General features: G+C 70.6%; 49 protein-coding genes and 1 pseudogene (1 of these 50 cut by a window edge). 15 read left to right on the plus strand and 35 right to left on the minus strand.

Annotated elements, in window-relative coordinates:
- From AB0B64_RS48525 to AB0B64_RS48535, 3 genes and pseudogenes are all read right to left on the minus strand, one after another.
- A partial coding sequence (locus AB0B64_RS48525; protein WP_358194078.1) for a selenium-binding protein SBP56-related protein occupies positions 1–254 on the minus strand: 254 nt, incomplete at its 3' end.
- A 72-nt stretch (positions 255–326) separates the two neighbouring features.
- Positions 327–1466 (minus strand): N(5)-(carboxyethyl)ornithine synthase, encoded by a 1140-nt coding sequence (locus AB0B64_RS48530; RefSeq protein WP_357952882.1) that lies wholly within the window; start codon positions 1464–1466, stop codon positions 327–329.
- Between the two features lie 63 nt (positions 1467–1529).
- Positions 1530–1988: pseudogene (locus AB0B64_RS48535) on the minus strand (respiratory nitrate reductase subunit gamma); the annotation flags it as partial.
- A gap of 541 nt (positions 1989–2529) precedes the next feature.
- Here AB0B64_RS48535 and AB0B64_RS48540 point away from each other — a divergent pair.
- Positions 2530–2922 carry a hypothetical protein gene (locus AB0B64_RS48540; protein ID WP_358194091.1) on the plus strand — a complete coding sequence of 131 codons (393 nt, stop codon included), beginning with the start codon at positions 2530–2532 and terminating at the stop codon, positions 2920–2922.
- Positions 2923–3140: 218 nt separating this feature from the next.
- Here AB0B64_RS48540 and AB0B64_RS48545 read toward each other — a convergent pair whose 3' ends face one another.
- From AB0B64_RS48545 to AB0B64_RS48555, 3 genes are all read right to left on the minus strand, one after another.
- The gene (locus tag AB0B64_RS48545; RefSeq protein ID WP_358194100.1) at positions 3141–3944 is read right to left on the minus strand and encodes a hypothetical protein; all 804 of its coding nucleotides are present in this window, start codon (positions 3942–3944) and stop codon (positions 3141–3143) included.
- An 840-nt stretch (positions 3945–4784) separates the two neighbouring features.
- Positions 4785–5321, minus strand: coding sequence for an RICIN domain-containing protein (locus AB0B64_RS48550; RefSeq protein ID WP_357952886.1), 537 nt, complete (start codon positions 5319–5321; stop codon positions 4785–4787).
- Between the two features lie 50 nt (positions 5322–5371).
- The gene (locus AB0B64_RS48555) at positions 5372–6478 is read right to left on the minus strand and encodes a hypothetical protein (protein WP_357952889.1); all 1107 of its coding nucleotides are present in this window, start codon (positions 6476–6478) and stop codon (positions 5372–5374) included.
- A gap of 65 nt (positions 6479–6543) precedes the next feature.
- Here AB0B64_RS48555 and AB0B64_RS48560 point away from each other — a divergent pair, with 65 nt between their 5' ends.
- Positions 6544–9078, plus strand: coding sequence for a LuxR C-terminal-related transcriptional regulator (locus AB0B64_RS48560; protein ID WP_358194125.1), 2535 nt, complete (start codon positions 6544–6546; stop codon positions 9076–9078).
- Positions 9079–9135: 57 nt separating this feature from the next.
- Here AB0B64_RS48560 and AB0B64_RS48565 read toward each other — a convergent pair whose 3' ends face one another.
- The gene (locus AB0B64_RS48565; protein ID WP_358194134.1) at positions 9136–10179 is read right to left on the minus strand and encodes a LysR substrate-binding domain-containing protein; all 1044 of its coding nucleotides are present in this window, start codon (positions 10177–10179) and stop codon (positions 9136–9138) included.
- Between AB0B64_RS48565 and AB0B64_RS48570 the strand changes: the two genes are divergently transcribed.
- The 3 genes from AB0B64_RS48570 to AB0B64_RS48580 all read left to right on the plus strand — a co-directional run bounded on the left by AB0B64_RS48570 (position 10172) and on the right by AB0B64_RS48580 (position 14540).
- Entirely contained in the window at positions 10172–11599 is a 1428-nt protein-coding gene (locus tag AB0B64_RS48570; protein WP_358194151.1) for a DUF1338 family protein, read from the plus strand. The genes AB0B64_RS48565 and AB0B64_RS48570 overlap by 8 nt on opposite strands.
- Before the next feature lie 40 nt (positions 11600–11639).
- Complete coding sequence (locus tag AB0B64_RS48575; RefSeq protein WP_358194163.1) at positions 11640–13205, plus strand: aldehyde dehydrogenase family protein; 1566 nt, start codon at positions 11640–11642, stop codon at positions 13203–13205.
- A gap of 273 nt (positions 13206–13478) precedes the next feature.
- Entirely contained in the window at positions 13479–14540 is a 1062-nt protein-coding gene (locus AB0B64_RS48580) for a GMC family oxidoreductase (RefSeq protein ID WP_357952898.1), read from the plus strand.
- 116 nt (positions 14541–14656) lie between these two features.
- Here the strand turns inward: AB0B64_RS48580 and AB0B64_RS48585 are convergent, their stop codons facing one another.
- From AB0B64_RS48585 to AB0B64_RS48595, 3 genes are all read right to left on the minus strand, one after another.
- Complete coding sequence (locus AB0B64_RS48585) at positions 14657–15079, minus strand: thioesterase family protein (RefSeq protein WP_358194184.1); 423 nt, start codon at positions 15077–15079, stop codon at positions 14657–14659.
- Positions 15072–15641 (minus strand): TetR/AcrR family transcriptional regulator, encoded by a 570-nt coding sequence (locus AB0B64_RS48590; protein ID WP_357952902.1) that lies wholly within the window; start codon positions 15639–15641, stop codon positions 15072–15074. The genes AB0B64_RS48585 and AB0B64_RS48590 overlap by 8 nt, the downstream gene beginning before the upstream one ends.
- 345 nt (positions 15642–15986) lie before the next feature.
- The gene (locus AB0B64_RS48595; protein WP_357952903.1) at positions 15987–16601 is read right to left on the minus strand and encodes a hypothetical protein; all 615 of its coding nucleotides are present in this window, start codon (positions 16599–16601) and stop codon (positions 15987–15989) included.
- Positions 16602–17047: 446 nt separating this feature from the next.
- Between AB0B64_RS48595 and AB0B64_RS48600 the strand changes: the two genes are divergently transcribed.
- The 3 genes from AB0B64_RS48600 (at position 17048) to AB0B64_RS48610 (ending at position 20812) form a co-directional block, all read left to right on the plus strand.
- The gene (locus tag AB0B64_RS48600) at positions 17048–18043 is read left to right on the plus strand and encodes an Lrp/AsnC family transcriptional regulator (RefSeq protein ID WP_358194204.1); all 996 of its coding nucleotides are present in this window, start codon (positions 17048–17050) and stop codon (positions 18041–18043) included.
- A gap of 292 nt (positions 18044–18335) precedes the next feature.
- Positions 18336–19667, plus strand: coding sequence for an NAD(P)/FAD-dependent oxidoreductase (locus AB0B64_RS48605; RefSeq protein ID WP_358194213.1), 1332 nt, complete (start codon positions 18336–18338; stop codon positions 19665–19667).
- Between the two features lie 434 nt (positions 19668–20101).
- Entirely contained in the window at positions 20102–20812 is a 711-nt protein-coding gene (locus tag AB0B64_RS48610; protein WP_358194224.1) for an SDR family oxidoreductase, read from the plus strand.
- Positions 20813–20839: 27 nt separating this feature from the next.
- Here AB0B64_RS48610 and AB0B64_RS48615 read toward each other — a convergent pair whose 3' ends face one another.
- The 4 genes from AB0B64_RS48615 to AB0B64_RS48630 all read right to left on the minus strand — a co-directional run bounded on the left by AB0B64_RS48615 (position 20840) and on the right by AB0B64_RS48630 (position 24235).
- On the minus strand, positions 20840–21310 hold the full coding sequence (locus AB0B64_RS48615) for a pyridoxamine 5'-phosphate oxidase family protein (RefSeq protein ID WP_358194238.1): 471 nt from the start codon (positions 21308–21310) through the stop codon (positions 20840–20842).
- Between the two features lie 146 nt (positions 21311–21456).
- On the minus strand, positions 21457–22224 hold the full coding sequence (locus tag AB0B64_RS48620) for an ATP-binding cassette domain-containing protein (RefSeq protein ID WP_358194254.1): 768 nt from the start codon (positions 22222–22224) through the stop codon (positions 21457–21459).
- Positions 22221–23255 carry an ABC transporter permease gene (locus AB0B64_RS48625; protein ID WP_357952915.1) on the minus strand — a complete coding sequence of 345 codons (1035 nt, stop codon included), beginning with the start codon at positions 23253–23255 and terminating at the stop codon, positions 22221–22223. Before AB0B64_RS48625 ends, AB0B64_RS48620 begins: the two co-directional genes overlap by 4 nt.
- Positions 23252–24235 (minus strand): sugar ABC transporter substrate-binding protein, encoded by a 984-nt coding sequence (locus AB0B64_RS48630; RefSeq protein ID WP_357952917.1) that lies wholly within the window; start codon positions 24233–24235, stop codon positions 23252–23254. Before AB0B64_RS48630 ends, AB0B64_RS48625 begins: the two co-directional genes overlap by 4 nt.
- A 229-nt stretch (positions 24236–24464) precedes the next feature.
- Here AB0B64_RS48630 and AB0B64_RS48635 point away from each other — a divergent pair, with 229 nt between their 5' ends.
- Positions 24465–25109, plus strand: a complete 645-nt coding sequence (locus tag AB0B64_RS48635; RefSeq protein ID WP_357952919.1) for a helix-turn-helix domain-containing protein — start codon at positions 24465–24467, stop codon at positions 25107–25109.
- A gap of 36 nt (positions 25110–25145) precedes the next feature.
- On the opposite strand, the gene AB0B64_RS48640 is transcribed toward AB0B64_RS48635, so the two are convergent.
- From AB0B64_RS48640 to AB0B64_RS48655, 4 genes are all read right to left on the minus strand, one after another.
- On the minus strand, positions 25146–25382 hold the full coding sequence (locus tag AB0B64_RS48640) for a hypothetical protein (RefSeq protein ID WP_357952920.1): 237 nt from the start codon (positions 25380–25382) through the stop codon (positions 25146–25148).
- A 26-nt stretch (positions 25383–25408) separates the two neighbouring features.
- Positions 25409–26746 carry a TRAP transporter large permease subunit gene (locus tag AB0B64_RS48645; protein ID WP_357952922.1) on the minus strand — a complete coding sequence of 446 codons (1338 nt, stop codon included), beginning with the start codon at positions 26744–26746 and terminating at the stop codon, positions 25409–25411.
- Positions 26747–26917: 171 nt separating this feature from the next.
- Complete coding sequence (locus tag AB0B64_RS48650; RefSeq protein WP_357952924.1) at positions 26918–27745, minus strand: CoA ester lyase; 828 nt, start codon at positions 27743–27745, stop codon at positions 26918–26920.
- A complete protein-coding gene (locus AB0B64_RS48655; protein WP_358194316.1) occupies positions 27742–28929 on the minus strand; it encodes a CoA transferase in 1188 nt (395 codons plus the stop codon). Before AB0B64_RS48655 ends, AB0B64_RS48650 begins: the two co-directional genes overlap by 4 nt.
- A 95-nt stretch (positions 28930–29024) precedes the next feature.
- Here AB0B64_RS48655 and AB0B64_RS48660 point away from each other — a divergent pair, with 95 nt between their 5' ends.
- The gene (locus AB0B64_RS48660; RefSeq protein WP_358194323.1) at positions 29025–29651 is read left to right on the plus strand and encodes a GntR family transcriptional regulator; all 627 of its coding nucleotides are present in this window, start codon (positions 29025–29027) and stop codon (positions 29649–29651) included.
- 51 nt (positions 29652–29702) lie between these two features.
- Here the strand turns inward: AB0B64_RS48660 and AB0B64_RS48665 are convergent, their stop codons facing one another.
- Positions 29703–30599: an NAD(P)H-binding protein gene (locus AB0B64_RS48665; RefSeq protein WP_358194333.1), complete on the minus strand. Its 897-nt coding sequence runs from the start codon at positions 30597–30599 to the stop codon at positions 29703–29705.
- Between the two features lie 62 nt (positions 30600–30661).
- On the opposite strand from AB0B64_RS48665, the gene AB0B64_RS48670 reads away from it, so the two are divergent.
- Positions 30662–31387 (plus strand): WYL domain-containing protein, encoded by a 726-nt coding sequence (locus AB0B64_RS48670; RefSeq protein WP_357952931.1) that lies wholly within the window; start codon positions 30662–30664, stop codon positions 31385–31387.
- A gap of 105 nt (positions 31388–31492) precedes the next feature.
- Here AB0B64_RS48670 and AB0B64_RS48675 read toward each other — a convergent pair whose 3' ends face one another.
- Entirely contained in the window at positions 31493–32263 is a 771-nt protein-coding gene (locus tag AB0B64_RS48675; RefSeq protein ID WP_357952933.1) for an inositol monophosphatase family protein, read from the minus strand.
- A gap of 158 nt (positions 32264–32421) precedes the next feature.
- Here AB0B64_RS48675 and AB0B64_RS48680 point away from each other — a divergent pair, with 158 nt between their 5' ends.
- Complete coding sequence (locus AB0B64_RS48680; protein ID WP_357952934.1) at positions 32422–33162, plus strand: GntR family transcriptional regulator; 741 nt, start codon at positions 32422–32424, stop codon at positions 33160–33162.
- Here the strand turns inward: AB0B64_RS48680 and AB0B64_RS48685 are convergent.
- The 14 genes from AB0B64_RS48685 to AB0B64_RS48750 form a co-directional block, all read right to left on the minus strand.
- Positions 33106–33753: a DedA family protein gene (locus AB0B64_RS48685; RefSeq protein ID WP_357952936.1), complete on the minus strand. Its 648-nt coding sequence runs from the start codon at positions 33751–33753 to the stop codon at positions 33106–33108. The genes AB0B64_RS48680 and AB0B64_RS48685 overlap by 57 nt on opposite strands.
- 45 nt (positions 33754–33798) lie before the next feature.
- On the minus strand, positions 33799–36648 hold the full coding sequence (locus AB0B64_RS48690) for an FAD-binding and (Fe-S)-binding domain-containing protein (protein WP_358194368.1): 2850 nt from the start codon (positions 36646–36648) through the stop codon (positions 33799–33801).
- A gap of 26 nt (positions 36649–36674) precedes the next feature.
- Positions 36675–37682 (minus strand): alcohol dehydrogenase catalytic domain-containing protein, encoded by a 1008-nt coding sequence (locus AB0B64_RS48695; protein ID WP_357952940.1) that lies wholly within the window; start codon positions 37680–37682, stop codon positions 36675–36677.
- Positions 37682–38542 (minus strand): fumarylacetoacetate hydrolase family protein, encoded by an 861-nt coding sequence (locus tag AB0B64_RS48700; protein WP_358194384.1) that lies wholly within the window; start codon positions 38540–38542, stop codon positions 37682–37684. The genes AB0B64_RS48695 and AB0B64_RS48700 overlap by 1 nt, the downstream gene beginning before the upstream one ends.
- Positions 38543–38582: 40 nt before the next feature.
- Entirely contained in the window at positions 38583–39353 is a 771-nt protein-coding gene (locus AB0B64_RS48705) for an IclR family transcriptional regulator (protein WP_358194402.1), read from the minus strand.
- A 56-nt stretch (positions 39354–39409) separates the two neighbouring features.
- Positions 39410–40528, minus strand: a complete 1119-nt coding sequence (locus tag AB0B64_RS48710) for a serine hydrolase domain-containing protein (protein ID WP_358194410.1) — start codon at positions 40526–40528, stop codon at positions 39410–39412.
- Between the two features lie 31 nt (positions 40529–40559).
- On the minus strand, positions 40560–42527 hold the full coding sequence (locus AB0B64_RS48715) for a PKD domain-containing protein (protein WP_358194418.1): 1968 nt from the start codon (positions 42525–42527) through the stop codon (positions 40560–40562).
- Positions 42528–42567: 40 nt separating this feature from the next.
- The gene (locus AB0B64_RS48720; RefSeq protein WP_357952949.1) at positions 42568–43845 is read right to left on the minus strand and encodes an extracellular solute-binding protein; all 1278 of its coding nucleotides are present in this window, start codon (positions 43843–43845) and stop codon (positions 42568–42570) included.
- Positions 43846–43877: 32 nt separating this feature from the next.
- On the minus strand, positions 43878–44702 hold the full coding sequence (locus AB0B64_RS48725; RefSeq protein WP_358194438.1) for a carbohydrate ABC transporter permease: 825 nt from the start codon (positions 44700–44702) through the stop codon (positions 43878–43880).
- Complete coding sequence (locus AB0B64_RS48730) at positions 44699–45640, minus strand: sugar ABC transporter permease (RefSeq protein ID WP_358194451.1); 942 nt, start codon at positions 45638–45640, stop codon at positions 44699–44701. Before AB0B64_RS48730 ends, AB0B64_RS48725 begins: the two co-directional genes overlap by 4 nt.
- A gap of 26 nt (positions 45641–45666) precedes the next feature.
- The gene (locus tag AB0B64_RS48735; RefSeq protein ID WP_357952954.1) at positions 45667–46341 is read right to left on the minus strand and encodes an SDR family NAD(P)-dependent oxidoreductase; all 675 of its coding nucleotides are present in this window, start codon (positions 46339–46341) and stop codon (positions 45667–45669) included.
- 9 nt (positions 46342–46350) lie between these two features.
- On the minus strand, positions 46351–48060 hold the full coding sequence (locus AB0B64_RS48740; RefSeq protein WP_357952955.1) for an IlvD/Edd family dehydratase: 1710 nt from the start codon (positions 48058–48060) through the stop codon (positions 46351–46353).
- Positions 48061–48314: 254 nt separating this feature from the next.
- The gene (locus tag AB0B64_RS48745) at positions 48315–48512 is read right to left on the minus strand and encodes a hypothetical protein (protein ID WP_358194470.1); all 198 of its coding nucleotides are present in this window, start codon (positions 48510–48512) and stop codon (positions 48315–48317) included.
- A gap of 193 nt (positions 48513–48705) precedes the next feature.
- Positions 48706–50454 (minus strand): DUF5605 domain-containing protein, encoded by a 1749-nt coding sequence (locus AB0B64_RS48750; protein ID WP_358194479.1) that lies wholly within the window; start codon positions 50452–50454, stop codon positions 48706–48708.
- A gap of 362 nt (positions 50455–50816) precedes the next feature.
- On the opposite strand from AB0B64_RS48750, the gene AB0B64_RS48755 reads away from it, so the two are divergent.
- Together AB0B64_RS48755 and AB0B64_RS48760 are read left to right on the plus strand one after the other, a co-directional pair.
- Entirely contained in the window at positions 50817–52616 is a 1800-nt protein-coding gene (locus AB0B64_RS48755; protein WP_358194492.1) for a substrate-binding domain-containing protein, read from the plus strand.
- A gap of 74 nt (positions 52617–52690) precedes the next feature.
- The gene (locus AB0B64_RS48760; protein WP_358194500.1) at positions 52691–54310 is read left to right on the plus strand and encodes a DUF4038 domain-containing protein; all 1620 of its coding nucleotides are present in this window, start codon (positions 52691–52693) and stop codon (positions 54308–54310) included.
- Between the two features lie 77 nt (positions 54311–54387).
- Here AB0B64_RS48760 and AB0B64_RS48765 read toward each other — a convergent pair whose 3' ends face one another.
- Complete coding sequence (locus tag AB0B64_RS48765) at positions 54388–55392, minus strand: LacI family DNA-binding transcriptional regulator (protein ID WP_358194516.1); 1005 nt, start codon at positions 55390–55392, stop codon at positions 54388–54390.
- A 357-nt stretch (positions 55393–55749) separates the two neighbouring features.
- Between AB0B64_RS48765 and AB0B64_RS48770 the strand changes: the two genes are divergently transcribed.
- Positions 55750–57310, plus strand: the 5' portion of a protein-coding gene (locus tag AB0B64_RS48770; protein ID WP_358194525.1) for a glycoside hydrolase family 78 protein. 1052 nt of this gene lie beyond the right edge of the window; 1561 of the gene's 2613 nt are visible here — the first part of the coding sequence; its start codon is at positions 55750–55752; its stop codon lies off the right edge, out of view.

Here is a 57310-nt window from a genome sequence, read left to right on the forward strand (position 1 = left end):
GCGCTGGGGCACAGGGCGGTGCTGCAGGCGTTCCAGCCGAAGTGGTGCAGCTCGTCGCCGGTGTTGGGCAGGTCGCTCCAGCCCACCACCTGGCCATAGTGCGGCGAGGCGGTATCGGTGTCGAGTACGGCCAGCGCGTCCGGCCTGGTCGCCGACCGGTCGAAGGCGACGACATAGGCCAGTTTCTCGGCGGGTGCGCCGGCCGCGTCCCTGGGCGAAGGATAGAACGTGGGGTCCGGGGTCCAGAGGCTCATCCCTTCACGTATCCACCAATTTCCTACGTCAACCGGGTATGGGCCACGTTTTGTGAATGATCACGCAGCGCTTCAGTTCGGATGCGGGTAGTCCGGTGAGCGATGCTGGAAGGACAGGATGGCGGGGTTCTGGATGACGCCGTCACGGATCTCGATGGCTCGCCGGATGGTGTCGCCCTCGTCCCAGGCCTTGGGGCCGGTGAGCACCGTCCGCAGATGCGGCAGCAGGGACTCGCTGATCTCCCAGGTGGCGGAGTCCCACAGGTAGGACGGGCTGTGGTCGACGGCGTAGTAATGGACCTTGTCCCCCACCTCGAACATCGGCTGGGTGAACGACGTGGGCCGCGCCCAGCTGAAGCCCATCCCCTCATCGCACGACACGTCCACGATGAGAGTGCCCGGCGCGAAGGCGGCCAGATCGTCCTCGTTGACGAACATCAGCGGATTGTCGGTGTTCTGGAGCACGCAGTTGACGACGATGTCATGGTCGGCGATGAACGAGGCGAGCGGTATCCGGCCGCTGTCGGTGAGCGCGTAACTGCGGTTGGGGTCGTCGGCCTCGTGCTCGAAACGCACGATGCGCGCCGAGTGGATGGGAGAGGCGACCGCGGTGACGTCGCGAAAGGTGAGCAGATCGATGTCGTTGACGCCGTGCGCGTTCAGTGCCGTCACCGCGCCCCGGCCGGTCGCGCCGAAGCTGATGACGACCGCCCGCAGCCGCCGCCCGTAGTCGCCGGTCTTCCCGGTGAGCGCCAGGGCGTGCAGAACCGAGCAGTAGCCGGCCATCTCATTGTTCTTGTGCAGGACGTGCAGGTTGAAGCTGCCGTCACTGTTCCAGTGGTTCATCGCCTCGAAGGCGATCAGAGTGAGTCGCCGGTCGATCGCGAGCTGTGTCACTTCCTCATCCTGTACGCAGTGCGGCCAGCCCCACAGGATCTGTCCGTCGCGCAACTCCTTGAGGTCCTGGGCCAGGGGCTTGGGGAGCAGAATGACATCGCAGCGCGCCACCAGCTCCTCCCGTGACAGCAACCCGGCCACGTGCGGCGCCAGTTGCTCATCAGAGATGCCGAAACGCTCGCCGTAGCCGCGTTCGAGGTAGATGAGGTGCTGAAGATCGGCTTCGATCCGCTCAAGGTGCAGCGGGTGGATGGCCAGCCGGTGCTCGTTCTCCTTGCGGGAGTGTGCCACGACGCCGAGACTGAGCTGATCCATACGGGCTCCCTTGGGTTGACCCTATGTCTAGCAGGTCCACATCGGTGTTACGCGCAGTGGCCATCAGCGTGAGGGTTCCCAGCCTCGCCGAGGCGCGCGGGCGCTGGTGGGCTGGTCGGCGCGGCTGCGGTAGACGATGTAGGGGCGGGTCAGGTAGCCGATGGGCGCGGTGAGCATGTGCACCAGCCGGGTGAACGGCCAGATGGCGAACAGCAGCAGCGCGCTGAGCGTGTGCACCTGGAACAGGATCGGCGCACCGGCCATCAGCGCGGGATCCGGGCTGAAGAAGAAGATCGACCGGAACCACGGCGAGATGGTGGCGCGATAGTCGTAGCCGCCCCCGATGACGTTGGCCGCCACCGTGGCGGCCAGACCGAGCACGATGGTGATGCCCAGCACGGCGTACATGAGCTTGTCGTTGCGGGTGGTGTCGGTGAAAACCGGTCCGACGGTGCGTCGCCGGTAGATGAGTACGGCCAGGCCGCCGAGGGTGGCGGCGCCCGCGATGGTGCCGAGCGCGACGGCCGGAGCGGCAGCAAGCCCTCTACGAGGCGGTCACGTCCGCCTGCCCAAAGGTTCGTACCACCAGCCCGTGGCCGGCAGTAGCAGGGCTCCCCCGCACCGCCGGCCAGTGCTATGGGCTGCGATCGTGTCAAGTGCGGCGTCGCTCCTGTCCTTGGTCGGCCGGGCGGTTTCGCCGCGGTAAGTTGGGCGCGGCGGCGGGCGTGCGGGCGGATCGAGGTCTTTTCCGGCAGAATCGGTGTGGTCCTGTCCGGCGGGAACACCGCCTGGACCACGTTGCGGTCGCTCCTCGGCCGCGCCGAGACTGCTGGGGGAGATGGTGGTGTGCCTGGCCTGCACGCCTGGAGCGGGCAGCAGCCAGTAGGCGCTGCATGACGGTGTCGCCCTGTTCACCCAGTACATGAGCCCCCAGCGGATCGGCGCCATCGCCTACGAGGGCGCCGATCCCGCTGATGACCCACGATGACACGCCTCGGGGGCACGCACCCGCGCCGAGTACGGCCGCTGGTGCCGGCACGCGTGCGGCATGGCCTGCCTGCAGATGGCCCTCGATCACCGCGACGGGCACGCCCAGCCGCTGCTGGAGCTCCTGTACGGCTGCCGCGCCTACGGCGGCTACGTCGAGCACGACGACGGCCGGATCAAGGGCCTGTACTACGCGCCGTTCGCCGACTACGTACGCGCCGCACATGGCCTGCACGCCGAGGTGCACCCGCACCTGGCCGTCGCGGACCTGCCCGGCCTGCTCGCCGACGGGCACCTGGTCATGGCCTCGGTCCACAAGGAGATTCGCCGCCCCGAGCTGCCGGCTCCCGGCCGGGGCGGGCACCTGGTCCTGCTTACCGGCCACGACCACGGCCTGATGAGGGCGTACCTGCGCGGCACCAGACGCTGCTCAACGGCGCGGCCCCAAAACGCCAGCGCCTCCACATAAGGGACGGCGTCGCGGTGGCCGAGGCCGCAAAAGCGTGGAGGGCGGTCGCCGGAATGCCTGATCTTCATGAAGGTATAGCCTCCTCGGACGGGTTTGAAAATCGATGCCGAGCAACGGTGTAGGCGATTCCGTGGTCCGTCAGAAAGGCGGCTCATCGGAGAAGTCAGCGGGTCAAGGGCAGGAGGCGGGGCGGTGCCCGGGCAGCGGTCGCCCGCCAGTCAGAAGAAGGAGCCCCGCACCGGAATCAGTCCACCGTAGGTGGCCCCTTCGGCACACGCCCGCAACATCAGCTCGGCGGGGTCCCTCTGATCATCGGTGAGCCAGCCCGGCGGCAAGACCAGCAGCACCGCTTGACGGCGGGCTTTGCCCGCCTTCTTCCACTCAACGTCGACGTTTCCGGTCGCGGCATCGGCCCGCCACCACGCTCCTGCACCGCGGCGGGTGATCTCGGCGACGCGGCCGCGCTCCATCCGCACCTGCCAGCCCGCGACCTCCTCGATCCGGTCGCGTGTCAGGTCGACCGGACGCAGGCCCATGGTCAGCATGTCGGCCACATGTCCGAGGGTGCCGTAAGGGTGAAGCTGGCCAGGCTGGATGATCAGCAGCGGATAGATCGTGCTGTGGTGGCGGACTCGGCTGGAGGTGAACCAGTCCGGCTCCCGCCCAGCGGCCAGGCCCTGCGGCGCCGGATCGTCCCCCCAGATGGGCAGCCCCGCCGCGCGGCGAACCGCGTTAAGCCGGCCCTGCGCCCAGACGCGCGCACCCCCGCACGACGGGTGCGTCCACGCCGGAACCAGCAGATCGGGGGTCTGCTGCCCGCCGCCCGTCATCGAGATCGCCAGCCCCAGGTTGACCTCGGCCGTGGCCGTGACGTCGATCGGCTTGCCGCACAGCACACACGCCAGCGGCTGCCCGCCGCCCGCGCTGCCTTCGGCCAGCGCGAGAAGTTCGTGGATCTCCTCCTGGTTCAGCAGCACGTCCATGCCCGCGGCCACGTGGTAGACCGCCAGAGCCATCGCCACGCTCGAAGTGGCTTCCTCCCCCAGTTCCCCGCCTGGGTTCATCGCCGGGTTCGGGTGCGGTGCCTGTACGCATCTCTCCCAGGACGTCAATGAGGACCGGCACGAAATCGAGCACGTCCTCCAGCACATCTGCCAGGACCGCACGATCCAGGCCTCCCACGTGAACCACCAGCGTGCGCACACCGTCATCACTGTGATCGGTGGCCAACTGGTAGACGGCCGCGGTCGCATCACCGGAGAACTGTCCGGGAGGTCCTGGCAGCAGCGACAGCACCAACCCAACCAGGCTCGTGGCGGCCACCCGGTCACCGTCCAGCACCCGGTCAGCCAGGGCCTCCTGACAAGCGCGGCACCCGTCCATCACCGCACCGATCAACTGCCCGACAGCGTCCATGCGCACCAACCCCGGCCGTCCGAACGCGCTGGCGTCGATCGGCGGCACAACGGGGCCGCGATGCTGGTGCAGCGTCCCGGCGGCGACGTGAGAGAGAACTCGGTCATATCGCCCAGCTGCGTCGCCACGGTCATCGCCGACTCGCCGTTCACGGCAACGGCGCTGGCGACAGTGTCGGCTGGTCGGAACCTGCGCGCACGCGCATCCCCCTCGCACGAAGGCACGCACGCCGCTCCCTCCCGACAGGCCGCCCGGCCCCGCACGTCCACCGCATGGCGTTGCAAGCGGACGGCCCCCGCGCCGACGCGATGCGGGGGCCGAAGGTCTCCAGGCAGTGCTGGTGGCGTGCCGGCCGTGGTTCTCGCCGCCCCAGCGGCGGTCCTGGATCACACTTGCGCCGTCGGCGTGGCCCACATCGGCTCCGTCCGGGCACAGACGCCTGACGCTCATGGGGTTCGGCGACGCCAGATCTGGTTGAGGCGATCCTTGCAGATCGCCTGCAGGACGTTGGCGCCATGCGCGCGGCTGGCGTCCTGAACATCCAGGCACAGGCCGCTGTGCCGGGCGATCAGCTCGAAGGCGCCGGTGCCGCGCCATTTCGCCCCGGGCGGCGTCCGCATCCTCCACTGCTGGTTGTAGCCCGGCTCCCAGCACCTCGCCTGAAGGACGTTGGCGCCGTGGAAGCGGCTGGCGTCCTGGACGTCCAGGCACTTGCCGCTGTGCCGGGCGACGAGCTTGAAGTAACCGCTGTCGGTCGGCACGAAAGACCACTGCTGGTTGTATCCGCTCACGCAGTACGCCTGCAGGACGTTGGCGCCATGCGCGCGGCTGGCGTCCTGGACGTCTAAACATCTGCCGCTGTGCTCGGCGACGATCTCGTAGTAGGTGGTTTCGGCGTGGGCGACCCCGGGTGCGGTGAGGGTGAGGCCGGCGGCCGCGGCCGAGGCCACGGCGAGAGCACGGCGGATTGCTGCGAAAGACATGATCATTTTTCCTCTCATGTGATCCAGAGTGGGGGTGCGAAGCCGATTCCTCATCCGTCGCACAGGCGCAACGACCGCCCCAGGTCGACGATGAAGCGAGCCAGTGCGGCCCGTGCGCGAAACAGGTCGTGCAGTTCGGGAGTGGGGTCATGGTCAAGGAGCTCCACGGGGATCGCGGTCCACGCACTGCGCAGCACGAGCGCGGCGGCGTAGCCGAAGGAGACCTCGCGGGGGTCGGCGATTGCGGCCGTCGCGGCGGCGTAGGCGGCCTCGATCACCTCATGGACGGCGGGCAGGTCCGCGGGATCGAGCTCACCGGTGTGGGCCCGGCCGACCAAGAGCTGGCCGAGGTCGAAGCCCACGGCCGCCGGGTGCGGCCAGCTCCAGTCGACGGCCACGAACTGCGCCGAGCCGTCGGCCGGGACCAGCAGGTTCATGGGGCCGGCGTCGCCGTGCACGAGGGTGTGCGGCAGGCGCTCCAGCGCCTCCAGCAGCGGGCCGATCCGGTCGGCCAGAGCCAGCAGGTCGGCCCGCAGCAGGGGATCGGCATGCCGGGCGACCAGAGGGTGGCGCCAGGTGGCCGGGTCCCGCAGGATCGGCAGGAACAGCCTGGCGACAGGACCCGCGCAGAACCAGCGCAGCCCAAGGTTGAGCGGCTCGCGCGGCGCCGACGAGCGGCCCGCCACGGGCCGTGCGGCGGCCAGGTCGCCGAGCAGGCGGGCGGCGGCGCGGTAGCGGTCCAGGCCCCACGCGGTGGGCTCGACCCGCACGTCCTCCAGCCACATGACCAGCCGGTCGTCCCCCAGGTCCTCCAGCCGGTACATCCGGGGCAGCCGCAACCCGTCGGGAAGCGGGGAGCGGGCCAGGTAGGCGTCCGCGTCGGCCCGCCAGGGGAACTGCGCCAGCGCCTCGGCCCTCAGCTCCTCCGGCATCCGCGCGAACCAGGCCGAGTGCTTGATCGCGTGGATCGACTTGACGAAGAACGACCAGCTCACGCCGCTGGTCGTCGTGCCGCGCACGCGGTGGAGCGAGGCCGTCGACAGCGACCCGGAACCGTGGTGGACGGGCTCGACGCGCTGCTCGGCGATCTCGGCCAGCGGATCGCCGAGGCTCGCGCGGACGAGGTCGGTCAGGCCGGTGGCCGGTGTGTTGGTCATGGCTCCAGCCTGCCGAGCGCGATACTGCCTCGCATGAGCACGGCCTACTCAAATAGGCTTTCGCCGTGGCAGCCTCCTGGCCGTTCGTCGGGCGTACGGCGCAACTCGCGGCCATCAGGTCCGCCGACCGGGGCGTGGTCGTCGCCGGACCACCGGGCACGGGCAAGAGCCGCCTGGTGGCGCAGGCCGTACACGATCTCGACGGGGTGGCCTGGGCGCGGGCCACGGCGGCCGCCGGAGAGCTGCCGCTGGGCGCCTTCGCGCCGCTGCTGCCCGCCACGCCGCCCACCGGCAACCCGCTGGGCTGGGCGGCCGCCGCGCTGCGCGCCCCGGTGCTCGTCGTGGACGACGCCCACCTGCTCGACCCGGCCTCGGCCGCGCTCGTCCACCACCTCGTGACGCGGGGCGGCACCCGGGTGATCGCCACGCTCCGCAGCCGCACAGCCGTGCCGGACGCGGTGCACGCCCTGTGGAAGGACGGCCTGGTGCCGCGGCTGGAGCTGGAGCCGTTCTCCCTGGAGGACACCGCGGCCGTCCTGGAGGCCGCCCTGGGCGGCCGGGTGGAGTCGGCGACCGTGGCCCGGCTGTGGCGCGTCAGCCAGGGCAACGCGCTCTACCTGCACGAGCTCGTCCTGTCCGGGATCCTCATCGAGGACGGGCAGGTGTGGCGCTGGCGCGGGCCGCTGACGATCACGCCCACGCTGCGCGAGACCGTCGCCGCACGCATCGGTGACCTGACCGTGCGCGAGCGTGAGGCGATGGAGCTCCTGGCCTACGGTGAGCCGCTCGGCGCCGACCTGCTGGCCGTCCTGGGGTCCCTCGACGCCGTCCAGCAGCTGGAGGACCGTCAGCTCGTCACCGTGCAGCGAGACGGCCTGCGGCTCCAGGTACGGCTCGCGCACCCCCTGTACGGCGAGGTCATCAGGGACGGCTGCGGCGTACTGCGCGCCCGCACGATGATGCGCCGGCTGGCCCGGGCGGTCACCGAGGCCGGGCTACGACGGCGCGAGGACGTGCTCAGAGTGGCGCTGTGGCGGCTGGACGGCGGCATGAGCGGCGATCCCGGGCTGCTGCTGGCCGGCTGCGAGCGCGCCAGGGTCATCCGCGACCTGGAGCTGGCCGTACGGCTCGGACGCGCGGCCGTGGCCGCGGGCGGCGCGACGCCCGCGCTGGCCGCGCTCGGCACCGTGCTGTTCTACACCGACCGGCACGCCGAGGCCGAGGAGATGTACGCCGGCGTCTGGGCGGCGGAGATGGGCGAGACGGCCCGGATCGACCTCGGCGTGCAGCGCGCGCTGAACCTGACCGTCGGGCTGGGGGACGTCGCACGGGCGCGGGCCGTCCTGGAAGAGACCACCCGGCTGGCCCGCGGTGTCGAAGGACGGCAGGGCACGCTCATCATGCGGGCCGTGCTGGCCGCCCTCACCGGCGACATCGCCGCCGCCGAGGACCTGCTGGCACGGACGCGGGACATGGGCCCGCTCAGCCCGCACGGCCTGCGCATGATCGGCGGGGCCGAGGCGGCCGTCCTGCTGGCGCGGGGCCAGGCTACGGAATGCCTGGCCCGCGTGCAGGAGGCCGGCGCCCGGCTGGCGCAGCAACCAGACGCCATGCGCAGCCTGTCGGCCGCTCTGACCGGGTACGCCGCGAACGCCGCCCTGCTGCTCGGCGATCTGGACACCGCCGAGCGACTGGCCGACGAGGGATACGACCTGGGAGGCCAGTGGGGCAGCTGGACGCGGGCGATCCTGGAGTTCGGCGCGGCCAAGGCCCGCGTGCTGCGGATGCGCGGCCGGCTCACCGACGCCCTCGCCTGGGCCCGCGACACCGTCGTGCGGCTGCCCGTCCCCAGCACGCTGGCCGGAGCCTGCCTGGGCGAACTCGCGCACGCCTACGCGCTCCTCGGCGACGTCGCCGCGGCCGAGCAGGCGCTGGCGCGAGCGGAGGGCGCGGGCACGCCGATCGGCCCGTACGGCGTCCTGCCCCTGCGATTCGCCCGCGCGTGGACCATGGCCGGGCGCGGCGACGCCGCCGGTGCCGTCGAGGTCTGTTTGGAGAGCGCCGAGAGCGCGCTGCCGTGCGACGTGCCGTTCGCGCTGCACGACGTCGTCCGGCTGGGCCGCCCCGACCTCGTGGCCGCCCGGCTCGCCGCGCTCGAGGTCGACAGCCCGCTGGTCGCCCTGTTCGCGCGGCATGCCGCCGCCCGCGACGGCGCGCAGCTCGACGTGGTCTCGGAGGGCTTCGAACGGCTCGGCCTGCTGCTGTACGCGGCCGAGGCGGCCGCGCAGGCGGCGGCCCGCTACCGCGAGTCCAGGCTGTGGCGCGGCATGCGGGCGGCGCAGACCCGGGCCTGGCGGCTCTCCCAGCGCTGCCAGGGTGCCCGTACGCTCGCGCTGATGGACCTCGACGTCCCGGGCCTGACGCCGAGGCAGCGCGAGATCGCCGTGCTGGCCGCCCAGGGGCTGACGAACCGCGAGATCGCCGAGCGGCTCGTCGTGTCCGTTCGCACGGTGGCCAACACGCTGTACGCCATCTACGAAAGGACAGGCGTCAACGATCGCACCGCCCTCGCCTCCCTCCTGAGCGGGCCGCAGGGATAGTGCTGCCGGGTTCGGACGGGAGCTGACCGCGCTCGTTCGCTGGTAGCCGCTCGTGCCTCAGCCTTGGTCGAAGTGCGGCCCGGCCGCCTGCCGCAGGGTCTCCAGGGCGTCGGCGAGCAGGGGGTTGCCGTTGGCCTGGCGGTGCAGGGCGACCACGGTGCGGTGGGCGGCGGGCAGGTCCAGGCGCGTCGCCACGACGCGATCATCGGGAACATGACCCAGAGCGGGCACCACCGCCACCCCCAGCCGGGCGGCCACCAGGTGGCGGACCACGTCATAGTTGTTGCTGCGGAAGGTGACCGCGGGCACGAACCCGGCCGCCGCGCACAGCCGGGCCAGCGACAGGGCGCCGCCGGTGCCTTCGCGGCTGGTGATCCAGCGCTCCCCGGCCAGCTCCGGCAGCTCGGCACCCGGGGCGTGGTCGCGGGGCCGTAGCAGCAGCAGGTCCTCGCGCAGCAGGTGGTGGGCGGCCAGGCCGTCGGGCCACTGCTGCGGGGTGAGGCCGTACTCGTAGACCAGCGCCAGGTCCAGGGCGCCGTCGATCACCCGCGGGATCAGCTCCTCGGGCTCGCCCTCTTCCAGGAGGATCTCCGCGCGGGGGTAGCGGCGGGTGAAGGCCGACAGGGTGGGCGGCACCAGCCGTACGCTGGCGGTGGGGAAGCTGCCCAGCCGCAGCCGGCCGGTGGTGCCGGCGGCCAGTTCGCGCACCTCGTAGCCGAAGTCCTCCAGCGTGGCCAGCACCCGCTGGCTCAGCTCGACCAGCCGGTGCGCCGCGGCGGTGGTGCGCACGCCGCGCGCCTCACGCTCGAACAGCTCCAGCCCGGTGTCCTTCTCCAGCGCCGCGATCTGCTGCGACACCGCCGAGGCCGTGTAGCCGAGCTCGCGCGCCGCCAGCGCGAACGATCCGGTCCGGCACACCTCTCGCAGGGTGAGCAGATGCAGGGGTTTGATCATGCCGACTCCGCGCCGCCAGTAGAGCACCCCAAGCAGTTCTTGGGCTTTGGCGGGAAATCTATCGGTCTGCTGGGGCTTGGATTCACCCGGGATCGCCTCCATCGTGGACAAAGCCATCCGTACCTGGAGGAGATAACGCATGGTCATGGTCTCTCAAGGGCGGCTGCGCGCGGCGTTCGCGCGGCGCCTGTCGGAGATGTACGGGCAGGAGGTGCCCGCCTACCGGACGCTGGTGGAGGTCTGCCGGAAAGTCAACGACGGCGTGCTGCGGCGGGCGGGAGCCGGCGCCGAGCGGCTGGGCTCCATCGAGCGCGTCACCGCCGAACGGCACGGCGCCATCCGCGTCGGCACCCCGGCCGAGCTGCGGCAGGTCGCGCGGATCTTCGGGGCGCTGGGGATGCGCCCGGTCGGCTTCTACGACCTGCGTGAGGCCGCCGCCAGCGCCGTGCCCGTCGTCTCGACCGCCTTTCGGCCCGTCGCGGCCGACGAGCTGGCCGGCGATCCCTTCCGGGTCTTCACCTCGATGCTCACCCCGGCCGATCCCCGCTTCTTCGACCCGGATCTGCGCGAGCGGCTGGACAGGTTCCTGGCCGCGCGGCGGCTGTTCCCGCCGGAGCTGCTGGAGCTGGCCGATCGGGCCGGACGCCAGCGCGAACTGCCGCGCGAGCAGGCCGAACGCTTCACGCACCTGGCCGTCCAGGCGTTCGCGCTGGGCCGGGAGCCGATCGACCAGGCCTGGTACGAGACCCTGGAACGGGTCTCGGCGGTCGCGGCCGACATCGGCGGCGTGACCAGCACCCACATCAACCACCTGACGCCGCGCGTACTCGACATCGACGAGCTGTACGCGCGGATGACCGAGCGCGGCATCACCATGATCGACCAGATCCAGGGGCCGCCGCGCTGGTCCGGTCCGGACGTACTGCTGCGCCAGACCTCCTTTCGCGCCCTGGCCGAGCCGCGCGCGCTGCGCCGGCCTGACGGCGGCCTCACCACGGGATCGCTGCGGGTGCGCTTCGGCGAGGTGGAGGCGCGCGGAATCGCGCTGACCCGGGCCGGCCGCGAACGCTACGACGACCTACAAGCCAGAGCCGACGCCAACCTTGCCGACCGCTCGGCCGACCGCTCGGCCGCCCGGCTCGCCGGCGGCGTCGACGGCCGTGCGCGGGCCGCCCGGGCGCTCTGGGAGCGGGAGTTTCCCGCGACGGAGCGGGATCTGGCGGTCGAGCGGCTGGCGTACTTCACCTATCGGCCGGTGCCGGATCGCCCGCGTGACGGGCGGCGGCCCGGCACCGGGCTCGCCGACCTGATCGATCACGGCTGGGTACGCGCCGAGCCCATCGTCTACGAGGACTTCCTGCCCCGCTCGGCGGCCGGGATCTTCCAGTCCAACCTCACCGGGCAGGGCGTCAGGGACGACAGCCGCGCCGCCGCCGACTACGACAGCGACTGGCTCGCCGGCGCCATCGGGGCCGAGGTGCTGGACCCGTTCACCCTGTACGAGAGCCAGCAGCGGCGCTCGCTGGAGGACGCCGCCCACGCGCTCGGCCTGCCCGAGATCAGCTGACCCCCCGAGCCCGACCTCGTACTGCTACGGAGAACCGTTCATGACCACGACCACCCTGCCCGCCACCGGCGTCCTGCGCCGACGCGCCCTCGACATCCTGGCCCGCCTGGACGTCACCCTGAAGGAGGGCGACGACCTGCACGCCCGTACGCCGATCACCGGCGAGACCCTGCTCGGCCTCACCGCCGCGACGCCCGCCGACGCCGACGAGGCGATCGGGGCCGCGCACGAGGCGTTCCTGGCATGGCGCACGGTGCCCGCCCCCCGTCGCGGCGAGGTGGTACGCAGGCTCGCCGAACTCCTGCGCCGGCACCGCGACGACCTGGCCGACCTCGTCACCATCGAAGCGGGCAAGATCCGCTCGGAGGCGCTCGGCGAGGTCCAGGAGATGATCGACATCTGCGAGTTCGCGGTCGGTTTGTCGCGCCAGCTGTACGGGCGCACCATCGCCTCCGAACGGCCCGGCCACCGGCTGTCGGAGACCTGGCACCCGCTGGGCGTCGTCGGCGTGATCTCCGCGTTCAACTTCCCGGCCGCCGTGTGGGCGTGGAACACCGCCATAGCGCTGGTCTGCGGCGACACCGTCGTCTGGAAGCCGTCGGAGCTGACGCCGCTCACCTCCCTGGCCTGCGACCGGCTGCTGGCCGTGGCGGCAGCCGGGAGCGGCGTGCCCCGTGACGTGCACCGGCTGCTGCTCGGCGAGCGCGCCATCGGGGAACGGCTGGCCGACGACCGGCGGGTGGCGCTGGTCAGCGCCACCGGCTCGGTCGGCATGGGGCGCCAGGTCGGGCCGCGGGTCGCCGCCCGCTTCGGGCGTTCGCTGCTGGAGCTGGGCGGCAACAACGCCGCTGTGGTCACCCCGTCGGCCGACCTTGACCTGGCCGCCTCCGCCATCGTGTTCGCCGCGGCCGGCACCGCCGGGCAGCGCTGCACCACCCTGCGCCGGCTCATCGCGCACACCGACATCGCCGGCGACCTGATCGACCGGCTCACCACCGCCTACGCGAAGCTGCCCATCGGCGACCCGTTCGACGACACCACCCTCGTCGGGCCGCTCATCTCCGCTCAGGCCCACGAGGCGATGCGGCGGGCGCTGAGCGCCGCACGGTCCGAGGGCGGCGAGATCCTGGCCGGTGGCGGGCGCCGGCTCGCCGACGCCGCCCCCGCCGCCTACTACGCCGAGCCCGCCATCGTCCGCATCGACGCACAGCCGGGCAGCGACGGGCAATCGGGCATCGGCGCACAGCCGGGCATCGTCCGGGAGGAGACCTTCGCGCCCATCCTGTACGTGCAGACCTACCGGACACTGAGCCAGGCCATCGCCCTGAACAACGACGTGCCCCAGGGGTTGTCCTCCAGCATCTTCACCCGGGACCTGCGGGAGGCCGAGCGGTTCCTGGCCGCCGACGGCTCCGACTGCGGCATCGTCAACGTCAACATCGGCACCTCAGGCGCGGAGATCGGCGGGGCCTTCGGCGGCGAGAAGGAGACCGGCGGCGGGCGCGAGTCCGGCTCGGACTCCTGGCGCGCCTACATGCGCCGCGCGACCGGCACCGTCAACTACTCCGACCAGCTGACCCTCGCCCAGAACGTGAGCTTCCTCTAACAACCGCACCACGACCCAGACCAGCGATCCGGCCCACACCACCGGACCTGACCATCGGCCCTGCGGCGACCTGCCGCTCGACCGAGCCCACGTCATCGGCGGCTGCTCCTCCCACAACGGCTGCTCCCAGACCGTCGGCCACGCCATCGACTACCGGACATGGGGACCGTCCTGGACCGACGCCTCGCTCACCGAGCTGATGCGGCACGCGGCTGCCAGACTGCGCGTCCGCCGGGACTCCGACGACGACCTCACCCGTTCCAGGCGGCGGCGATGGAGGCCATGATCCTTTGTGGCGTACCGCGCACGGATGACCTGGACGACCTCTTCGGCGGCGCCGGCTGCGGACCTTCACCGGTCAACAACCCTGACGGCGTCCGCTGGAACAGCGCCTTCGCCTACCTGGACCCCGTACGCGACCGCCCGGAGCCGGGGCGGAGCGATCGGCGGCTGCGCGTGGTGGACCACGCGCTGGTCGACCGCCTCGAACTCCACGGCTCGGTGGTCCACCGCGCACACGTACGCCACGGGCAGGAGCGGCTCACCATGGACCACCCCACCCTGGAGTTGCGGTTCGCCGCGAGCGAGGAACTGGTACGACGGCTCGCCGACTACAAGCGCGGGCGGCCGGTCCCGGACGAGCAGGTCATCGGAAAGGCCCTGTCGACCGGCGGCCGCGCACCCTACGACCTGCATCTCCTCCCGTGGACCGGCAAGGAGCCCGGAGGCTGGACCTGCGTACTGCCCGCCGCGTGTCTCACGCCGCGATCCCGGGGCACGCTGCGACTGACCTCACCCGACCCCGCGGCCAGACCCCTCATCGACCACGCGTACCTGACGGACCCCGGCGGGAGCGACCTTGAGGTGCTGCGGCACGGCATCGGCCTGTGCCGACGCATGGCCACCTCACCGGCGCTGGCCCCTCTCTTGGGACAGCCTCTCGACGAGTTCACCGCGGCCTGGCTGGAGGAGTTCGCCGAGGACCCGCGCGACGGACTCGCCAGTCATCGACGCGAGAGGCGCGCCATGGATCCGCGCGACGGGCTTGCCGCGGATCCCTCCCGCGACCAACCCGCAGGTCTGTCCGGCGGCAAGCTCACGGGCCCGCGCGAGGCCGCGATGCGCGCCGCCGCCGCTCACTACTGGCACCCAGTGGGCACCTGCGCGATCGGCACCGACCCGGCCGCGGGAGCCGTCGTCGACGCCACCGGGCGGCTGTACGGCAGCGACAACCTCTGGGTCATCGACGCCTCGATCATCCCGGTGATCCCCCGGGCCACGACCAACCTCCCGGTCGTCGCCCTCGCCGAACACCTTGTCCGCACCCTGCTCTGAGACTCCGCAACGGCGCTACCGGGCCGATCCAGGCGGGCGCATCAGCCGGCCGAGCCGGCCGATGGCGCGCCCCGGCTTGCCGACCCGCGAATCGGAGGGTTTCGGGTCGGCGGGGCTCAGGAGTGCTCGCCCTTGGCCAGGGCACGCGCCGTGAACCGCTCGGCGTCGATGATCACCCGCTCGTGCGTACCCTCCCCGATGACGTCCACCCCGTCACCGGCCGCCACCTCGAACCGCAGCCGCCGCCCCTCCACCGACACCAGCCGCACCCGGCAGGTCACCGTCATCCCCGCCGGCGTGGGCGCCTGGTGGGTGATGTCGACGCGTGTGCCGACCGTCTGCTCGCGCGGCCAGTCCAGGTACGGCAGGACGGCCCGCACACACGTCCACTCCAGCAGCCCCACCAGGAACCCGGTGGCGAACACCGGCGGCATCACCCCGAACTCCGCCGACTCCGGATACAGCCCCGCCACGATCTTGTTCTCCGGCACCAGGAACGCGAACTCGTGCTCCAGCCCCGCGACCAGCCCTTCAGCCATGTACACCACCGATCATCCGGGCGGCCGCGGCCTTGGCCCGCAGCATCGCCGACCGATCCCCATCCACCACGACCCGGGCATTGGCCCCGTCGATGAGCAGCAAAAACGCATAACCCAGCCCGTCAGGGTCGGCCAGCCCGGCCTGCTCGGCCAACTCGGTCAACCGCTGCCGCAACCACCCCTTGTACGCGGAGATCACCTTGCGCGCCGGATGGTCCGGATCGGGCAGTTCCACCGCGGCGTTGGTGAACGGGCACCCGCGAAACCCCTCGCTCCCATGCCCCCGCGCCAGCCAGTCGAACACCGCCAGCAGCCGCTCCTCGGCCGACCCGCCGCTGTCGAGAAGGAACGCGGTCAGCTCCGTCTGCCGTACGGCCCGCCGCCACTCCAGTACGGCGGCCACCAGGTTCTCCTTCGACCCGAACTGGGCGTACAGGGTCGGCTTGGACACCCCGGCCCGCTCCACCAGCGCGTCAACGCCGGTGGCCCGGATCCCCTCGGCGTAGAAGACCTCGGTCGCCACTTCCAGCAACCGCCGCCCGCCGGGACTGTACTTCTCCACCCCGCCATACTTACAGGTCTGTAAACCCGGCACAATCGTCCGCCTCTCGCCGACGCGACCAACTCGGGGAGGCTGTTTGCGGGCTCATCGCTCGGCGTGCGGCGCCCGGCAACGGTGAGACGAGCCAGCAAGGGCGGCTACGGCGAACACATGCCGACATCGGCCTGGCGGAAGGTTGCGCCACGCACCTCGCCGCTCTCGTCGAACCCCTAAGGGCCATCGCCGCCCGCCGAAATGCCGTGCGCGGTGCCATAGCTGGCAGGCCACGTTCAGCCATGCGGCGGTGCCGATTGGCGACCGGCCGCGGGTGGTACAAGCGCGCCCACGCCGACGTAGCCGAAGGCGCTAGCGCACCCAGCCGGTGTAGCGGCGACCGCCCTTCGGCTCCTCGCGCCATCCGGAACGGCGCCCTCCACCATCGGGTTCGAGTGCGGCCGAGACCGCCCGGACGAGCCAGGCGTTGACGGAGAGTCCTTCGCGACCGGCCGCCTCCTCGATGCGCGGCTTGAGGTGCTCGGGGACGCGCAGCGAGATCCGCGACGTGCCACCGTCCTCACCCTCCTGCGGCACCCCCACACCGGCCGGCGCCCCAGCCTCCGAAGCCCCCCGGCCTCCTGGAGCACCCGGGCCGCCCGAAGCCGTCCGCCGCCGACCACCCGCCACACCGGGCAACGCGTCAAAACCGCCCTCACCCCCGTCCTCGAAGGGGCGGTCCGTGGGCGGCGGCGTCACGACAAAGGAGGGGTCGCGCCCGCGCAACCGTACGTCGACCGAGCCCGGTGCGAGCTCCCGGGTGATCTCGTCGGCGGCGGCGGACAACGCCTCCAGCAGAACAAGCCGCGTCGCCGACTCCAACGGCAAGGTGAGGCGCTCGGCGAGGGCGCGCGCGTCATCGCCACCCGCCTCAGCGGCGACCGCGAGTTCGCGGCGCAGGTTGTCGACGTACGGCGCGAGATCCATGACATCACTATGACGCCATAAAGGCGCCATAGCAACTCTGCAGCTGGCGTGAAGCGCCGTTCACCTCTGACGTCATCGCCCGTGTACGGCTGCCGCCATCACTCCAGCCGGATCGTGTCAGTACGGGACACGACCTCGCAACCGGCCGCGAATATAGCAGGATGATCACCCGGGGGACGGCGGCGCGAGCTGCCGCCCCGGCAGCGACGGAGGCATGACCTACCCCGCAGGCAGCATGGCTTGCCGCCCGGCTAGCGCGACTCGCCCCTCAGACACCGCGGCTTGTCGCCCAGCCAGCGCGACTTGCCCCTCAGGCGCCGCGGCTTGTCGCCCGGCTAGCGCGGCTCGTCTCTCAGGCACCGCGGCTTGTCCCAAAGACTCCGGCCGTTCGAACTCACCCGCGGCGATCATCATGCCGTTAACCGGCGCCGGGATACCGTACCCAGATGGAAACCGTCACCCTGGACCGCCTGGACCGCTGCCTGGCACACGCGCTCCAGATCGACGGCCGAGCACCCTTCAGCAAGATCGGCGAAGTGCTCGGCGTCTCCGAGAACACCATCGCCCGCCGATACCGGCGACTGCGTTCGGCCGGGATACTCCGCGTCGTCGGCGTGGTCGACGGGCTCCGGCTCGATCACGTCTCCTGGGCGATCCGGCTGCGCTGCACACCAGACGCCGCGAGCGCCGTCGCCACCGCCCTGGCACGCCGCAGTGACACCGCCTGGGTGAGCCTGCTCTCCGGCGGTACCGAGATCGCCTGCGGCACACTGGCCCGCACGCCAGCCGAACGCGACGCCTTCCTGCTGGAGAAACTCCCCCGCAGCCGGCAAGTGGTGGGCGTCACCGCGCACCGCATGCTGCACAGGTTCGCGGGCGGCCCGGCAGGCTGGGCGGGCCTGCGGGCGCTGTCCGCCGAGCAAGCAGCCGCACTCCTCGTTGATCCCACCGTGCATGCGGAAACCGCCCCGCCCATCGACGAAACCGTCCAGCTCGACGAAGCGGACCACGCGCTCCTGGAGACCCTGTCGAAGGACGGGCGTACCACCCATACCGACCTGGCCGCGATCACCGGCTGGTCGGAGTCGACCGTACGACGGCGCATGGCACACCTGCGGCAGGCCGGAATCCTCTACTTCGACGTCGACATCCCACCCGAACCCCTCGGCTTCCACGCCGAAGCCTGGCTGTGGATGTCCGTGAAGCCCGCCAAACTCGCCGCCGTGGGCGAGGCCCTGGCCCAGCACCCGGAGGTCACGGTCGCCGCCGCCACCACAGGTCCGGCCAACCTCTTCGCCGGCGTCACCTGCCGCAACTCCCGCGACCTGTATCGGTACCTGACCGAGCGCATCGGATCCTTGAAGGCCGTACGGCATGTAGAGACGGCGCCCCTGATCCGGACCGTCAAGCGAGCAGGCGCCATCCTGCCCGGCTTCCACTAGGAGGGACACGGTCCAGGAGGGACCCGGTTCCCGCCGGGAGGAGTCCGCCTTCCCGCAGGGGGTCCGGCCGGCCTCCGCCGAGAGAGCCCCGGCCTCCGGCAGGAGAGGCCCCGCCTCCGGTAGGAGAGGTTCGGCTTCCGCTAGGAGAGGTTCGACCCGACCTGAGACCGCTCGCCGGATTCCGGCTGATTGCCTGCCCATCATGCCGGAAACCACCGCATCACAGCACCTGGATCGCCCTCGCCCGGGTCCGACGCCGACAGTTGCCGATGACCAGAAGGGAATCACCACCATGCATGTGATCGTCATCGGCGCCGGACTCGGCGGCCTGTGCTTGGCCCAACGACTGCGCCGTCTCGGCATCAGCGTTTCCGTACACGAGCGAGACACCACGCCGGTCTTCCGCCACCAGGGCTACCGCCTCCACATCAACGCCGACGGCCGGCGCGCCCTCGAACACGCCCTCCCGCCACAGCTATGGCGACTCTTCCTGGCCACGGCGGGGACGCCTGGCCCCCGCTCGGTGTTCCTCGACGAACAACTCCTTCCGCGATGGACGGCGGAGGCGGGCTCCGGGCCCGCGCCCCTGGCGGCCGACCGGCTGACCCTGCGTCAGATACTGCTGTCCGGACTGGAAGACGTTGTCACCTACGGCAAGACATGCACCGGCTTCGAAACCACCCCGACCACCGCCACCGCCACAAACCACACCGTCATCGCGCGCAGCCGCATCACAGCGAACGGCCGTGACACCGCCGCGAACGATCCGGTTGCCACCGCGAACAGCCGCACAACCGCCCACTTCGCCGACGGCAGCACCGTGACCGGCGACGTGCTGGTAGCCGCCGACGGCGTGAACTCCGTCATCCGCCGCCAGTTCCTCCCCCACGCCAGCGTCATCGACACCGGCCTGCGCCAGCTCTACGGCAAGATCCCCTTGACCGCCCAGACCAGAGCGCTGTTCAGCGACGACATGTTCAACGTCTTCACCGCGATCGTCGGCCCAGGCGGCGCCTTCGTCGGCGTGGCTCCAGTGGAGTTCCCGGAGCCGATGAACCAAGCCGTAGCCCGGCACGCCCCCGACGTCCAGCTCCACGACGTACGGGACTACATGACCGTCAGCTTCGGAACCCGCCGCGAGCACCTCCCCCGCACCGACGACGAACTCCATCGGATGACCGGCACCGAACTCCGCGCGATGGTGCTGGACCTGATCGACGGCTGGCATCCCCGCGTCCAGCGCATCGTGCGGGAGTGGGATCCGGCCAGCATCTTCCCCGCCATCCTGCGTACCAGCGTCCCCATCGAGCCATGGCCCACCAGTGCCGTCACCCTGCTCGGTGACGCCATCCACGCGATGAGCCCGGCCGGCGGGGTGGGCGCCAACACCGCGCTGCGCGACGCGGCCACGCTGGCGGACGCACTGAACGAGGCGGCACACGGACGCCCGCTGGCCGCGGCGCTGGGCGAATACGAAGCCGCGATGACCGGCTACGGGTTCGCCGCAGTACGCGCCTCCGCCGACAACGGCCACCGCTTCCTCGGCCAGAACCCACTCCCACCGCATGAACCCCCGGGCCACCGCCCCTACAGAGGCCCCTTTGGCGCTGACTCGGACACCTGAGAGCCAGCAACCCGCCGACCCTGGTAGCAGGGCAATCCGCCGGTAAGCGCCGAAAGGCCCGGTCCACCGCTTCCTGCCAGTGGGGCGGTGACCGGTTCGTCGCCCGATGTGGTGGCTGGGGAGCAGCAGGCTGAGTCGGTCTCCTTGGTCAGGGTGCCGGCGTCGCCCTTGCCCCTCGTGAACTGGTAGACGTTGGCCGACGTCCGCCACCATCGGCGAGCCTGCGGACGAGGTGGACGTTGGACGGACCCCGGCGTCGACCTGGCCGGCCCGCACCCCGACGATCTCCTGGAAGACTCCCGGTCGTACAACCAACAACCCCATGCCCCTCCGGCCCTGCCCCGTCGCGGACGGCCGTGCGCCGGATGCTAGCTTGACCCTTCGTGTCTGACTATCTTCGCGATCTCTTCTCCCTGGACGGCCGGCGAGCCCTGGTGACCGGCGGCAGTTCAGGGATCGGTTATGCCATGGCCGAGGCGATCGGCCGCGCCGGAGCCGAGGTGGTGATCGTGGCTCGCCGGGAGGCCGAGCTCGACAAGGCCGTGCACCAGCTGCGGCAGCACGGCGTGACGGCCTCCCGCATCAGCGCCGACCTCGGCGACCGCGCCGCCGTGGAGCGGGTCTGCGCCGGCGCCGGCCAGATCGACATCCTCGTCAACGATGCCGCCAACAACATCCGCAAGCCCATGGCCGAGCTCACCGACGACGACTATGAGCAGACCATCGCGGTCAACCTGACCGCCCCCTACCTGTTCGGCCAGCACTTCGGGCCGAGCATGGCCGAGCGGGGCTGGGGGCGGATCATCAATGTGGGCTCCCAGCAGACCGTCAGCGCCTTCGGCAACAGCGGTGTGTACGGTGCGGCCAAGGCAGGGATCGGCGGCCTCACGCGGTCGCAGGCCGAAGCCTGGTCAAGCCGGGGCGTATGCGCCAACACGATCATCCCCGGATTCGTGCTGACGCCGCTGACCGAGCCGGCTCAGGCCATCCCCGGCCGGGTCGAGGCGCTCGCCGCGCGCCACATGGTCGCCCGTAACGGCGTGCCAGACGATTTCGCCGGTGCCGCGGTGTTTCTGGCCGGTGACGCCTCCGCGTTTGTCACCGGCCAGATGCTGTTTGTCGATGGTGGCTTTTTCGTGCACTGATTCAGCCGAGCGCCTTTACTTTGTAGATTACTTGCGGCGGATGTGTCGTACCTCCGCGCCTTCGTGCCAGGTGTCGATGAGCAGTTCGTCGCCCTCGACCCGAGTCCACACCACCTCGGACAGGTCGATCCTGAACAGGTGCGAGTCGGTGCCGGGCAGGCCGGCCTCGGCCAGCACCTTCGGGTCGGTGATCTCCACCGCCCGGCCGGCCAGTTTCACGTCGCCGGCCCATGACGACGGATCCGCCTCATCAGGGTCGGGCGAGGTGACGTGGATGGCCATGCGCGGATCTCGCCGCAGGTCGAGCGCCTTGACCGCACCGGGCATGGACCCCATCCACAGCTCGCCGCCGTCAAGGCGCGACTCAGTGCCGCTCACTCTGGGAGAGCCGTCCTTACGGAGCGTGGCCAGCACCTTGTGCTTGTGACGCTCCATCACTCCCCGAGCGACCGCCGCCAGCTCGGGGGCCTGGATCTCGAACTCTTTCCACGACGTCATGTGAGCATCATGAACGAAGGCACCGACAAAAACCCGGCCGGGAGGTACGGGCCCGCAGTACGGACCCACCGCGTCCATGCCGACGGTCGGGGTCTAGACGGTCGAGGTCTAGACGGTGTTCTGACGGCTCGGCAGCGCGTCCCCTCTCAGTCCCGGTCCGGCTCCTGGGACAGCTCGTGCGACAACTGTTCCAGCTCCGCTCCCCCCGCCATCAGCCCCGTCAGCTCCTCCCGCGTGATGTCCCCCTTGCCGTACTCCCCCAGGCTCGTCCCCCGGTTGAGCAGCAGGAACCGATCCCCCACCGGATAGGCGTGGTGCGGGTTGTGCGTGATGAAGACCACGCCGAGACCCCGGTCGCGGGCCCTGGCGATGTAGCGCAGGACGACACCCGCCTGCTTGACGCCCAGCGCCGAGGTCGGCTCGTCGAGGATGAGCACCCGGGCGCCGAAGTGGACGGCCCTGGCGATCGCCACCGACTGCCGCTCGCCGCCGGACAGCGTGCCGACGGGCTGGTCGACGTCGCGGATGTCGATGCCCATGGCCCGCAGTTCCTCGCGGGCCACCCGCCGGGCCGTGGCGACGTCGAAGGCCAGGCCCTTGCGGGGTTCGGAGCCGAGGAAGAAGTTCCGCCAGACCGACATGAGGGGGATCATCGCCAGGTCCTGGTAGACGGTGGCGATACCGCGGTCCAGCGCCTCGCGCGGGCTGGCGAAGCGCACCTCGGCGCCGTCCACGAGGAAGGAGCCGGTGTCGTGCTGGTGCACCCCGGCGAGGATCTTGATGAGCGTCGACTTGCCGGCGCCGTTGTCACCCAGGACGCAGGTGACCTGACCCGCCTCGACGCTCATCGACACCTCCCGCAGCGCCAGGACCGAGCCGAAGGTCTTGCCGATGTCGCGCGTCTGGATGATCAATGCTTCACCTCCTCGGCGTACCGCCGGACCAGGCGATTGGCGAGCGTGGCCAGCAGGAGCATGGCGCCGAGGAAGAACTTGAACCAGTCGGCGTCCCAGCCCAGGAAGACGATGCCCTTGTCGGCCATGCCGAAGATGACCGCGCCGATGGCGGCGCCGATCGCCGAGCCGTACCCGCCCGTGAGCAGGCACCCGCCGATCACGGCGGCGATGATGTAGATGAACTCCTGCCCGATGCCGATGTTGGCCTGCACGGAGGTGTAGCGCAGGGCCAGGATGGAGCCGACGAGCCAGGCGGCGACCGCGGTGGTCATGAACAGCGCGATCTTGGTACGGGCGGCGGGCACGCCGACCGCGCGGGCGGCCTGCTCGTTGCCGCCGACCGCGAAGATCCAGTTGCCCACCCTGGAACGCATGAGCACCCAGGTCGCCGCGGCGGTGACCAGCACCCACCACAGGATCGCCACGCGGAAGGAGGTGCCGCCGATGTCGATGGTGCCCGCGAAGATCGTCCGGGCGGTCTCGTAGCCCGCCGCCCTGCGCAGTCCGCTGACCTGTACGGTGCCGGTCAGGGCCTTGGTGACGCCCAGGTTGATGCCCTGCAGCATGAGGAACGTGCCCAGCGTCACGATGAAGCTGGGCAGCCGCGTCCTGGTGACCACCAGCCCGTTGGCCAGTCCGATGAGCAGCGCGACGACCAGCCCGACGAGCATGGCCGTCCACACGTCGAAGCCGTAGCGGGTGGCGAGCGTGACCAGGATGAGCCCGGTCGTGCCGGTCAGCACGCCCGCCGACAGGTCGAACTCGCCGCCGATCATCAGCAGCGCGATCGCGACGGCCATGATGCCGAGCGTCGCGGCCGGGTCGAGCCAGTTCGCGATGCCCGCCGGCGAGCGGAACACCGGGGACTGGGCGGCGAAGAAGGCGAACACCGCGACCAGGCCGACGACCGCCCCCAGCTCCGGGCGGATCAGCAGCCGGCGGGCCAGGCCGACGCTGCCGATCCGTTCATCGGCGGGAACAGTGGTCACCTGGTGCCCGCTTCTGCCAGTTTGGCCACCTGCTCGGCGTTGTCCTTGGTCACGAAGCCGGGGCCGGTGTTGACGGGCAGGCCGCCACCGACGGTGTTGAGGTTGTTCTTGTACAGGTAGAGGAAGACGATCGGCAGGTAGCCCTGCAGGTACTGCTGCTGGTCGACGGCGAACAGGATCTCCCCGTCCTTGATCGCGGCCACCACGTCGCCCGACAGGTCGAACGTGCCCAGCTTGGTCTGCGTCCCGGCGTCCTTGATGGCGTCGCGGGCGGCGATGGCGACCGCCGGGTTGAGCGTGAGCACGCCGTTGAGCTGCTTGTCGGACTGCAGCTTGGCGGTGACCTTGGAGGTCACGTCCGCCAGGTTGCTCACGTCGACCTGCAGCCGCTCGACCGTGCCGCCCAGCGTCGCCTCGGCGCCCTTGCACCGCTGGTCGAGGCCGACGTTGCCGGCCTCGTGGATGACGCACAGCAGCTTGGTGACGCCGGCGGCCTTGAGCTGTTCGCCCGCGCCGCGCCCGGCCACCTCCTCGGACTGCCCGACGTGGGTGATGGCGCCGAACGCCTTGGAGGAGTCGGCGCCGGAGTTGATCGTCACGACGGGGATCTTGGCGGCGACGGCCTTGCCGATGGCCTCCTTGAGGGCGTCGGGGTTGGCCATGGACACCACCACGCCGTCGACCTTCTCCGAAACCGCCTGGTCGATGAGCTGCGACTGCTTGGCCGGGTCGCCGTCGCCCTGGTAGGTGACCTTCACGGCGTACTGCTTGCCGGCGGCCTCGGCGCCGTTCTTGACCACGTCCCAGAAGGAGTCTCCGGGTCCGGCGTGGGTGATGACGGCGAAGGTGCCGCCGCTCGCCGCGGCGGGCGCGGATCCTGCGGCCGGTGCGCTGCTCTGCGCGGCGGGTTGCGGCGCAGAGGAACAGCCGCTCAACGCCAGAGCGCCCAGCAACGCCACCACGATCGGGATTCGTCTCATCCGACACCTCCAAGACCAACGGGCTCGTCCCTGGTTCTACCCCAATGTCATCTGCTTGTATAGACATACGGACCAATGGTGACAATCATGGTTTCGTCCTGATGTCAGGACATGATGGTCGCCACGCATTCCAAGAAGAAGGAGCCGCGATCACCCTCGATTCTACGCCGCCTACCTGGCCGAACCCCTGACAGTAGAACGGAATCGTACGTTCCCATATGCTAGGGGGATGACGACCCCAGCACCGATGAGCGGCCGCAAGGCACAGGCCGCCCGCAACGACACGTTGATCCTCCAGGCGGCACGGGCGGTGTTCACCGCCGACCCGGGCGCTCCGATCGCCGCCGTCGCCGAGCGGGCGGGCGTCGGGATCAGCGCACTCTATCGCCGATACCCCAGCAAGGAAGCCCTGTTGCAGAAGCTCTGCTTCGACGGGCTGATGCTGTACATCGCCGCCGCGGAGAAGGCGCTGGCCGACCAGGGCGACCCCTGGGACGCCTTCGCCACGTTCATGCGGGAGATCGTCGAGGCCGACACCCACTCCCTGACGATCGCGCTGGCCGGGACGTTCCAGCCGACGGAGGAGCTGTACGAGGCCGCCGTACGGGCCAGTGACCTGGCGACCCAGGTGCACGGCAAGGCGTCCACCGCCGGTGTGCTGCGGCAGGACGTCACGGTGTCGGACGTGGCCATGCTGTTCGAGCAGCTGGCCTCGGTCAAGCTGGGCGAGCACGAGCGCACCGAGCAGCTGCGGCACCGCTACCTGGCGCTGTTGCTCGACTCGCTGCGGCGGCCGCCGGCCCACCGGCCGCTGCCCGGCCCGCCGCCGCAGGACGCCGAGCTGCGGGCCCGCTGGACGCCCGGCTCGCCCTGATCCCGCCTCCGCCCTTCCCGCCTTCCAGCGGAAGCCTCAGTCCTCCCCCGCCTTCCAGTGGAACAGGTACGACATCACGAAGCCGAACAGCCCGGTGGCCCCGGCCGCCACGGTCATCGCCAAGCCGAGGCTCGACACGGCGCCGGAGACCAGCCCCGGGGTGCCGGCGACCAGGCCGACGGCCTGGATCAGCACCACCACGACGCCGAGGACGAGGAACACGACGAGCCCGATCTTGAACAGCGCCATCGTCACGCGCTTGAGGGTGTCCACTGCGGATTCCTTTCGGGGAGATCAGATCAGATCGGCAGCACGCCGGTCGCCACCAGCACGCCGAGGGCCAGGATCGGGATAACGAACCAGATGATGAGCCGTCCGAAGGTCCTGGCCGGGTCCACCCCGGCGATGCCGCTGGCGATGTAGATGGGTGCCGCGCCGGGAGGAGAGGCACCCTCGGTGGAGGCGAAGATCATGATGGCGGTGGCCGCGGCCACGGGCGAGACCCCGGCCGCCGTCAGGGCGCTGAAGGCCACCCCGCCGACGGCGGCGATCGTCGCGCTCCCGGTCAGCGGCGCCGCGATGATCACGATCAGCAGCCCGACCAGCGTGGCGATGACGGCGACCGGCGCGTTCAGCCCCTTCATGATGGCGGTGAGCTGGTCGACCAGGCCGAGCTCGCCCAGGCTGGCCGCGGCCGCGAAGGCGAAGAACAGCGTCGCGCCGATCACGGCGTAGCGCGGGGCCATGTCGCCCAGCAGCTCGTTCCAGGCCCGCCCGGTGCGCGGCAGCCGCTTCCAGGCCACGGCCAGCGTGGCCAGGATGGTCAGCACGGGGATCCAGACGACGATGCTGATGTCGTCCGCGGCCTCGCCGACGCGCGACTCCATCCACTTGACGCCGAAGTCGAGGGTCATGACCACCGGTACGGCGATGCCCGCGTACACCAGCAGCGACGTCCACCCGGCGCGCAGGGCGGCCCGCAACGGAATCAGGTCGGCGGCGTCGGTGGCCTCGATCCGGTGGCGCCGTACCCAGACGAACACGACGATGAAGCGGTAGAGCACGGTCCACAGCCCGCCGACGAGCGCGGGCACGAACAGCTGGTCGGCCGTCAGCACGGGCGCCACGGCGGCCGAGCCGAGCAGCAGGAACATCGACGAGCTCGGCGGGATCGAGATGCCCAGCCCGGCGTTGCCCGCCACCAGCGCGGCGGCCAGGTCGGGCCGCCAGTTGGACCTGGTCATCCACGGGATCGTCACCGACCCCACCGAGGCGGCGATGCCGGACCCGGACCCGGCGGGCCCGCCGAGCAGCGCCGCGGCGGAGGTGGAGACGTACCCGGCGCCGCCGCGCAGCCGCCCGAAGATCGAGTTCAGTACGGTCACCTGCTCCTGGATCAGCCCCAGCTTGGTGAGCAGGTAGCCCATGAACACGAAGGCCAGGGCGGCGAAGACGACCTCCTCGGCCAGCGCGTCGGAGATGCCCGCCCAGGCCAGGCCGAGGAAGCCGGTACCGCCGAACAGGCACACCCCGAGGAAACCGATGAGCATGGCCTCACCGATGTTGCGTTTCAGCACGCCGTTCCAGACGACGATGATGGCGATATAGGCGACGAGCGCCCAGACGGCGATGCCCATGGCGAAATGGCCTCCGTTGGGGGTGGTGGCGAAAAGGGAGCTGCGGCTTATGGAGTCGGTGCTCGGGCGCGGCAAAGCCGGCCGCGGCGAAAGATCAGCCTTCGGGCGCGGGAAAACCAGCCGCCGCTAAAGGTCAGTCCTCGGGCGTGCGATGTCGGCCGCTGTGAAAGGTCAGCCCTCGGGCGCGAGCCGCTCGGCGAGATCTAACGTACGACGGGCCCTGGCGACGATCGGCGCGTCGACGAAGCGGCCGTCGGGCAGCGCGACGGCGCCCGCCCCGGCCCGCTCGGCCTGCTCGGCCGCCTGGACGATCTCGGCGGCCCGGTCCCTCTCCTCCCGTGTGGGAGCGAACGCCCGCCTGATCACCGGGATCTGGCGGGGATGGATCGCGGTCCTGCCGAACAGGCCCAGCGCGCGGCCCGCCCGGCAGGAGGCCGCCAGACCCGCCTCGTCCTTGACATCGGGGTAGACCGACATCGGCACGGGCGGCAGTCCGGCGGCCGCGGCGGCGATGACCGCCTGGAGCCGCAGGTGGTTCATGGCGCTCTCGTCGGTGATCGACAGCTCGGCGGCCAGGTCCTGCTCGCCGAGCGCGATGCCCGCCACGGCCGGGTGGGCGGCGATGGCCTGGGCGGCGACGATCCCGGCCGCAGACTCCAGCAGCGCGTACGCCCTGACGCCCAGCCCGTCCAGGACGCCGGCCGACTCGACCTTGGGCAGCCGGACCGCGTCGAGCCCCGGCAGGCCGGCCAGCGCGTCGAGGTCGTCGCGCCCGCGCCCGCCCGCCAGGTCGTTGATCCTGACGTGCACCTCGACGGATCCGCTGCGGCCTCGGCTCGCCAGGTAGGCGGCGGCGTTGGCCCTGGCCTCGTCCTTGCGGACGGGCGCGACCGCGTCCTCCAGGTCGATGATGACCACGTCCGCCCCGGAGGCGGCGGCCTTGTCGAACCGCTCGGGCCGGTCCCCGGGGACGTACAGCCAGGTGACGGGGGTGTTCACGCGATCACCCCGTCCTCGCGCAGCTGGGCTATCTCCTCGGGCCCGTAGGCGAGTTCGCCGAGCACCTGGTCGGTGTCATGGCCGAGGGGGCGCCCCGGCCAGGAGACCGCGCCGGGTGTGTCGGACAGGCGGAACAGCACGTTCTGCATGGTGACCGTGCCCAGTTCCTCGTCCGGCACCTCGATGAAGGTGTCGAGGGCGGCGTACTGCGGGTCCTTGGCGATGTCGGAGACGTCGTAGATGGGGGCGACCGCCGCCTGGGCCTCCTTGAAGCGGGCGATGACCTCGTCGGCGTCGCGTTCGGCGATCCAGGAGGCCACGGCCTCGTCGAGTTCGTCGACGTGCTGGACCCGGCCCTGGCCGCTGGCGAACCAGGGCTGCTCGACCAGGTCGGGCCGGCCGACCAGGGTGACCACGCGTTCGGCGATGGGCTGGGCGCTGGTGGAGATGGCCAGCCAGCGGCCGTCGCGAGTGCGGTAGGTGTTGCGCGGCGCGTTGCTGCTGGAGCGGTTGCCGGTGCGCTGGGGCACGACGCCGAGTGCCTTGTAGGCGCTCATCTGCGGGCCCAGGATGCCCAGGATCGGCTCGATGATGGCCATGTCGACGACCTGGCCGCGGCCGGTCTGCTCGCGGGCGCGCAGGGCGACCATGATCGCGTACGACATGGCCAGCCCGGCGATGCCGTCGGCCAGGGCCAGGGGCGGCAGGGTGGGCGGGCCGTCCGGCTGGCCGGTCATGGCCGCGAACCCGCTCATCGCCTCGGCCAGCGTGCCGAAACCGGGCTGACTGGACATCGGGCCGAACTGCCCGAAGCCGGTCATCCGCGCCACGATCAGGCGGGGGTTGATGTCCATGAGATCGCCGGGGGCCAGGCCCCAGCGTTCCAGGGTGCCGGGGCGGAAGTTCTCGACCAGCACATCGGAGCGTTCGACCAGGCGGCGAAGGATCTCCTGCCCCTCGGCGCGCGACAGGTCGACGGCGGCGGCGCGCTTGTTGCGCGACAGCGTCTTCCACCACAGGCCCACCCCGTCGACCGAGGCGCCGTGCCCGCGCGAGGGGTCGCCGCGGCGGGGATGCTCGATCTTGATCACGTCGGCGCCGAAGTCGCCGAGCATCATCGCGGTGGATGGCCCGGCGAACAACGTCGCGGCGTCGATGACCCGCAGGTCGGCGAGGCTCGTCATAACGATGTAACTTATAAGAAATATGTCATAGGTCAATACGCTTCTCAGATTGCGGGACACTGATGGTCATGCCGACCAGCGAGCCGCGTCCTCCCTTGAGCAAAGCCGAATATGTCTACAACGTGCTGCTCGAGGAGATCCGCACGGCCAGGATCCCCGGTGGCACCGCCCTGCGCGCCGGAGCGGTGGCCCGCAGGCTCGGCGTCTCGGTCACGCCGGTCCGCGAGGCGCTGCGCAGGCTGGAGAAGGACCGGCTGATCAGCTACGAGGCCCACCACGGCGCGACCGTGGTCGACCTGGGCGACGAGGCGGTGGAGGAGTACTACGGCCTGCGGGCGGTCGTCGAGGGCCTGGGCGCCCGGCTGGCCGCCACCCGGATCACCGCCGCCGACCTGGCCGCGCTGCGCGAGCTGCACGCCTCGATGATCCTTGATGCCGAAGAGGGCCGGCACGAGCGGCTGGGCGAGCAGAGCAGGCTCTTCCACCTGCGCATCGCCGACATCGGCGGTCCCGCCTTCCTCGGCCAGCACGCCAGGGCGGTCCGCGACAGTTTCCCCGTGCCCGCCGGGGCGTCGCTGTGGCTCGACGACGAGCAGGTCAAGCTGCAGCTCGACGCGCACGAGGGCATCCTGGCCGCCCTGGCCGCCGCCGACGGCGCCGCGGCCGAGCACATCATGATCGAGCACGTACGCCTGGCCGGCGACTACCGCAAGGGCCACTGACCGCCCTCAGCCGGACCTCCCCGGCGGTGGTCGTCACAGGTCGGGCACGCGTCACCCAGTCGCGTCGAGGGCGGGACGGAGTTCGGCCCAGGCCCATGCTCCGAGCGTCGTGTCGGTCGTGGTCACGGGGGTCCTCGGCTGCTCGGGGACGAATCCATCGCGCAGCCCGGTCGACATGCCCATGATGGCCTCGACCCACGCCGGGGACATGCCGGCACCGGCCAGCGTGGCGCGCATCTCGTCGTCGGCGACGCGGTGGGCGGTGACCGTGCGGCCCAGGACGTCGCCGACCACGGCCACGGCGTCGTCCCAGGACAGGTCCTGTGGTCCGTGCACGGCCTGCACCCGGCGTCCCGACCAGTCGGCGCGCAGCAGCAGGGACGCGGCCACCGCGGCGATGTCGGCCGGCGCGACCCAGGAGAACCGCTGGCCGGTGGGCAGGAGCACGGCCACGGTACCCGAGCGGATGCTGTCGAGCTCGAACAGCAGGTTACTGAAGAAGTAGCCGCACCGCAGGTGGGTGACGGCGAGATCGGCGTGCTTGGCGACGACCCGGTCCAGCGCCTCCTCGGCAAGGGCCAGCCCGTCGATCTCACCGGCGCCCTCGCGCAGCTCCGCTCCGACGCTGCTCTGCAGGACGGTGCGGGGGACGCGGTTCTCGGCGACCGCGGCGGCGACGACCTCGCCGACCTCGGCGTACGCCGCGACGGGGTCGGCGGCCTCGCCGGGCGGCACGATCAGGAACAGCGCGTCGACGCCGCGGGTCGCCTCGGTGACGGCCGCGGCGTCCCGCAGGTCGACCTCGCGGGCGTCGACGAGGTCGCCCCAGGTCGCGCGGGGCTGCTCGGGGTGGCGGCTCAGCAGCCGCGGACGGATACCGGCCCGGACCAGGTGACCGACCAGGAAGCGGCCGACGTTGCCGGACGGTGCTGTGATTGCGATCTCCATGACCTCCACCGTATGGGGAGATGTGGCCGGATCCTGTCCGCGATTGTGGCGACACTGGAGTCATGACCGATTTCGCCCCTGCCGATGGCGATCCCGCCGGACGGACCCTCCTGCTGCTGGAGTTGCTGGCCGCCCGGCCGAGCTGGTCGGCTTCCGATCTGGCCGGGCGGCTCGAGGTCAGCACCCGCACTTTGCGTCGCGACGTGGCCCGCCTGCAGAGGCTCGGCTACGCCGTCGAGGGCCGGCCTGGGCCGGGTGGCCACTACGCGCTGCGCCCGGGGCACCGGATGCCGCCGCTGGTCTTCCAGGACGACGAGGTCGTGGCTCTGGTGGCGGCCCTGCGCATGGCCGAGGGGATCCTCGCCGGGGACGCCGCGCACCGGGCGCTGGCCAAGCTGTCGCAGGTGCTCCCGCGGCGGCTGCGCACCGTCCTGGACACCGCCGCCGCGGGCAGCGAGAACGTCGACGGCGAGGGTGAGGGCGTGGAACCCTCGACCCTGGCGGCGCTGCTCCATGCGGCCGATCAGGACCTCGTGCTGCGGTTCGGCTACCGCGACCGGCATGGGACCGCCAGCCGGCGGCGGGTGGAGGCGGTGCGGTGCATCTACACCCGCGGACGCTGGTACGTTCTCGCCCACGACCTCGACGCCGGCGACTGGCGGGTGTTCCGCCTCGACCGCGTGCGGGAGCCGGAGGCGGGGGAACCGGGGTCCGGCGACCGCGGCCGGCCGGCCGACGACCTCGCGACCTGGCTCGCCACGGACTTCGGCCGCCGGCCCAAGGGCTGAGAGCTCAGGTGGTCGCGGCGGCAGCAGCGGTAATGAGCGCCGGGCCGCCGACGCGGACCGGCATCGCGACGCTCAGCAGACCGGCTGCCAACAGTACGGCCCCGCTCAGGGCGTCACCTCGGCGAGGGCGGAGCCGCGCAGGTCGAAGCCGCCCACATGCGCCAGATAGTCGCCTGCCTCCAGCGGGTCGCCGACGTAGACGCCGCCCGCCTGCCGGACCAGCAAAGCGCCCGCCGCCACGTCCCACGGGTGGGAGCGGGTGCCGTACGCGACGTCGGCCCACCCGGCGGCGACGTGCGCGAGCTTGAGCGCGGCGCTGCCCGGACGGCGTACGGCGGCGAAGGACTCCAGGAAGCGGCCGAATCGGCGCAGCGCCCGCTCCCCGTCGAGCTCCAGGTCCAGCGGCGTGGGGTAGCTGGACAGCAGCATCGCCTCCCTGTCACGGGTGGCCCCCTGGCTGCGGATCGGGGTGCCGTTGCACCAGGCGCCCAGCGTGGAGGCGGTGAACTCGTCCTCACGCACCGGGTCGTACACGACGCCCGCCACCAGCTCACCCGCCACCGCGGCGGCGATGGAGACACAGAAGAACGGCAGGCCGGCGGCGAAGTTGGCGGTGCCGTCGATCGGGTCGACGTACCAGCGCAGCTCGCCCGAGCCGGTGACGCCGCCCTCCTCCCCCACGATCGCGCTGCCGGGCCAGCGGGCGGTGATGACGGCGCGGATCGTCTCCTCCGCCGCCCGGTCATGCTCGGTGACCGGGTCGTGGAAGTCGCGCTTGGTGGCGACCGGCGGCCTCGACCTGAAGGCCTTGCGCAGCCTCGGCCCGACCGCCCTGGCCGCTTCCGAGGCGGTGTCGAGCAACTGTGTCGCGTCCATGTCTCCTCCAGGGGCACTTCACGCTCATCAGCACGGTCATGCCCAATTCCGGGCATTCGACGTACTTCTTCAATTATGTCAAGACAGCAGATTGTCATGACCTACTGCCTACGCGCGAGATTTGTCAGGACATTCTGACCTGGGTTAATCTGATCAGCATGACCGCGAACCTGGCGATCGACCTGGACCGCTCCAGCCCCGTGCCGCTCTACTTCCAGGTGGCCGAGCAGATCGCCGAGGCGATCCGGCGAGGCGACCTGGCGCCCGGCTCTCGGCTGGACAACGAGATCCTGCTCGCCGACAAGCTGGGCCTGTCCAGGCCCACGATCCGCCAGGCCATCCAATATCTGGTGGACAAGGGCCTGCTGGTCCGCAAGCGCGGCGTCGGCACCCAGGTGGTGCACGGGCAGGTCAAACGCTCGGTCGAGCTCACCAGCCTCTACGACGACCTGCGCCGCTCGGGCCAGGAACCGGCGACCCAGGTTCTCGCCCTGGAGCCGCGGCCGGTGAGCGAGGAGATCGCCGCCGTCCTGGGCGTCGAGCCCGGCGCCGACGTGCTCTACCTCGAACGGCTCCGCTTCGCCGCCGGCGAGCCGCTGGCCGTGCTGCACAACTGGCTGCCGCTGGGCCTGGCCCAGCTGACGGCGGCCGACCTGGAGGGCCGCGGCCTGTACGAGCTGCTGCGCGGCGCGGGTGTGCGGATGCGGGTGGCCAACCAGCGCATCGGCGCCCGCGCGGCGAACCAGGCCGAGGCCAAACTGCTGGACGAGCGGCGCGGCGCCCCGCTCCTGACCATGCTCCGCACCACCTACGACGACCAGGGCAGGGCCGTCGAGCACGGCTCACATGTCTACCGGGCCTCGCTCTACTCCCTTGAGGTCACCCTCATCGAGCGCTGAGGCCGCGCGCCGCTTGACGTACCAGGTGGTGGCGATGCCGCACAGCACCGCCGCCACGAGCCCCACCCATGAGAAGCCCTTCAGCCACTTCTCGGCGACCATGCCGAGATAGAAGATCACCGCGGTGGTGCCGCCCGCCCAGACGATCCCGCCGAGCACGTTGGCGATCAGGAATCGCCAGTACGGCATGCGCAACGCCCCCGCCAGCGGCCCGGCCAGGATGCGCAGCAGCGCGATGAAGCGCCCGACGAACACGGCCCACACCCCGAACCGGTCGAAGTAGTGCTCGGCCTTGCCGATGTGGTGGGGCCCGAAGTGCTTGGGGAAGCGCCGTCCGAGTCGCTCGAACAGTGGCTTGCCGCCCTTGCGGCCGATGGCGTAGCCGATGGAGTCGCCGACGATCGCCCCCGCGCTCGCGCAGATGCCCACCCACACGGGGCTGACGACGCCCTTGGCGGACAAGAGCGCGGCGCTGACCAGCACGATCTCGCCGGGCAGCGGGATGCCGAGGCTCTCGACCCCGATCACCAGGCCGACCAGGGCACACAGCCACGCGGGCGGGATGGCCTGCAGCAGTTCGTCGATGTGCACGCAGCAACCCTAGCCCGGCCGACCGCCATAGGCGGACGTTCGTCTTCAGGCGGTGGCCTGGTCGAGAAGTTCGAGCAGATGGTGGTACGGCCGGCCGGTGGCGCGGGTCAGGCCGAGCTCGCAGGTGCGGTTGACCGAGGCGTGCGCGGCGAAGTCGCCGGCTCGTACGGCGGCGGCTTCGGCGTGGGTGGCCGAGGCGGTGAGCTCCGGGTGGAGCAGGCCGCGGTCACCGGCGAAGGCACAGCACTGCCACCCGTCGGGGACGACCACCCGCTCGGCGACCGCTTCGGCGATCCGGGTGATGGCGGCGTCCAGGCCGAGGCGGGTGGAGGAGCAGGTGGGATGCAGGGCCAGGGACGGGCGGCGGCGGAGTACGGTCAGGCGGGGCAGGAGGTACTCGGCGGTGAAGGCGACCGCGTCGAGCACCCGCAGGTCCTGTCCCAGCAAGTCGGTCAGGCGGTGGAAGCCCTCGGTGCAGGAGGCGGCGTCGCTGACGACCGGGATCCGGCCCTGGCCGGAGGCTTTGAGCCCAGTGGCTTCGAGCCCAGTGGCTTCGAGCCCAGTGGCTTCGAGCCCAATGGCTTCGAGCAGGGTGTCGGCCACGCGGCGGGCCATGAGGTCATGGCCGTCGGTGTAGCCCTTGGACGACCAGGGAGTGCCGCAGCACAGGCCGCCGATCCCTTCCGGGACGTGCAGCCGCACGCCCGCGCGCGCGGCCAGGCGGGTGAACGCGTCCATTACGCCGGGGCCGCCGTCGGCGGGGGCGAACAAGGTGTTCAGGCAGGACGGGACATACACCGCGTCCGCGTTCTCCACCGGATCCGGCCGGCGGCGCTTCCCGCCCCGCGGCAGGTCGCGGGTCCACCCCGGAACGGCCTCGGAGCCGGTGACGGCGCGAGCGGCACGACTGGTCGCCTCCGGCAAAAGGCGCGGGACCGCCTTCGCCGTGTCCAACGCCAGGTCGAGCGCGCCGGTCACCCCGCTCCAGTGCTTGGCGGCGGCCTTCCAGCCCTTCTGGGCCAGGCGGCCGTGACGCTCGCCGCGCAGGCGCTTGGTCAGGTCGCCGGTGTTGATCAGGACCGGGCAGGCGGTGGCGCACATGCCGTCCACGGCGCAGGTGTCCACGGCGTCGTAGCCGTACTCCTCCTCCAGTCGCCGGGCGAGCTCGTGGTCGCCCGCGGCCTGGGCGGCGGCCAGCTCGCGGCGCAGCACGATGCGCTGGCGCGGAGTGGTCGTCAGGTCGCGGCTGGGGCAGACCGGCTCGCAGTAGCCGCACTCCACGCACCGGTCCACCTCGGGCTCGACGGTGACGACGGCCTTGAGGTCGCGCAGGTGCGCGTCGTCGCGGTCGGTCAGGACGACGCCGGGGTTGAGCGCGCCGGCCGGGTCGCACAGGCGCTTGACCTCGCGCATCACCTCATACAGCTCATCACCGTACTGGCGGCGCACGAACGGGGCCATGACCCGGCCGGTGCCGTGCTCGGCCTTGAGCGTGCCGCCCCGGGCCAGGACGGCCCGCACCATGTCCTCGGTGAAGTCGGCGTAGCGCTCCAGGTCGGTGTCGAAGCGCTCGTTGAGCATGAAGTGCAGGTTGCCGTCCTTGGCGTGGCCGAAGATGACGCTGCGCTCGTAGCGGTGCTCGGAGAACAGGGCGATCAGCTCGTCGCACAGGTCGGCCAGGGCGGGCACCGGAACGGCGACGTCCTCCAGCAGGGCGGTGGTGCCGCTGGGGCGGGCGCCGGCGACGGAGGCATACAAGCCTTTGCGGATATGCCACAACGCGGCCCGGCCGCCCGCCTGCCTGCTCAGCCGGGCCGGGGCCGACAGCGCCAGCCGCGGGAACAGCTCCTCGGCCGCCCGTTCTCGTTCGGCCAGGAGATCCGGGTCCGCTTCCTGCCATTCGATCAGCAGGGCGGCGTGCTCGGCGACGGCGAGCGTGCGCAACACCTCGTCGGCCTTGGGGTCGGTCTGGGCCACGCGCAGGGATTCGGCGTCCAGCAGTTCGACGGCGGCGGGCGTGACGGCGACCAGATCGGGCATCGCGGCCATGGCCTGGCGCAGGGTGGGGAAGACGAGCAGGCCGGTGGCGGCCAGCGGGTGGGCGGGGACCGTGCGCAGCACCGCCTCGGCGACGAAGCCCAGGGTGCCCTCGCTGCCGATGGCCAGGTGGGCCAGGATCTGCGCGGGCGATGAGTGGTCGAGGAAGCTGTTGAGGCCGTAGCCCATGGTGTTCTTCAGTGAGAACTGGGCGGTGACGCGGCGCACCGAGTCGGGGTTGCCGCGCACCCGGTCGCGCAGCCGTTCCAGGCCCTCGGCCAGCGCGGGCTCCAGGGCGCGCAGCCGCTCGTCGGCGTCGGGGGCGCCGGTGTCGATGACGGTGCCGCTGGGCAGTACCAGCGTCATCGACTCCAGGGTCTGGTAGGTGTTGGCGTGCGTGCCGCAGGTCATGCCGCTGGAGTTGTTGGCCACGACGCCGCCGATCGTGCACGCCGACTCACTCGCCGGGTCCGGGCCGAGCTTGCGGCCGTACGGCGCGAGGCGGGCGTTGACCTGCCGCAGCACCGCGCCCGGCTGCACCCGCACCCGCGCCCCGCCGTCCAGCACCTCGATGCCGCGGAAATGCCGCCGGGTGTCCACCAGGAGGTGCTCACTGACCCCTTGCCCGCTCAGGCTGGTGCCGCCGGAACGGAAGGTGAGCGGCAGGCCCGTACGCAGCAGCGCCGCCACCTGCTCCGCGCTCTCGGGCACCAGCACCGCCTGCGGCGTGAGCAGGTAGTGCGAGGCGTCGTGCGCCATGCCGAGCCGGTCACTGGCCCTGGTGCGGGCGATCCCGGGGACGGCTGCCTCCACCGCCGACAGTACGGCGGCATCGGGGACGGGCATCGTGCTGCTCACGCGTGCTTCTCTCACAGTCGCGGATCTCACAGTCGCGGATCTATGTGGATCTTCGGGCCGGGGCCGGCGTCGTCAGGCCGGTGCCCGGCCAGGACCTCGGCCGTCGCGGCCAGGCCGACCGTCGCGGCCACCAGCGGGCGGGGGGCCGGCGAACCGTCGGCGTAGGCGGCGATGGCGCCCGCCAGCCCGGCCGAGCCGCCGAGGATGCCGACCGCGGTGACGTCCCGCAGCAGCAGGTCGCGGGTGTCGAGGGTACTCGGTGTCCCGGCCAGGCCGATGTAGACGACGCGTCGCGCGGGCTCGACGAGGTCGAGCGCCAGGGCGGGCAGCTGCGGGGCGTTGGAGGCGTCGACCACGGCATGCCACGGCAGCTCCGGCAGCGTCTGCCGGGTCCAGACGCCGGTGAGTCCGAGGGCCCGCGCGACATCCGGGGTGTGCAGCCCCATCAGGTGCACCTCTACGCCTTCCGCGCGGGCGAACAAGGCCACGAGCAGGCCGATCGCGCCCGTGCCGAGGACCAGCAGCCGCTCCCCCGGCCGCAGCCCGGCGGCGCGGAAGGCCCTGAGCGCGTTGGCGCCCGGCTCGACCAGTGCGCCGAGCGTGGCGTCCATCATGTCGGGCAGCGCGTGCAGGGCCGTGGCCGGCACGGCGAGCTGCTCGGCCAGGGCTCCGGGACGGCCGCGGCTGATGCCGATCTCCACCATGTCGGCGCAGACGTGGTGGTTGCCGGCCTGGCAGCGGTCGCAGTGGCCGCAGCCGAGCATGGTGTCGCCGGTGACCCGGCGGCCCAGCCAGCCGCCGTCCACGCCCTCGCCGACCGCGCTGACCACCCCGGTCCACTCGTGACCGGGGCGCAGCGGGTACCAGGACCGGCCGGTACGCAGGTAGCTCATCTCGCCGGTGAACAGCTCCACGTCCGTGCCGCACACGCCGACCCGCTCGACGTCGACGACCACCTCGCCGGGGACGGCGAGCGGCGGCTCCACCTCCCGCACCTCGGCCTTGCCCGGGCCGGTCAGGACGAGGGCACGCACTAGCGGGGCCCTACGACCTGCTGGCGCTGGCTGCCGAGCCCGTCGATGCCGAGCTCCATCACGTCGCCGGGCTGGAGCCAGATCTGGGGGTGGTGACCCATGCCGACGCCGGGCGGGGTGCCGGTGTTGATCAGGTCGCCGGGCTCCAGCACCATGAACTGGCTCAGGTGGTGCACGATGACGTACGGATCGAAGATCATCGTCTTGGTGGTGCCCGTCTGGCGGCGCACGCCGTTGACGTCCAGCCGCATGCCGAGGTCGGTGACGTCGGCGATCTCGTCGGGGGTGACCAGCCAGGGGCCGGCCGGGTTGAACGTCTCGGCGGACTTGCCCTTGCTCCACTGCCCGCCGCGCTCCATCTGGAAGGCGCGCTCACTGACGTCGTTGACCACGCAGTAGCCGGCGATGACGTCGCGGGCCTGCTCGACCGAGTCCAGGTAGGAGGTGCGGCGGCCGATGACGATGCCCAGCTCCACCTCCCAGTCGGTCTTCGTCGAGCCGCGCGGGATCCGCACCTCGTCGTACGGGCCGACCAGCGTGTTGGGCGACTTGGTGAACAGGATCGGCTCATCCGGGACGGCCTGGCCGGTCTCGGCGGCGTGGTCGCTGTAGTTGAGGCCGATGCACAGGATCTGGTGCGGCCGGGCGATCGGCGCCCCGACCCGCTCGCCGGCGAACTCCGCCACCTGACCGGCCGCGATACGTTCGGCGACCGGCCCGGCCAGCAGAGCCGTGCCGCCGGCGCCGAAGAAGCGCTCGTCGAAGTCGGGCGTCAGATCAGAGACGTCCACGTAGTGGGTGTCGTCCACGCGGACGACGGGCTTTTCGGCGCCGGGGGCGCCGATGCGCATGAGGTACAAGATCAGTCTCCGTGAATCTGCGGTAGGGCGGTGGCGGGCCTCACGAGAGGTCCTTGCCGGACACGATGGCGCGGATGGCGGGCAGGTCGGCGACGAGCTTGTCCAGCGGCGTGCGGTAGGCCAGGCCGCTGACGCTGATCGCGCCGCTGGGCACGGCGGGTGAGTTCAGGTACGCCGGAACCGCCAGGCAGTTGACGCCCGGCTCGTTCTCCTGGTCGTCGACGGCGTAGCCCTGCTCACGGACGCGTACCAGCTCGGCGTGCAGTTCCTCGGCCGTGCCGGCCGAGCGCGCGGTCGGCCGCTCCAGCGTCCGGCCGCCCACCCACGCGCGCACCGCGTCCTCGTCCGGCAGGGAGTGAGCGAGCAGCATCTTGCCGACACCGGTGCAGTGGGCCGGGTTGCGGCCGCCGACGACCGAGGTCAGCCGCACCGCACCGGCGGCCGGGTCCAGCTTGGAGCGGTAGACGACCGAGGTGCCGTCCAGCACCGCGTAGTGCACCGTCTCGCCGTACCGCTCGCACAGCGCCTTGAGGATCGGGGTGACCCGGACGTGGTCGGGCCGGGCCTCGTGGTGGGCGAAGGCCATCCGCAGGAACTCATCCCCCAGCACGTACTGGCCGTGGCCGTTCTGGGCGGCGAACCCGGCGCGGCGCAGCGCGGCCAGGGCGCGATGCGCGGTCGGCTTAGGGCTGGCCACCGCGCGGGCCATCTCCTCCAGGCCGATCCCGTCGGGGTGGCGGGCCAGCTCGGCCAGCACCGCCAGCACCCGGTCGGACCCGACGAGCTTGGGTTCCTCCATAGGCTCGGACATGATTCCGAATGTTAGACCATCATTCCAAAAGCACGAAGTTCTCCTCTCAACCGGCTTCAGCCGAGTGCTTGGGCGAGGGCCGCCACGACGGACTTGCCGCGGTCCCCATCGCCCATGCGGTTCGTCAGATAGGCGAACCCCATCCGTGCCTCAGGATCGGCGAACGCCACCTGTCCGCCCGCCCCGTCATGCCCGAAGGACGCCGGTGAGAGGTAGCGCTGCCAGTCCGAGGGCACCATGACCCCGGCGCCCCAGGACTGATAGGGCGGCTCCACGAAGAAGTACGGGGCTCCCTCGCTGCGCACCTCGCAAAGCGCGTGCACGGAGTCGTCGTTGATCAGGCGCACGCCGTTCGTCGGCGTAACGGTCGCCGACCACATCCGGGCCAGTCCGCTCGCCGTCGCCGTGCCGGTCACGCCGGCCAGGCCGGCACGGCGGAAGCGCGGTTCGGTGAGGTGGTCGATCGTGAGACCACAACCCAGGTTTATCGCGCGTTCCAGCCAGAAGATCGCCTCGGGGTCGCCCGTCGGCGTTGCCTCCTCCAGCGCGTCCGTGACGACACGGGCCACGCGTGGCTCCTCCGAGTCCGGAAGCCCGATCCAGACGTCGGCTTTCAGCGGGCGAGCGACGTGCTCCTCGAAGCAGCGCCCGATCACCTGGCCGGTGCCGAGCGTGACGAGCTTGGCGGTGATCGCCCCGTGCGTGACCGCGTGGTACTGGTGATGCTCGCCGGGCGCCCACAGCGGCTCCTGGGCGGCGAGGGCGTCCGCCGTCAGCAGGTTGTCCAGCACCTCCTCGAAGGTGAGGTCGCGGCGCGGAGCCGACAGACCGGCCCGGTGCGCCAGAGCGTCGCCGATGGTCACCCCGTCCTTTCCGTGTACGCCGAATTCGGGCCAGAGCTCGACGAGCGGGGTGTCCAGCGCGGGCAGCGCACCGCGTTCCATGAGCATCGCCACCAGGACCGACGCCATACCCTTCGTGCATGAGTACGTCAGCACGAGGGTGTCGGACGTGAACGCGCGCCCCGTGCGCTCATCCGCGACACCGGCCTGCAGGTCGACGACCGGCGTCCCGTCGATCCACACCGACAGCGCGGCGCCGGCGCGCTCGTCGCCGGCGACGGTGCGCAAGAAGGCGTCCGCCACCTTGTCGAAACCGGTCTCTACCAAGGTCATCAGGGTGTTTCCTCTCCGTTCGTGGAGCCGGTCAACGGACGACGACCCGCATGCGGCCCAGGTTCTGGATCTTCGTGAAGGGTGTGTTCGCGTCACCGTCGCGCTGGGCGATGGCGCGCAACGCCGGGAAGTAGGTCCCGGGCTTGGTGTAGGTGAACGTCATGCGCACCTCCGCGGAACCGCGGGGAGGGCCGAAGGGTCGCGCGCTGAACGTTCCGTCGCCCTTGAAGTCCCACTCGGTTGACACGATCGCGCCTGTTCCCGCAGGTGTCTGGATCTCGGCCGTGAAGGAGACCGGCTTGCCCGCGGGAACCTTGATGGTGGTACGACCTCGCGCGGTCAGGTCGATGACGGGCTGCACGCCTCGGCGTGCCGCGGCCCTCGCCGGCACGGCGACCTGGCTGTCGGTCACGTTGTACCGAGTGGACTTCGCAGGTGTCACCCCGCGCTCGGCCCACGCGCTCACATCCCGCAGCGCCTGCTGCAGGATGCCCGTGCCGTCGATCAGGTAAGGGGTGTGGGGACCGATGTGGTCGGCGTTGTCGGTGAACCAGACACGGAAGTTGTCCTCCGATCCCACCTGCTCGCGGTACCAGTCGGCGTCCCAGGGGAAGGCATCGACGTCCAGCAGGTTGGCGACCATGATGACTTTTCCGGTGAACGTGCCGGTGTGCGTGCCGCCGCCGCTGACGCCGAGGGACACGCCCGGGCCCACCTCGACCGCGCGCTGCGGGTAGAGCGGCCGCCCGTTCGCGTCACGGAACTGGTCCCAGGCGTAGAAGCCGGGCCGGGTGGGGACCTGGTGGCGGTGGTAGGAGGTGAGCGCGAGCGACCAGCGGTTGTCGACGCGCAGTTTGACGCCCGCCGCGAGCGCCTTCAGCACCTCGGGCGCGTTGCCGCTGCCGAGCGTGAACACCTTGCCGTTCAGCGAACCCGTGAGGGCGCCGATCTTTGTCGTGCCGTCGGCGGCGTAGACCGTGAAGTCCAGGAAGGTCCTGCTCGCCGGCGGAGCGCTGTCCAGGGTCAGGCTCGTGGGATCGACGTGCGTGATGGTGGCCAGGTGGTCGACCTTCGCGGCGCGGAACAGCTCGCCGAGCGGCGACTGCTCGGTACCCAGGTAGCCGGGCTTGCTCCAGAAGTCGTCGGCGTAGGTGGGATCTGCGGCGCGAATCGTGCCCGCGTAGCCGAGCAGACCCTGGGGGTCGGTCAAGCCGAGCAGGTAGGTATGATCCTCCCAGCCCCGCAGCGGCACACCCATCCTGGTCACCTCACGCAGCACCGCGCGCTCCACCGAGCTGAGACCGGCGTAGGGGTCGCCCGAGCCCCCCGGGCTCACCGCGTCCGCGATCTGCTGCGCCTTGTCCTGCAGGACGACCCGGGCGAAGGCGCGGACGAAGAAGTTGTTCGGGATCGAGGTCGGCACCCCGGGGATGAACGGCACCGCGCCGTCCCACACGCCCGTCGTGTTCTCCATGGCACCGATGGTCTGGTACGAGCCGCCGCTGCCGCCCCAGATGTAGCCGTAGATCCTTCTCTGCTCGTCGTAGTAGTTCGCGGCGACTGTCCTGGCGAACTTGGCCGCCGCGGCATCGGCCCGGTAGCCGATGGTTCCCTTGATCTGAACGGTGTAGGCGCCGCTGTCCGCACCGAAGCGGATGTTGTCGTCCGTGGCGTTCTCGTCCTGGAGGGGGTAGACGTACTGGAAGAAGCGGCCCTTCCACTGGCTCTTGGGTGGGAGGTAGACGGTGAACTTGACGGTGGTGCCCTCGAAGTGGCCCGAGACCTTGTGATGCGGCACGGGGCCGGCCGGATCCGTCTCACTGTCGATGACGGGTCGGTCGAACTGCGGGTCGACGCAGCCGGCGGTGACCCACACGGGCCCGCCGGGCGTGCGGGCCGCGCACTCGGCGGCCTGGGCCGCCCTCGCGCTCTGCGCCGGTAGTAGACCGAGCAGGACTCCGACGGTGACCGCGCTGGTAAGTGGCAGCGTTCTTTTCATTGGATGCTCCGTGAGGTGTGTACGCGCGAGGTCGGGATGACTAGCCTTCGAACGCTTCCTGCATCTTCTGGAGCACCTCGTCGATGGTGTCCTTGCCGAGCAAGATCGCCTGCACGCCCTGCTGGGCCACGTCGTTGACCTTGGGGTTGGGCCAGTCAGCGATCTTGGCGGACTTCCCCGCGGCGATGGCCTCGTTCAGGGCCGCCAGGTTGGCGGGCGGCTTGAAGCCGGGGACGGGGATCAGCGGCACGCTCGCGTAGCCCTTGGCGTACACGCTGATGTTCTCCGGCTCGGCCAGCATGTTGAGGAACGCCTTGGCCGCGGCCGGGTTCTTGGCCTGGGCGTTGGCCGAAACCGTGAAACCGGGCAGAGCCGGGAAGTAGGTGCCGGCGGGATCGTCGGTGGCCGGCATGGGCAGGATCGTGAGCTCGCTCTTCGGCGCCGCCTTCTCGATGGGCGCGATCGCGGCGCCCACGTCGACGATCCCGAGGGCCTTGCCGGCGGCCACCTCATCGCTACCCTGGGTCCGGGTCCGGCCCATCACGCCTTCGCCGAAGCAGCCGGCGTCGTTCATCTGCTTGTACTTGTCGAGGACCTGCCGCCACGGCGAGGCCGGCACCGTGGTCTTCTTCTCCTTGAGCTGGGTGGAGAAGTCCGGGGTAGGTCCGTACACCAGGTCCGCGGACAGGGCGAGGAACATCATCTGGGGGCCCGCGCTGTCATTGAGCCCCTGCGCGTAGGCGTAGAGGCCGTGGTCCTTGGCGCTCTTGCACAGGCCGAGCACCTCACTCCAGGTCTTGGGGGGCTTCAGCCCCAGTTCCTTGAGCTTGGTCATGTTGTAGATGGCGCCCAGCCCCTGGAGCGTTCCCGGGTACGCGTACGTCTTGCCGTTGAACGCCATGTCGCTCTGCCACAGCCGCGGGATGCCGGACACCCACGGCGAGTCCGACAGGTCGAGGAGCTTGCCCTGCGCCGCGAGGGTGTGAACGTTCATGACACCGCCGGATCCCGGCAGCGTGACGAAGATGTCGGCGGCGGTGCCGGCCTGCAACTGCGTTCCGATGAGGTTGCCGACATCCCCGCTGACGTAGTTCACGTCGACCTTGGTGCCGGGGTATTTCTGTTCGAACGCCTTGACGACCGGCTCGAGGGCGGGCTGGAACATCTTGACGTAGAGGATGGTGAGCGTGCCGCTGATGGCTCCCGACGCGGTGGAGGTGGGGGCCGGGCCGCCGCTGTCGGCGGGCGCGGTCGAGCAGGCGGCCAGCGAGAGCCCGGCGAGCAGGGCGCAGCCCATCGCCTTGGTGGAAATCTGCATTGACTTTCTCCAGGGGGGTTGGAGCCGAAGGGTCAGCCCTTCAGCCCTCCGGCGAATCCGTGGATCACGTAGCGCTGGAAGACGAGATAAAGGAGCAGGATCGGGGCCATCGAGATGAGGAGGCCGGAGAAGACCAGCGGCCATTCGACGGTGTACTGGCCGACGAACTGGAAGATGACCACCGGGGTCGTCTCCTGGTGGCTGCCGGCCAGGTAGAGCAGCGGCGTGAAGAAGTCGTTCCAGATGCCCACGGCGTTGAGGATGACCACGGTGCCGAGGACGGGCCGCAGGAGCGGCACGACGACGTGGATGAAGGCACGCACGTCGCCACAGCCGTCGATGCGCGCGGCGTGCTCGTACTCCATGGGCACGCTGGTTCTGAGGAACGTGGTCACCAGGAAGATCGCGAACGGCATCTGCAGGCCCGCGTAGTAGATGATCAGCGACCATACCGACCCGAGCAGCCCCAGGTCCCGCATCGTCAGGTAGAGCGGCAGCAACGCCACCTGGAAGGGCAGCAGCAAGCCGACGAGGAACAGGTAGAAGGTGGCGTTGGACAGCTTGGCCGTCGATCTGGCCAGGGGGTAGGCCGCCATCGTGGCGAGCACGACGATGGCCAGGCAGGAGATCGTCGTCAGGACAGTGCTGTTGACCATGGCCGGGCCGATGTTCGACTCCGTGAGTGCTCGGGTCAGATTGTCCGTCGTGGGCCGGGTGGTCGGCAGGAACGCGGGCGACAGGTCGTCGACGGGTCGAATGGCGAGGTTGATCAAGATGTAGAGGGGGACGACGAAGAGCAGGGCACTGCCGTACGCGAAGACATGGTTGAGCGCGCCGCCCAGCCGCTTGGCCTTCATGAGTTGCCCTTCTGCCGGCGCAGGACCGTGAACTGGATCAGGGACAGGACGGCGACGGCGACGGCCATCGCGACAGCGAGCGCCGCGGACGCGGCGTAGTCACCCACGATGTTGAACTGCTTGAAGATCAACGTGGAGATCGTCTCCGTCTGCCCGGCCGGGCCACCCTGCGTCGTCGCGTAGATCTGGTCGAAGATCTTCAGGCCACCGATGAGGCCGAGCATCAGGTTGATCGTGATGGCCGGGGCCAGCATCGGCCGGACCACGTACCAGAACCTCCGCACCGCGCCGGCGCCGTCGATCGACGCCGCCTCGACGATCTCGGCCGGCACGCCCTGGAGGCCGGCCAGGTAGATGACCATCGACATGCCGACGAACTGCCAGCAGACGACGACGATCACCGCCGTGAGCGCGGTGCCCGGCCGGCCGAGCCAGTCCTCCTGGAGGCTCCCCAGCCCGACCGCTTGGAGGATGTCGTTGACGGCTCCGATGCCCGGCGGAGCGAACAGGTACTTGAACAGGTAGCCGCAGACCAGCGGCGAGACGATGACGGGTGCGAAGATGACGGTCCGCAGCACGTTCCGTCCGAACACCCGCGCGTTCAGGACCAGCGCCAAGACCATGCCCAGCACGTTCTGGATGATCGTCGTCGCCACGGCGATGACCAGCGTGCGCACCAGAATGTCGGACGAGGTGGCGTCGTTGAAGATTGTCTTGTAGTTGCGCAGCCCCACGAAGTCGCGGGACGGCGAATACACGCTCCAGTTGGTGAACGACATGTAGACGCCCTGTGCGGTGGGGATCACCACCACGTAGAGGTAGAGCACGAGGCCCGGTATGACGAACCACCACAGGTTCCGGCCGATGGTGCGGCGCCGGCCAGGTGGACGGGCTCGGGGCGCGCGGCGCCGCACCTCGTGGCTGAGGACTGTCGCCATCGTTTCCTCCAGAAGGGAAAGGTCGGTCAGTAGGTGGCGCGGCCGCCACTGATGTCGTAGACGGCTCCGGTGGAGAAGCTGACCTTGTCGGAGGTCAGCCAGGCGATGAGCTCGGCGACCTCTTCGGGGCGGCCGATCCGGCGCATGGGGATGAGGCTGGTGATGTGCGCCAGCGCCTCGGGGCCGGTGTCGGCGTTCATCGGGGTCTCGATGACGGCCGGGGCGATGACGTTGGTGAGCACGCCGCTGGTGGCGAGTTCCTTGCCGAGCGATTTGGTGAGCGCGATGACGGCGGCCTTGGTGGCGGAGTAGGGCGCCATGTTGGGGTTGCCGTCCTTGCCGGCCATGCTGGCGATGTTCACGATGCGGCCCCAGCCGCGCTCACGCATGCCGGGCACGAAGGTCCGGCAGGTGTGGAAGGTGCCGTGCACGTTGACCTCGAAGGTGCTTCGCCAGCCGTCGAGAGGGATCTCCCACAGCGGTGCGGTGGGTCCGACGACTCCGGCCGAGTTGACGAGGATGTCGATCGGGCCCACTTTTTCGGCGACGGCCTGCACGGCATCGGCGTGGGCAACGTTGCACACTATGTCGGCGTCGTCGGCGATGTCGAGGGTGATGACCTTGACGCCTTCGGCCGCCAGACGGGCGGCGGCGGCCTTGCCCAGGCCGCCGGCGCCGCCGGTGATGAGCGCGGTGCGCATGCTGTCCTTTCAGTGAGATTCACGCGGCACGTGATCGCCGCTGGAGCCGACGAGGAAGTCCAGGTCGGCACCGGTATTGGCCTGCTGGACCGTTTCGAGGTAAAGGCGCTGCCAGCCGCGGGACGGTCGGGCGAAGGCGTTCACGGCGGCTGGAGCGGGTTCGCGCGCGGCCAGTTTCTCGTCGGGGATGTCGATGTCGAGCCGCCGCCCCGGGACGTCGAGGATGATCATGTCGCCGGTGCGGACCTTGGCCAGGGGGCCGCCGGCGGCGGCCTCCGGAGCGACGTGCAGCACGACGGTGCCGTACGCGGTGCCGCTCATCCGGCCGTCGCAGATGCGGACCATGTCACGGACGCCCTGGGCGAGCAGCTTGGGAGGCAGGGGGAGGTTGGCGACCTCGGGCATGCCGGGGTAGCCCTTGGGGCCGCAGCCGCGCAGGATCAGCACCGAATCCGGGGTGACGTCCAGGTCGGGGTCGTCGAGGCGGGCGTACAGGTCCTCGACGGAGTCGAAGACCAGGGCGGCCCCGCGGTGCTTGAGCAGGTGGGAGGAGGCGGCGGCCGGTTTGATGACGGCGCCGTCAGGGGCGAGGTTGCCGTACAGCACGGCGATGCCGGCGTCCTGCAGCACGGGCTGGTCGCGGGTACGGATGACGTCGCCGTCGTGGATGGTGACCTCGTCGAGGTGATCGACGAGGGGGCGGCCGGTGACCGTGATCGCCTCGGGGTCGAGCAGGTCGCGGACCTGGTTCAGCACCGCGTGCAGGCCGCCGGCGCGGTACAGGTCGTCCATGAGGTGCCGGCCCGCTGGCTGCAGGTCGACCAGCAGCGGTACGCCGGAGCCGGTGCGATCGAAGTCATCGAGCGTCAGCTCGACGCCGAGTCGGCCGGCGATGGCCAGCAGGTGCACCACGGCGTTGGTGGAGCCGCCGATCGCGGCCAGAGCGACGATGGCGTTGGAGAACGATGCACGCGTGAGCACGGCGCTGGGACGGCGTCCGGCGGCGACCATCTCCACGACGAGGCCGCCGCTCTCGTGGGCGCCCGCCAGCAGACGGCTGTCCGGGGCGGGGGTGCCGGCCAGGCCGGGCAGGGTCATGCCGAGCGCCTCGGCCAGCAGGCTCATGGTGGAAGCGGTGCCCATCGTGTTGCAGTGGCCCTTGCTGCGGATCATGGACGACTCCGAGCGGAGAAACTCGGCCTCGCTCAGCCTGCCGCCGCGCACCTCCTCGCTCAGCCTCCACACGTCAGTGCCGCAGCCGAGCGGCCGGCCACGGAAGTGACCGGTGAGCATCGGGCCGCCGGGGACTACGACCGCGGGCAGGTCCACCGAGGCGGCGGCCATGAGCAGGGCGGGGATGGTCTTGTCGCAGCCACCGAGCAGCACCACACCGTCGATCGGGTTGGCCCGCAGCATCTCCTCCGTCGCCATCGCCGCCATGTTGCGCCACAACATGGCGGTCGGCCGTACTTGCGTCTCGCCGAGCGAGACCACCGGAAGATTCAGCGGGACACCGCCCGCTTCCCAGACGCCCCTTTTGACATGCTCGGCGACCTCATCCAGATGCATGTTGCAGGGGACGAGATCGGAGGCGGTGTTGGCGATCGCGATCTGCGGCCGGCCGTCGAAGGCGCGAGACGGCAGCCCTCGCCGCATCCATGCCCGGTGAATGTAGGCGTTGCGGTCGGTGCCGGCGTACCACCGAGAACTGCGGCACATGGGCTATCACATCCAGAAATTCCATTTATTGGAACTTAAATCGATTTTGTGGAACGTGCGGCGAGACTAGCTCAGACTTCACCGCCCAGGGAAGAGGCAGTTGAGGAAAAGTTTCGATTTCTGGAACGTGGGTCTAACGTTCGGAAACCCGGGTTTCGCCGCCCAGAACGGCCACAGCCGCTACGTGCGGGGGGCGAGATCCGCGGATGGCCTTCGCCACCGCGAGGCGTGGCCCGGACACGCCGCACGGCACCTCATGAATGGCCTTCCCCCTGGTAGCGGAAGTGCGCGAAGCGGACGACGCCTTCCTCGGCGAACATGCCGGCGACTCGGCCCGTGAACGGTGCCGCCGTCTCGGCTGCCCAGAAGCGGCCGTCGAGCTCGGCCAGGCGCGTCTCGGCGCCTGCTTCGTCGGCGACGATCAGCCGGATGCGTCGCCCGCTCCCGTCCATGGCGGGCCGGGCGGTGGATGGTCCGTTTCGATGCGCGGCAGGACCTCATCCCCTGCCATCCGGACTGTCCATGACCGGCCGAGCGTCGGCTGGCACGCCCGCGCCGTGACCTGCGTCCCGGCTCCCGCCGACGACGCAGCTGGGATCGGGATTGAATGCGGGAATCAACGGGTTGGGAAGCCGGCTCATCGAGTCAGTCCTCGATCGCCCGCAGGCGGATCGCGTGGAAGGGGCGGCCGGGCAGCGGCAGCGCGAATTCTCCTTCGTAACTGCCGGGTAGTTCGGTGATGGTCATGTTCCAGGTGTCGAGGATGTCGGCCCGGTAGCGGGGCCCCGGGCGCAGTGAGAAGGTCCGCCGGCGGGGCTGCATGTGGCCGAGGTAGGCGAGGTAATAGCGGCCTTCGACACCACCGACCGGGACGTCGAAGTCGGCCGGCAATGGATCGATGCCGGCGACGTCGGCCGGCAACTCGTCGAGGACGGCCCGCAGGAACCGGATGCGGGGCGTGCTCTCACCCTTGAGAGCCCCGCCCTTGGCCCACCACAGAACGTCGTCGTCGGCCAGGAAGCACTCGCCGTGCGTGACGTAGCCGCCGCGTACCACGCCTTCCCAGCAACGGCGCACCATCTCCTGCGGCATGAGGTTGCCCCAGCCCCATTCGATGTCGCCCTCATAGCCGCACTCGTCGACCACCACGGGCTTGCGCCAGCGGGTGCGCCATTCGGCGGTGTCGTCCGGCGCCCGTTGAATGCTGGCGTGGGTGACCCAGGACGCGTCGTTGTCCCAGAGCTCTACCCAGTTGTGCACGCTGAGCAGATGGCCGTGCGGATCGTGCTCGCCGATCACGGCGGCGAAGCGGTGCCAGTCGGTGACGTCTTTGGCCCACATGAGGTCGTACTCGTTGGCCAGCGACCACCACACGTTCGGATAGGCCGCCAGGCGGGACACCACATAGCGCAGATAGCGGTCGTCGGCCGCGGCGCCCATGTCGGAGAACCCCCAGCGGTCGTAGGGGTGGAAGAGGATGAGGTCTGCCTGGATGCCGAGCGCGCCGAGCTGCGCGATGCGCCGCTCGAGATGGCGGAAGTAGCCGGGATTGGGACGCTGGAAGTCCCAGCCGTCATCGAGCGAGCCCTCGAAGGGGTAGCGCGGCGGCTCATTGGTGCTGTGGACGAACGACTTGGGGAAGACGCACATGCGGATCTTGTTGAACGGGCTGCTCCTGAGGGTCTGGAGGGTCTGTTCCTCCAGTTCGTCGCCCTGATGGGTCCAGGCGTAGGCGGTGGTGCCCACGGGGAGGTAGCGGGTGCCGTCGGCGTGGCGGAAGTGGTGGGTCCGGTGCGCGTGGACCGGACCGTGATCGCCGCTGTCAGCCGGCCCGCAGCGGAACTCCCCCGCGATCGCGTCCAGGGAACGGGCGTTGCTGAACGTCTGGAACGTCCAGTCGCCTTCCTCGTCGGGCAGGAACCGGATGCGGTAGACCCCGTCGCCGTCGTAGAAACCATGTGCCGCGAGGCTGCGCTCGCCGAGGCGGAATTCGGCCCACAGGGTGACCTCGGTGAACGGGTTGCCGTGTGCCGGACCGTGCAGTTCCAGCTCGAACGTCCGCCATTGGGTGGCGCCCTCCTGCCGCAGAAGCCGGGCGCTGCCGATGGGCACATCCGCGGACTCGTAATCCAAGGATGGAACGGCCGGCGCCTCGGCAGGGGGCGGCGGCTGGTGAGCCGTTTCCGCGACCGTGGCCAGTTCGGCGTAGAAGGCCTCCTTGGCCGCGGGATTGGTCCGTATCCCTGCCACGATGCCGGTGACCTGCTCCAGCGTGCCGTGCATGCACTGCACGCTCATGTCGCGCTGGAGGCCGGGCAGGTGTTTGCGGACCACGTCCGCGGCCCGCTCGTCGCGGAGCACGTCGCCGAGGATGGATGAAGGACCGTAGGGCATTACCAACTCCTGTGAACAATGGCGTGTGGGCGGGCACGCTCTGTGGTCAGCGGGCCCGCGCGACATCGATGGGACGCGTCGAAGTGAGCGGTGACCCCAGCTGATCGCCTCGATGCAGCGAAGATGACGCTCAAGCGGACGTCGCGCTGCCTGCCGGGAGGTCCGCCGTTCAGCGTGTGCATCGATCGACACCGAGGCTAGGAACCTCGTTGAAACGAGTCAAGGGACCCCTGCGGACCAGTGGTCACAATTCAGCAACGCGCGGAGTTAGCAGCAGGTTTCGCCGCACCGTCCACCCACATAATGGGGAGGGCGACTCGTACCCGACCGGCGATTTGCCTTCCAGGTGGAAAGTTAGAGCCATGACCGAGAGCATGCCCACGATGAGCACCCGCGCCTCGGCGACGCGAGCCGTCATCCTCCGCGCGGCCTTCGACAGCTTCGCCGAACGCGGTTTCGCCGCCTCCTCCCTCCGGGAGATCGCCCAGCGGGCCGGGATCACCCACACCGGCTTGCGCCACTACTTCAAGGGCAAGGACGAGTTGCTGCGTGCCCTCATCGAGCGGCAGGACACTGAGACAGAGCGACGAGGGTCGCCCGAACCCGATGACCGGACGAGTGGCCCCGACGCGCTCGTCGCGCTCCTGCACAGGGCAGCCGACGAGTGGCGGCGTTCGCCCGAGTTCGCGCTACTCCGTACCGAATCAGCAGTGGCCGCTTCTCGGCCCGACCACCCTTCACACGACTACTTCAGCAACCGCTACCGGCGTGTCCGCGAGCGCCTGCGCAACGACTTCCTGGAGTGCGCGGAGGTGGGGACCCTCAGAGAGGGGGTCGATCCGGAACGGGCGGCGGCCCTCTGGCTCGCGGTGCAGGACGGGCTGATGGTCCAATGGCTTCTGGACCCGGAGTTCGACATCAAGGGTCCGATCGAAGAGTTCGTCCGCGCGCTCTTCGCCGAGCCCGCTGCCACGCAGGCCCAGGATGGGCCGGCGTATTCGAGCAGGCAGGACCCGGTACACGACCGCAGCAGCGTCTCGCCGCACGACGTGGCGAGCGCCGGCGGCGGTGAGTCCGCGGAGACCTCACGTAGCCAACGTCCCGAGTCGTGGGGACGCGGGCCCACCGACGACCAGGCCGTGCGCCGCGCGACGATTCAGGACGTCGCCCGCAAGGCGGGCGTGTCCCCCTCCGCGGTGAGCAAGGTGCTCCGCGACGCCTACGGCGTGAGCCCGCAGATGCGCGCCCGTGTGAGTTCCGCCATCGAAGAGCTCGGCTATCGGCCGAACGCCGGAGCGCGTGGCATGCGCGGCAGGTCGTACACCGTCGGTGTCACGCTGACGGCGATCTCCTCGCCCTTCCAGCCCGAACTCGTCGAGGGGTTGACGGGCAAGTTTGGGACGACCCCCTTTCAGCCGATCATCGTCAACGCCGGCAGCGACCCCGGATTGCAGCGGCGAAGCATCGAGGCGCTGCTGGACCGCCAGGTCGATGGACTCGTCCTCATCTCACCGTTCATGGACCCCGAGTGGCTCGAGGACCTCGGAAAGAGGGTGCCGACGGTGGTCGTCGCCCGGCACGGCGGTTCGACGAGCTACGACACGGTCGTCGACGACGAGGACGAAGGCACCCGGCTCATGGTCGAGCACCTCGTCGACCTCGGACACGAACGGATCGTGCACATCGGCCAGTCCTCATGGGGCCTGGAGCGACCGTTCGTGGTGTCCAACACGCTGCGCTCCGACGGGTACACGCAAGCGATGCGGCGGCTTGACCTGGAGCCCGACGTCATCGTCACCTCCCACACCGAGCAGGGCGGCTACGAAGCGGCGGTCGAGGCGCTCGCTCGTCCCACTCCCCCCACCGCGATCTTCGCAGGTGCCGACATCGCCGCTCTCGGCGTCCTGCGGGCCGCGGAGGAGCGGGGGCTCCGTGTGCCGGAGGTCCTCACGGTCGTCGGGTACGACAACATCTACATGTCCACGATCGGGCGAATCTCCCTCACGACGATCGACCAGTCCGCGCAGACCACTGGCGCGGACAGCGCGCGGCTCCTCCTCGAACGGCTCGCCGGCCGAGTCGAGCCGGTGCACCACGTGATCAGCCCGCGGCTCGTCGTACGCGGCACGAGCGCCCCGCCGCCAGAGCGGGACCGCACCTGACGGCACCGCGGGAACGCCGACCGGCGCGACCAGGCCCAGCTCTGCTCTGACCGCTCAATCACTGAGGAGCCCACATGCCGACAGCCACCCCCTGGTGGACGAACGAGCTCGCCTTCGAGGCGGCCCGCGAGCACGTCAACCCCTATCGCGACCTCGACGTACAGGTGGTCTTCACCGGGCCGGGCGACGTCCAGGTGCGGCGGCCCGCCTTCTGGGACGGTGGACGGACCTGGCGGGTACGCTTCGCCCCGACGGCCCCGGGCCGCTGGAGCTACCGCACGACGTGCGGCGACACCTCGGACCACGGGCTGCACCACAGAACGGGGGAGCTGGAATGCCGGCTCGAGGAGACAGACCGGCCGATCTACCGCCACGGCTTCCTGCGCAGGGGACCGGACGGACGGTTCCTCGCACACGCTGACGGCACGCCCTTCTTCTGGCTCGGAGACACTCACTGGCAGCTGATGTGCGAGCGGTGGGACGAGGCCAACAAGCCTGGTTGGAGCTCGCAGTTCCGGGACACGGTCGACCTGCGGGTGAGGCAGGGTTTCACGGTTTATCAGACGAACCTGATGGTGACCGACAAAGCAGACTCAGACTGGGCAGGCACGGCGTCGTATTGGCTGGAGGGCCGGGAGTTCGAGGACATCGACGTCGACTACTTCAAGACGGCTGTGGACCTGCGGCTCGCCTACATCGCCGAGCGAGGACTCGTCAACGCCCTCGGGCTCGGGTGGTACTCCGTCATCGACCGTCACCTCGAAGGAGTCCAGCGGTTCGCCCGCTACGTGGTGGCGCGTTACGGCTCCTACCCCGTGGTGTGGACGCTCGGAGGCGAGGTCGCCGGCTACGAGCCCGAGCTGCGTCAAGACCGGATCGACGCGTGGCGGGAGGTGGCTCTGACGATCCGCGCGGCCGACGGCTACCGTCACCCGATCACCGCCCACGCCACGGCGGAGCGGCCGATCGTCCCCTACTACCAGGACGAGGACTGGCTCGACCTGACGCTCAACCAGCACGCGCACGGGGACTTCGACCTGTCCACGGACCACTACCGCGCCCACCTGGCCACGCATCCCGGCCGGCCCCTGGTGGAGGGCGAGAGCCTGTACGAAGGACTGCTCACGGTCGAGCGCGCCGGGCGGCGCCCCGTCACGGAGACCATGGTCCGCCAGATCGCCTACCGGGCCATGCAGTCGGGATGCTGCGGTTACACCTATGGCGCGCAGGGCTGCTGGAACGCGGCCTGGGAGCCGGGTGAGCGGGCGAGCATGTGGGGCGACATGCCTTGGCGTGAGGGAGTCGATCTCCCGGGCGCCGAGCAGCTCGGCCACCTCCGCCGCTTCTATGAGGAGGTCGGCTGGTCACGCCTGCGTCCGGACCCTTGCTGCTTCCGTGCGACGTACATCCATAACAACCACATGTACGCACCCTCTGTGTCCGCCGACGAGGACATGACCACCGTTGTGGCCCACTTCGGGGAGACCTACCGCATGGAAGGCCGCGCCGATTTTGTTGGTCTGCGGGCGGTGCCGTACAGGTTGGACTGGTTCGACCCACGCGAGGGGCACTGGCGCGTCGAAGAGGAACGGGCAGAGCCCGTAGGCGGGACGCTGGCCGTCCCGGCGAAGCCGGACGGCCGGGACTGGCTCCTCGTCGCTCGCTCCGAAGACGATCGGTCCTCACAGGAATGAGCGTACAACGTTGCACGCCAGGCGGTGACCATGAGGCAGCGGGGCAGGAAGCAGCTTCAGACGTCTCGGCCCGGCCGTTACGACCGGGGCGGCGGCGCGCTCGTGTGGCGGGCCATCAGGCGCGGCGCCACGACGTAGTTGACCGGTTGCGTGCGGCCGTCGAGTCGTTCCAGAAGAAGCCTCGCACTGCTCGCGCCGGTGAGGTTGCCCGACTGATCGATGGTGGTGAGAGAGATCCGGCCGATCGTCGTGACGTAGATGTTGTCGTAGCCCGTCACCGTGAGGTCCTCCGGCACTCGGACACCGCGCTCTTCCGCCGCGCGTAGCACGCCGAGCGCGGCGATGTCCGCGCCGGCGAAGATGGCGGTCGGCGGAGTGGGGCCGGCGAGCGCTTCGGCGGCTGCCCGATAGCCGCCCTCTTCCGAGTATGTGCTCTCGATGACGTACGGTTCGAGCCCGTGCCGGCGCATGGCCTTGACGTAGCCCTGGCAGCGCGCCGTGTGGGAAAGGATGAAGGGTTCCGGCAGGTCCTGCGACGGCGCGCTGATGTGCGCGATGCTCCGGTGACCGAGAGCCACGAGGTGATCGACCATGAGACGCGCGCCCGCATGGTCGTCGTCCACAACCGTGTCGTAGACGGAGGTGTGGCCGTGGCGCGCGATCACCACGGTGGGCAGTCTCGACGCGAGCTGCTCCAGCCACGCCTGACTCGTCCACGGCTGGATCAGGATGAGCCCGTCGACCTGCCGATCGACGAGAGCCTCGATGCTGCGCTGATGGCGCTCGGGCGTGGTGCCGCCGGCGATGAGGATCTCCTGGAACGGGCTGGTCTCCAGCTCGCCGGTGATCCCTTGGACGATCTCCGGCTGGAACGGAGAGGTGAGCTCGGTGAGCATGACCCCGATCGTGTACGAGCGCCCCCGCATGCCCCGCGCGCCCGCGTGAGGTCGGTACCCCAACTTCTCGATCGCCGCGGTGACCTTCTCCCGCATCTCGGGGCTGACGCCGTAGGCGTCGCGCACCACCTTCGAGACGGCCGACATCGAGACGTCCGCCTCACGCGCGACGTCATGAATCGTCACGCGATGCGGGTCGGAGGACGGCGGCGCGGAACCACCTCGTGCCCGGCGCCGCGCCGTCTGTCCGGCACCTGAACCAGGGCCCGGATCGGCCTTGTCGTTCCCCTGAGCAGTGTCGGCCGCGCCGTTGTCCACACGGGCAAGAGTATCGGATCTGTGTAGACCGTTGCCTAAACGACCCAGAAGGTCCTTGACGGGGCTTAAATCGCCTCTATACGCTGCCGTGTCGAACGTTGCACATGATCCGGATTCCCCTTCCGAGCGCCACGGCGTCGCGCCCATCCGCCCCGGCACCTTCCGGTGAACCCTGAAGGCGCGCGTACCGCGACATGATCCTCACTCATCGCACCAGGAAGTGACATGAGGCCCCCTGCGACAACCCTGCGTGTCGAGCACCTCGACGAGACGCTCGGCATCCGCGTCACCCAACCCCGGCTGTCATGGCGGCCGCCCGCGGGCGCCGCCGAACAGAGCGCCTATCGGATCCGGACGAGCAACGGCTGGGACAGCGGCCGGATCTCCTCTGCCCAAAGCGTCCTGGTGCCCTACGCCGGACCGCCGTTGCGCTCGGCCGAACAGGTGGAATGGCAGGTCAAGGTATGGACCGACACCGGCGAGAGTGAGTGGTCGGCGCCGGCCGCCTTTGAGATGGGGCTGCTCGCCGCCGCCGACTGGCAGGCCGAATGGATCACCCCCGGTGAGAGCCCGGGCGGCCCGCCCGGCGAGCGGCCCGCGACCTTGCTGCGGTGGGAGTTCGAGGTGGCCGCACCCATCGTCTCGGCCCGCTTGTACGGCACGGCGCACGGCATCTACGAGGGCTTTCTCAACGGCGAACGGATCGGGGACGCCGAACTCGCGCCGGGTTTCACCCAGTACCGCACCCGGCTGCAGGTGCAGACCTACGACATCACGGCCGCTGTCCAGCCGGGCCGCAACGCGCTCGGCGTCATCCTGGCCGATGGCTGGTACCGCGGCCTCATCGGCTACTTCCGCGTGGCCGATCAATGGGGTGAGCGGCCGGCCCTGCTGACGCAGCTGCACCTGACCCATACCGACGGCACGGTGACGGTGCTCGGCACCGGGCCGGGGTGGCGCGGCGCGCAAGGCCACGTGGTGGCCGCCGACCTGATCGCCGGGGAGCGGTGGGATCTGCGCCGTCTGCCGCGCGGCTGGTCACGGGCGGGATTCGACGACTCGGCATGGCTACCGGTCACGACCGTCCCGCGCGGCCTCGATGAGCTGGTCGGCTCCCCCGCGCCGCCCGTGCGGCGGGTGCAGGAGCTGACGCCGGTGTCGGTACGGCGGCTGGATGAGCACCGGCAGATCGTCGACCTGGGACAGAACATCAACGGCTGGGTCCGGCTGGCCGAGCTCGGCCCGATGGGGACGACGATCCGCTTGGTCCACGGCGAGTCACTCGACGCCTCGGGCGACGTGACGACCGACCACCTGCGCCCGTGGGTGCCCGGCGTCGCGGAGCCGTTGCCGGCCGGGCAGATCGACGAGGTGATCTCGGCCGGTGTCCCCGGTGACGTCTTCGAGCCACGCCGCACGACCCACGGATTCCAGTACGTCCGGATCGAAGGCCACCCTGAGGACCTGACGCCGCATGATGTCACCGGCGTCGTGGTGCACACCGATCTGCGGCGCACGGGCTGGTTCTCCTGCAGCGACGAACGGATCAACCGGCTGCACGAGGCGGTGGTGTGGAGCCTGCGCGGCAACGCGTGCGACATCCCGACCGACTGCCCGCAGCGCGAGCGCGCCGGCTGGACCGGGGACTGGCAGCTGTTCGTGCCCACTGCGGCGTTCCTGTTCGACGTGGCCGGATTCTCCACCAAATGGCTGCGCGACCTGGCCGCCGACCAGTGGCCCGACGGGACCGTCACCAACATCGTTCCCTGCTCTCCGCATGACGCGC

It is taken from the genome of Nonomuraea sp. NPDC049129 (assembly GCF_040648495.1).
GTDB lineage: Bacteria > Actinomycetota > Actinomycetes > Streptosporangiales > Streptosporangiaceae > Nonomuraea.

What these genes read in the sequence shown, in the direction of transcription:
- AB0B64_RS48530 (WP_357952882.1), bottom strand. Translation starts at nt 1,466, where the DNA reads ATGGATCAGCTCAGTCTCGGCGTCGTGGCACACTCCCGCAAGGAGAAC.
- AB0B64_RS48540 (WP_358194091.1), top strand. Translation starts at nt 2,530, where the DNA reads ATGGCCCTCGATCACCGCGACGGGCACGCCCAGCCGCTGCTGGAGCTC.
- AB0B64_RS48550 (WP_357952886.1), bottom strand. Translation starts at nt 5,321, where the DNA reads ATGTCTTTCGCAGCAATCCGCCGTGCTCTCGCCGTGGCCTCGGCCGCG.
- AB0B64_RS48555 (WP_357952889.1), bottom strand. Translation starts at nt 6,478, where the DNA reads ATGACCAACACACCGGCCACCGGCCTGACCGACCTCGTCCGCGCGAGC.
- AB0B64_RS48570 (WP_358194151.1), top strand. Translation starts at nt 10,172, where the DNA reads ATGGTCATGGTCTCTCAAGGGCGGCTGCGCGCGGCGTTCGCGCGGCGC.
- AB0B64_RS48565 (WP_358194134.1), bottom strand. Translation starts at nt 10,179, where the DNA reads ATGACCATGCGTTATCTCCTCCAGGTACGGATGGCTTTGTCCACGATG.
- AB0B64_RS48575 (WP_358194163.1), top strand. Translation starts at nt 11,640, where the DNA reads ATGACCACGACCACCCTGCCCGCCACCGGCGTCCTGCGCCGACGCGCC.
- AB0B64_RS48580 (WP_357952898.1), top strand. Translation starts at nt 13,479, where the DNA reads ATGGAGGCCATGATCCTTTGTGGCGTACCGCGCACGGATGACCTGGAC.
- AB0B64_RS48585 (WP_358194184.1), bottom strand. Translation starts at nt 15,079, where the DNA reads ATGGCTGAAGGGCTGGTCGCGGGGCTGGAGCACGAGTTCGCGTTCCTG.
- AB0B64_RS48595 (WP_357952903.1), bottom strand. Translation starts at nt 16,601, where the DNA reads ATGGATCTCGCGCCGTACGTCGACAACCTGCGCCGCGAACTCGCGGTC.
- AB0B64_RS48600 (WP_358194204.1), top strand. Translation starts at nt 17,048, where the DNA reads ATGGAAACCGTCACCCTGGACCGCCTGGACCGCTGCCTGGCACACGCG.
- AB0B64_RS48605 (WP_358194213.1), top strand. Translation starts at nt 18,336, where the DNA reads ATGCATGTGATCGTCATCGGCGCCGGACTCGGCGGCCTGTGCTTGGCC.
- AB0B64_RS48615 (WP_358194238.1), bottom strand. Translation starts at nt 21,310, where the DNA reads ATGACGTCGTGGAAAGAGTTCGAGATCCAGGCCCCCGAGCTGGCGGCG.
- AB0B64_RS48630 (WP_357952917.1), bottom strand. Translation starts at nt 24,235, where the DNA reads ATGAGACGAATCCCGATCGTGGTGGCGTTGCTGGGCGCTCTGGCGTTG.
- AB0B64_RS48635 (WP_357952919.1), top strand. Translation starts at nt 24,465, where the DNA reads ATGACGACCCCAGCACCGATGAGCGGCCGCAAGGCACAGGCCGCCCGC.
- AB0B64_RS48645 (WP_357952922.1), bottom strand. Translation starts at nt 26,746, where the DNA reads ATGGGCATCGCCGTCTGGGCGCTCGTCGCCTATATCGCCATCATCGTC.
- AB0B64_RS48655 (WP_358194316.1), bottom strand. Translation starts at nt 28,929, where the DNA reads ATGACGAGCCTCGCCGACCTGCGGGTCATCGACGCCGCGACGTTGTTC.
- AB0B64_RS48665 (WP_358194333.1), bottom strand. Translation starts at nt 30,599, where the DNA reads ATGGAGATCGCAATCACAGCACCGTCCGGCAACGTCGGCCGCTTCCTG.
- AB0B64_RS48670 (WP_357952931.1), top strand. Translation starts at nt 30,662, where the DNA reads ATGACCGATTTCGCCCCTGCCGATGGCGATCCCGCCGGACGGACCCTC.
- AB0B64_RS48675 (WP_357952933.1), bottom strand. Translation starts at nt 32,263, where the DNA reads ATGGACGCGACACAGTTGCTCGACACCGCCTCGGAAGCGGCCAGGGCG.
- AB0B64_RS48680 (WP_357952934.1), top strand. Translation starts at nt 32,422, where the DNA reads ATGACCGCGAACCTGGCGATCGACCTGGACCGCTCCAGCCCCGTGCCG.
- AB0B64_RS48705 (WP_358194402.1), bottom strand. Translation starts at nt 39,353, where the DNA reads ATGTCCGAGCCTATGGAGGAACCCAAGCTCGTCGGGTCCGACCGGGTG.
- AB0B64_RS48710 (WP_358194410.1), bottom strand. Translation starts at nt 40,528, where the DNA reads ATGACCTTGGTAGAGACCGGTTTCGACAAGGTGGCGGACGCCTTCTTG.
- AB0B64_RS48715 (WP_358194418.1), bottom strand. Translation starts at nt 42,527, where the DNA reads ATGAAAAGAACGCTGCCACTTACCAGCGCGGTCACCGTCGGAGTCCTG.
- AB0B64_RS48720 (WP_357952949.1), bottom strand. Translation starts at nt 43,845, where the DNA reads ATGCAGATTTCCACCAAGGCGATGGGCTGCGCCCTGCTCGCCGGGCTC.
- AB0B64_RS48725 (WP_358194438.1), bottom strand. Translation starts at nt 44,702, where the DNA reads ATGAAGGCCAAGCGGCTGGGCGGCGCGCTCAACCATGTCTTCGCGTAC.
- AB0B64_RS48730 (WP_358194451.1), bottom strand. Translation starts at nt 45,640, where the DNA reads ATGGCGACAGTCCTCAGCCACGAGGTGCGGCGCCGCGCGCCCCGAGCC.
- AB0B64_RS48735 (WP_357952954.1), bottom strand. Translation starts at nt 46,341, where the DNA reads ATGCGCACCGCGCTCATCACCGGCGGCGCCGGCGGCCTGGGCAAGGCC.
- AB0B64_RS48740 (WP_357952955.1), bottom strand. Translation starts at nt 48,060, where the DNA reads ATGTGCCGCAGTTCTCGGTGGTACGCCGGCACCGACCGCAACGCCTAC.
- AB0B64_RS48745 (WP_358194470.1), bottom strand. Translation starts at nt 48,512, where the DNA reads ATGGACGGGAGCGGGCGACGCATCCGGCTGATCGTCGCCGACGAAGCA.
- AB0B64_RS48750 (WP_358194479.1), bottom strand. Translation starts at nt 50,454, where the DNA reads ATGCCCTACGGTCCTTCATCCATCCTCGGCGACGTGCTCCGCGACGAG.
- AB0B64_RS48755 (WP_358194492.1), top strand. Translation starts at nt 50,817, where the DNA reads ATGACCGAGAGCATGCCCACGATGAGCACCCGCGCCTCGGCGACGCGA.
- AB0B64_RS48760 (WP_358194500.1), top strand. Translation starts at nt 52,691, where the DNA reads ATGCCGACAGCCACCCCCTGGTGGACGAACGAGCTCGCCTTCGAGGCG.